Source organism: Bradyrhizobium sp. MI1.3 (genome assembly GCF_055811695.1).
Map to the genome: position 1 here is coordinate 1 of NZ_JBVVPQ010000006.1, position 56,870 is coordinate 56,870.

General features: G+C 64.2%; 49 protein-coding genes and 1 pseudogene. 27 read left to right on the top strand and 23 right to left on the bottom strand.

Annotated elements, in window-relative coordinates:
- Positions 1-92 precede the first annotated feature (92 nt).
- The gene (locus tag AC0L3A_RS05555; RefSeq protein WP_007600580.1) at positions 93-767 is read right to left on the bottom strand and encodes a helix-turn-helix domain-containing protein; all 675 of its coding nucleotides are present in this window, start codon (positions 765-767) and stop codon (positions 93-95) included.
- A gap of 181 nt (positions 768-948) precedes the next feature.
- Here AC0L3A_RS05555 and AC0L3A_RS05560 point away from each other — a divergent pair, with 181 nt between their 5' ends.
- From AC0L3A_RS05560 to AC0L3A_RS05575, 4 genes are read left to right on the top strand one after another with little or no spacing between them, the layout of a single operon-like run.
- On the top strand, positions 949-1,713 hold the full coding sequence (locus AC0L3A_RS05560; RefSeq protein WP_007600582.1) for an ABC transporter substrate-binding protein: 765 nt from the start codon (positions 949-951) through the stop codon (positions 1,711-1,713).
- Between the two features lie 31 nt (positions 1,714-1,744).
- Entirely contained in the window at positions 1,745-2,398 is a 654-nt protein-coding gene (locus AC0L3A_RS05565) for an amino acid ABC transporter permease (RefSeq protein ID WP_007600584.1), read from the top strand.
- Positions 2,395-3,126: an amino acid ABC transporter ATP-binding protein gene (locus tag AC0L3A_RS05570; protein ID WP_007600586.1), complete on the top strand. Its 732-nt coding sequence runs from the start codon at positions 2,395-2,397 to the stop codon at positions 3,124-3,126. The genes AC0L3A_RS05565 and AC0L3A_RS05570 overlap by 4 nt, the downstream gene beginning before the upstream one ends.
- A gap of 12 nt (positions 3,127-3,138) precedes the next feature.
- On the top strand, positions 3,139-4,425 hold the full coding sequence (locus AC0L3A_RS05575; protein ID WP_007600587.1) for an NAD(P)/FAD-dependent oxidoreductase: 1,287 nt from the start codon (positions 3,139-3,141) through the stop codon (positions 4,423-4,425).
- A gap of 224 nt (positions 4,426-4,649) precedes the next feature.
- Here AC0L3A_RS05575 and AC0L3A_RS05580 read toward each other — a convergent pair whose 3' ends face one another.
- The 3 genes from AC0L3A_RS05580 to AC0L3A_RS05590 form a co-directional block, all read right to left on the bottom strand.
- The gene (locus AC0L3A_RS05580) at positions 4,650-6,239 is read right to left on the bottom strand and encodes a gamma-glutamyltransferase family protein (RefSeq protein ID WP_035995514.1); all 1,590 of its coding nucleotides are present in this window, start codon (positions 6,237-6,239) and stop codon (positions 4,650-4,652) included.
- 261 nt (positions 6,240-6,500) lie between these two features.
- Positions 6,501-6,677, bottom strand: a complete 177-nt coding sequence (locus AC0L3A_RS05585; RefSeq protein WP_007600591.1) for a hypothetical protein — start codon at positions 6,675-6,677, stop codon at positions 6,501-6,503.
- 9 nt (positions 6,678-6,686) lie between these two features.
- Positions 6,687-6,920: a DUF6894 family protein gene (locus tag AC0L3A_RS05590; protein ID WP_007600593.1), complete on the bottom strand. Its 234-nt coding sequence runs from the start codon at positions 6,918-6,920 to the stop codon at positions 6,687-6,689.
- Positions 6,921-7,126: 206 nt separating this feature from the next.
- On the opposite strand from AC0L3A_RS05590, the gene AC0L3A_RS05595 reads away from it, so the two are divergent.
- From AC0L3A_RS05595 to AC0L3A_RS05605, 3 genes are all read left to right on the top strand, one after another.
- On the top strand, positions 7,127-9,199 hold the full coding sequence (locus tag AC0L3A_RS05595) for a PQQ-dependent sugar dehydrogenase (protein ID WP_007600594.1): 2,073 nt from the start codon (positions 7,127-7,129) through the stop codon (positions 9,197-9,199).
- Positions 9,156-10,097 (top strand): SMP-30/gluconolactonase/LRE family protein, encoded by a 942-nt coding sequence (locus AC0L3A_RS05600; RefSeq protein ID WP_007600595.1) that lies wholly within the window; start codon positions 9,156-9,158, stop codon positions 10,095-10,097. Before AC0L3A_RS05595 ends, AC0L3A_RS05600 begins: the two co-directional genes overlap by 44 nt.
- Before the next feature lie 126 nt (positions 10,098-10,223).
- Positions 10,224-11,249 carry a histone deacetylase family protein gene (locus AC0L3A_RS05605; protein ID WP_007600596.1) on the top strand — a complete coding sequence of 342 codons (1,026 nt, stop codon included), beginning with the start codon at positions 10,224-10,226 and terminating at the stop codon, positions 11,247-11,249.
- 170 nt (positions 11,250-11,419) lie between these two features.
- Here AC0L3A_RS05605 and AC0L3A_RS05610 read toward each other — a convergent pair whose 3' ends face one another.
- From AC0L3A_RS05610 to AC0L3A_RS05625, 4 genes are all read right to left on the bottom strand, one after another.
- Positions 11,420-12,397 carry an LLM class flavin-dependent oxidoreductase gene (locus tag AC0L3A_RS05610; protein WP_007600597.1) on the bottom strand — a complete coding sequence of 326 codons (978 nt, stop codon included), beginning with the start codon at positions 12,395-12,397 and terminating at the stop codon, positions 11,420-11,422.
- Positions 12,394-13,125, bottom strand: a complete 732-nt coding sequence (locus AC0L3A_RS05615; protein ID WP_007600598.1) for a 4'-phosphopantetheinyl transferase family protein — start codon at positions 13,123-13,125, stop codon at positions 12,394-12,396. The genes AC0L3A_RS05610 and AC0L3A_RS05615 overlap by 4 nt, the downstream gene beginning before the upstream one ends.
- Before the next feature lie 245 nt (positions 13,126-13,370).
- Positions 13,371-13,544, bottom strand: coding sequence for a hypothetical protein (locus AC0L3A_RS05620; protein ID WP_007600599.1), 174 nt, complete (start codon positions 13,542-13,544; stop codon positions 13,371-13,373).
- A gap of 141 nt (positions 13,545-13,685) precedes the next feature.
- Positions 13,686-20,141, bottom strand: a complete 6,456-nt coding sequence (locus tag AC0L3A_RS05625) for an amino acid adenylation domain-containing protein (RefSeq protein WP_473253800.1) — start codon at positions 20,139-20,141, stop codon at positions 13,686-13,688.
- 142 nt (positions 20,142-20,283) lie between these two features.
- Here AC0L3A_RS05625 and AC0L3A_RS05630 point away from each other — a divergent pair, with 142 nt between their 5' ends.
- The 3 genes from AC0L3A_RS05630 to AC0L3A_RS05640 all read left to right on the top strand — a co-directional run bounded on the left by AC0L3A_RS05630 (position 20,284) and on the right by AC0L3A_RS05640 (position 25,590).
- Entirely contained in the window at positions 20,284-23,748 is a 3,465-nt protein-coding gene (locus AC0L3A_RS05630) for an ATP-binding protein (protein WP_007600601.1), read from the top strand.
- A gap of 1 nt (position 23,749) precedes the next feature.
- Positions 23,750-24,544, top strand: a complete 795-nt coding sequence (locus tag AC0L3A_RS05635; protein ID WP_007600607.1) for a protein-L-isoaspartate O-methyltransferase family protein — start codon at positions 23,750-23,752, stop codon at positions 24,542-24,544.
- Between the two features lie 95 nt (positions 24,545-24,639).
- A complete protein-coding gene (locus tag AC0L3A_RS05640) occupies positions 24,640-25,590 on the top strand; it encodes a DUF6492 family protein (protein WP_354128863.1) in 951 nt (316 codons plus the stop codon).
- Between the two features lie 12 nt (positions 25,591-25,602).
- Here AC0L3A_RS05640 and AC0L3A_RS05645 read toward each other — a convergent pair whose 3' ends face one another.
- Entirely contained in the window at positions 25,603-26,670 is a 1,068-nt protein-coding gene (locus AC0L3A_RS05645) for an endo-1,4-beta-xylanase (protein WP_035994220.1), read from the bottom strand.
- Between the two features lie 305 nt (positions 26,671-26,975).
- On the opposite strand from AC0L3A_RS05645, the gene AC0L3A_RS05650 reads away from it, so the two are divergent.
- From AC0L3A_RS05650 to AC0L3A_RS05660, 3 genes are all read left to right on the top strand, one after another.
- Positions 26,976-28,412 (top strand): lipopolysaccharide biosynthesis protein, encoded by a 1,437-nt coding sequence (locus tag AC0L3A_RS05650; protein ID WP_007600611.1) that lies wholly within the window; start codon positions 26,976-26,978, stop codon positions 28,410-28,412.
- A gap of 167 nt (positions 28,413-28,579) precedes the next feature.
- Positions 28,580-29,605 (top strand): fatty acid desaturase, encoded by a 1,026-nt coding sequence (locus AC0L3A_RS05655; RefSeq protein ID WP_007600612.1) that lies wholly within the window; start codon positions 28,580-28,582, stop codon positions 29,603-29,605.
- Positions 29,606-29,962: 357 nt separating this feature from the next.
- Positions 29,963-31,519 carry a L,D-transpeptidase gene (locus AC0L3A_RS05660; RefSeq protein ID WP_007600613.1) on the top strand — a complete coding sequence of 519 codons (1,557 nt, stop codon included), beginning with the start codon at positions 29,963-29,965 and terminating at the stop codon, positions 31,517-31,519.
- Positions 31,520-31,541: 22 nt separating this feature from the next.
- Here AC0L3A_RS05660 and AC0L3A_RS05665 read toward each other — a convergent pair whose 3' ends face one another.
- The 3 genes from AC0L3A_RS05665 to AC0L3A_RS05675 form a co-directional block, all read right to left on the bottom strand.
- Positions 31,542-32,357 carry a class I SAM-dependent methyltransferase gene (locus AC0L3A_RS05665; protein WP_473253801.1) on the bottom strand — a complete coding sequence of 272 codons (816 nt, stop codon included), beginning with the start codon at positions 32,355-32,357 and terminating at the stop codon, positions 31,542-31,544.
- A gap of 112 nt (positions 32,358-32,469) precedes the next feature.
- Positions 32,470-33,006: a VOC family protein gene (locus AC0L3A_RS05670; RefSeq protein ID WP_219685325.1), complete on the bottom strand. Its 537-nt coding sequence runs from the start codon at positions 33,004-33,006 to the stop codon at positions 32,470-32,472.
- Positions 33,007-33,031: 25 nt separating this feature from the next.
- Positions 33,032-34,021 carry a Bug family tripartite tricarboxylate transporter substrate binding protein gene (locus tag AC0L3A_RS05675; RefSeq protein ID WP_007600616.1) on the bottom strand — a complete coding sequence of 330 codons (990 nt, stop codon included), beginning with the start codon at positions 34,019-34,021 and terminating at the stop codon, positions 33,032-33,034.
- An 89-nt stretch (positions 34,022-34,110) separates the two neighbouring features.
- Between AC0L3A_RS05675 and AC0L3A_RS05680 the strand changes: the two genes are divergently transcribed.
- The 3 genes and pseudogenes from AC0L3A_RS05680 to AC0L3A_RS05690 all read left to right on the top strand — a co-directional run bounded on the left by AC0L3A_RS05680 (position 34,111) and on the right by AC0L3A_RS05690 (position 36,196).
- Positions 34,111-34,812: a TetR/AcrR family transcriptional regulator gene (locus AC0L3A_RS05680; RefSeq protein ID WP_219685324.1), complete on the top strand. Its 702-nt coding sequence runs from the start codon at positions 34,111-34,113 to the stop codon at positions 34,810-34,812.
- Positions 34,790-35,350, top strand: a complete 561-nt coding sequence (locus AC0L3A_RS05685) for a carboxymuconolactone decarboxylase family protein (protein ID WP_219685323.1) — start codon at positions 34,790-34,792, stop codon at positions 35,348-35,350. Before AC0L3A_RS05680 ends, AC0L3A_RS05685 begins: the two co-directional genes overlap by 23 nt.
- A 1-nt stretch (position 35,351) precedes the next feature.
- Positions 35,352-36,196, top strand: a pseudogene (locus AC0L3A_RS05690) (SDR family NAD(P)-dependent oxidoreductase).
- 15 nt (positions 36,197-36,211) lie between these two features.
- Here AC0L3A_RS05690 and AC0L3A_RS05695 read toward each other — a convergent pair.
- From AC0L3A_RS05695 to AC0L3A_RS05710, 4 genes are read right to left on the bottom strand one after another with little or no spacing between them, the layout of a single operon-like run.
- Positions 36,212-36,721, bottom strand: coding sequence for a DoxX family protein (locus AC0L3A_RS05695; protein ID WP_473253802.1), 510 nt, complete (start codon positions 36,719-36,721; stop codon positions 36,212-36,214).
- Complete coding sequence (locus tag AC0L3A_RS05700; protein ID WP_473253803.1) at positions 36,721-37,500, bottom strand: HvfC/BufC N-terminal domain-containing protein; 780 nt, start codon at positions 37,498-37,500, stop codon at positions 36,721-36,723. The genes AC0L3A_RS05695 and AC0L3A_RS05700 overlap by 1 nt, the downstream gene beginning before the upstream one ends.
- Positions 37,490-38,404, bottom strand: coding sequence for an MNIO family bufferin maturase (bufB, locus tag AC0L3A_RS05705; RefSeq protein ID WP_473253804.1), 915 nt, complete (start codon positions 38,402-38,404; stop codon positions 37,490-37,492). Before bufB ends, AC0L3A_RS05700 begins: the two co-directional genes overlap by 11 nt.
- Before the next feature lie 46 nt (positions 38,405-38,450).
- Positions 38,451-38,756, bottom strand: a complete 306-nt coding sequence (locus AC0L3A_RS05710) for a BufA1 family periplasmic bufferin-type metallophore (protein ID WP_007600627.1) — start codon at positions 38,754-38,756, stop codon at positions 38,451-38,453.
- A 318-nt stretch (positions 38,757-39,074) separates the two neighbouring features.
- Here AC0L3A_RS05710 and AC0L3A_RS05715 point away from each other — a divergent pair, with 318 nt between their 5' ends.
- From AC0L3A_RS05715 to AC0L3A_RS05730, 4 genes are all read left to right on the top strand, one after another.
- The gene (locus AC0L3A_RS05715) at positions 39,075-41,165 is read left to right on the top strand and encodes an adenylate/guanylate cyclase domain-containing protein (protein ID WP_473253805.1); all 2,091 of its coding nucleotides are present in this window, start codon (positions 39,075-39,077) and stop codon (positions 41,163-41,165) included.
- Between the two features lie 103 nt (positions 41,166-41,268).
- On the top strand, positions 41,269-41,853 hold the full coding sequence (locus tag AC0L3A_RS05720; protein ID WP_354168887.1) for a HutD/Ves family protein: 585 nt from the start codon (positions 41,269-41,271) through the stop codon (positions 41,851-41,853).
- A gap of 143 nt (positions 41,854-41,996) precedes the next feature.
- Positions 41,997-43,181: an adenylate/guanylate cyclase domain-containing protein gene (locus tag AC0L3A_RS05725; protein WP_473253806.1), complete on the top strand. Its 1,185-nt coding sequence runs from the start codon at positions 41,997-41,999 to the stop codon at positions 43,179-43,181.
- A 133-nt stretch (positions 43,182-43,314) separates the two neighbouring features.
- Entirely contained in the window at positions 43,315-44,112 is a 798-nt protein-coding gene (locus AC0L3A_RS05730; protein ID WP_007600635.1) for an adenylate/guanylate cyclase domain-containing protein, read from the top strand.
- A gap of 28 nt (positions 44,113-44,140) precedes the next feature.
- Here the strand turns inward: AC0L3A_RS05730 and AC0L3A_RS05735 are convergent, their stop codons facing one another.
- Both AC0L3A_RS05735 and AC0L3A_RS05740 read right to left on the bottom strand, forming a co-directional pair.
- On the bottom strand, positions 44,141-45,142 hold the full coding sequence (locus AC0L3A_RS05735; RefSeq protein ID WP_473253808.1) for an NADP-dependent oxidoreductase: 1,002 nt from the start codon (positions 45,140-45,142) through the stop codon (positions 44,141-44,143).
- 47 nt (positions 45,143-45,189) lie between these two features.
- Positions 45,190-46,047, bottom strand: a complete 858-nt coding sequence (locus AC0L3A_RS05740; RefSeq protein WP_354128866.1) for an oxidoreductase — start codon at positions 46,045-46,047, stop codon at positions 45,190-45,192.
- Between the two features lie 115 nt (positions 46,048-46,162).
- On the opposite strand from AC0L3A_RS05740, the gene AC0L3A_RS05745 reads away from it, so the two are divergent.
- The 5 genes from AC0L3A_RS05745 (at position 46,163) to AC0L3A_RS05765 (ending at position 49,019) form a co-directional block, all read left to right on the top strand.
- Complete coding sequence (locus AC0L3A_RS05745) at positions 46,163-46,714, top strand: TetR/AcrR family transcriptional regulator (protein WP_219685313.1); 552 nt, start codon at positions 46,163-46,165, stop codon at positions 46,712-46,714.
- Between the two features lie 120 nt (positions 46,715-46,834).
- Positions 46,835-47,017: a hypothetical protein gene (locus AC0L3A_RS05750; protein ID WP_354201052.1), complete on the top strand. Its 183-nt coding sequence runs from the start codon at positions 46,835-46,837 to the stop codon at positions 47,015-47,017.
- Positions 47,018-47,042: 25 nt separating this feature from the next.
- Positions 47,043-47,915 (top strand): RNA polymerase sigma factor RpoH, encoded by an 873-nt coding sequence (rpoH, locus tag AC0L3A_RS05755; RefSeq protein WP_473253809.1) that lies wholly within the window; start codon positions 47,043-47,045, stop codon positions 47,913-47,915.
- 167 nt (positions 47,916-48,082) lie between these two features.
- Positions 48,083-48,574: an Hsp20/alpha crystallin family protein gene (locus AC0L3A_RS05760; RefSeq protein ID WP_473253811.1), complete on the top strand. Its 492-nt coding sequence runs from the start codon at positions 48,083-48,085 to the stop codon at positions 48,572-48,574.
- Between the two features lie 154 nt (positions 48,575-48,728).
- A complete protein-coding gene (locus tag AC0L3A_RS05765) occupies positions 48,729-49,019 on the top strand; it encodes a hypothetical protein (RefSeq protein ID WP_007600642.1) in 291 nt (96 codons plus the stop codon).
- A 70-nt stretch (positions 49,020-49,089) separates the two neighbouring features.
- Here AC0L3A_RS05765 and AC0L3A_RS05770 read toward each other — a convergent pair whose 3' ends face one another.
- The 5 genes from AC0L3A_RS05770 to AC0L3A_RS05790 all read right to left on the bottom strand — a co-directional run bounded on the left by AC0L3A_RS05770 (position 49,090) and on the right by AC0L3A_RS05790 (position 52,538).
- Positions 49,090-49,386, bottom strand: coding sequence for a hypothetical protein (locus tag AC0L3A_RS05770; RefSeq protein WP_007600643.1), 297 nt, complete (start codon positions 49,384-49,386; stop codon positions 49,090-49,092).
- 105 nt (positions 49,387-49,491) lie between these two features.
- Positions 49,492-49,725, bottom strand: coding sequence for a hypothetical protein (locus AC0L3A_RS05775; RefSeq protein ID WP_007600644.1), 234 nt, complete (start codon positions 49,723-49,725; stop codon positions 49,492-49,494).
- 408 nt (positions 49,726-50,133) lie between these two features.
- Positions 50,134-50,262, bottom strand: a complete 129-nt coding sequence (locus AC0L3A_RS05780) for a hypothetical protein (RefSeq protein WP_007600646.1) — start codon at positions 50,260-50,262, stop codon at positions 50,134-50,136.
- Between the two features lie 107 nt (positions 50,263-50,369).
- A complete protein-coding gene (locus AC0L3A_RS05785) occupies positions 50,370-50,603 on the bottom strand; it encodes a hypothetical protein (protein WP_219685308.1) in 234 nt (77 codons plus the stop codon).
- A gap of 168 nt (positions 50,604-50,771) precedes the next feature.
- Positions 50,772-52,538 carry an amidohydrolase gene (locus tag AC0L3A_RS05790; protein ID WP_473253813.1) on the bottom strand — a complete coding sequence of 589 codons (1,767 nt, stop codon included), beginning with the start codon at positions 52,536-52,538 and terminating at the stop codon, positions 50,772-50,774.
- Positions 52,539-52,990: 452 nt separating this feature from the next.
- Here AC0L3A_RS05790 and AC0L3A_RS05795 point away from each other — a divergent pair, with 452 nt between their 5' ends.
- Positions 52,991-54,955: an ATP-dependent nuclease gene (locus AC0L3A_RS05795; RefSeq protein WP_473253814.1), complete on the top strand. Its 1,965-nt coding sequence runs from the start codon at positions 52,991-52,993 to the stop codon at positions 54,953-54,955.
- A gap of 2 nt (positions 54,956-54,957) precedes the next feature.
- Positions 54,958-56,856 carry an ATP-dependent helicase gene (locus AC0L3A_RS05800; RefSeq protein ID WP_354128869.1) on the top strand — a complete coding sequence of 633 codons (1,899 nt, stop codon included), beginning with the start codon at positions 54,958-54,960 and terminating at the stop codon, positions 56,854-56,856.
- The last annotated feature ends 14 nt before the right edge of the window (positions 56,857-56,870 follow it).

The following is a 56,870-nucleotide window of genomic DNA, read 5'->3' on the forward strand; positions in this document are numbered from 1 at the left end:
GAACGTCGCTGCCGTTTCGTCATCTGACACCTCTTGCTGTCTAAGCTATAGGTGTCCACCGATTTAGGGGAGGCTCACAATGACAACTGCGGCTACGCCGTCCCTGTCACGCAGTTCACCCACAGCACCACGGACTTCGCGTCATTGGCCGGATTGGAAAACCGGTGCGGCCGCCGGCTTGCAAACCGAAAACTGTCGCCCGTCTTCAGCGACCATGTCTCGCTGTCCACCGTCAGCATCATCTCGCCTTCGAGGACGAGGCCGGCTTCCTCGCCGTCATGAGTGTAGAGCTCGTCGCCGGTGGAGCCGCCTGGCTCCAGATGCACCAGGAACAGGTTGAGCCGGTTGTCGGCGCTGGCCGGGCTCAGCAATTGCTTGGACACGCCGGTGCGCCAGAGTTTCAGCTCGGGCCGCTGAAGCCCGCGCGTGACGATTTGATTGGATGCACCGTCGGCGTTCGGGCTCGCGCCGAACAGCGCGGCGATGCCGACGCCGAGCACGTCGGCGAGCGTGGCCAGCACACGCAGCGACGGCGACGACAGGCCGCGCTCGATCTGGCTGAGGAAGCCGATCGACAGATCCGTGCGCGAAGCGACCGTCTCGAGCGAGAATTGCCTGATGCGCCTGAGATCGCGGATACGGCGGCCGACCGCGATGTCCATCGCGGGCTCGGCGGCTTTGGCGATAGCCTTGGTGTTGGCGTTGGCTTTCGCCTTCGCCTTTATCTGCACCTTCTTCACCGGCTTTGCGGCGGCCGGTCTGCGCATTCTTTTGCCACCGCTCACGTCAAACCGCTTCCTTCATGTGCATGAAAACCGCTTGCATGACCCGCGAAAGTGTGACCAAATTTTCATGTTGGTGAAAATAGGCCGAAACGGCTCGGCCCGCAATGTCTGCGATCACGACATCTGCGAGCGCCGCCATCGGCCGAGCCCAAAGGGGAATGCGATGGCGTTGAAGCGTTTTGTCCAGGCCGCGGTCGCGGCACTCGCGATTGCCGCAGCAGCGCCGGCTTCGGCGCAGCAGGTGCTGAAGGTTGGTTCGACGCCGACAGGCATTCCCTTCACCTTCCTCGACACCAAGACCAACACCATCCAGGGCATCATGGTCGATCTCATCACCGAGATCGGCAAGGATGCCGGCCTCAACGTGCAGATCGAGCCGATGGCGTTCTCGGCGCTGATCCCGTCGCTGACCTCCAGCAAGATCGACATCATCGCGGCCGCGATGTTCATCACCGCGCCGCGCAAGGAGGTCGTCGACTTCTCCGATCCGATCTACACTTACGGGGAAGGCCTCGTCGTGCCGAAGGGCGATACCAAGGCCTACGCCACGCAGGACGATCTGAAAGGCGAGACGGTCGGCGCCCAGGTCGGCACCGCCTTCGTCGATGCGCTGAAGAAGTCCGGCCTGTTCGCCGACGTCAAGGCCTACGATACCATTCCCGACATCCTGCGCGACGTGAACACCGGCCGCCTCAAGGCCGGTTATGCCGATTATCCGATCCTCGCCTACAATCTGAAGCAGGGCGGCTTCCCCGAGGTGCGGCTCGTCGACAGCTACAAGCCTGCTACTGTCGGCTCGGTCGGCATCGGCGTCCGCAAGGGCGAGAGCGCGCTGCTCGGCAAGATCAACGCCTCGCTCGCCAAGCTCAAGGCCAACGGAACCATCGAGAAGATCCTCGATAAATGGGGCCTGAAGGCGCAGGGTTGATCGCGAGAGGTCAATCGATGAAGGCTGATCGATGAAAGGCTTCTGGCACGACGCGGCGGAATTCTTCCCGATCCTGATGAGCGGCGTCGTGCTGACGATCGTCGTCACCATCGGCTCGCTGCTGCTGTCGACGGTGCTTGGCCTCGTCTGGGCGATGATGCGGGTCTCCGGCATCCGCGTCCTGTCGCTGCTCAGCGCCAGCCTGATCAATGTGATCCGCGGCATTCCGATCATCGTGCTGTTGTTCTACCTCTACTTCGTGATGCCGGATCTCGGCGTCACGCTGTCCGCGTTGCAGGCTGCGATCCTTGGGCTCGGCATCGCCTACTCGGCCTATCAGGCGGAAAATTTCCGCGCCGGCATCGAGGCCATCGACAAGGGGCAGATCGAGGCGGCGCAATCGATCGGCATGGGCTGGTGGCTGACCATGCGCCGCGTCGTGCTGCCGCAGGCGGTGCGAATCGTGTTGCCGCCTTACGGCAACGTCATGATCATGATGCTGAAGGATTCCTCGCAGGCCTCGACCATCACGGTCGCCGAGCTCGCGCTGCAAGGCAAGCTGATCGCGTCCTCGACCTTCAAGAACACCAACGTGTTCACGATGGTTGCGCTGATGTATCTCACCATGAGCATTCCGCTGATCCTGCTGGTCCGTCACTTCGAGAAGCGGGCCGGCAAGAAATGATCGAGCTGACCGACGTCCACAAGAGCTTTGGCGAAAACGAGGTGCTCAAGGGCATCACGGCCTCCGTGCAGAAGGGCGAGGTGGTCTGCATCGTCGGGCCCTCCGGCTCCGGCAAGTCCACCATCTTGCGCTGTATCAACGGTCTCGAAAGCTACGACCGCGGCGAGATCAGCGTCGAGGGATTGAAGGTCGACCGCGACGCGCCGTCGATCGTGCAAGTCCGCACCCAGGTCTCGATGGTGTTCCAGCGCTTCAATTTGTTTCCGCACCGAACGGTGCTGGAGAACGTGGTCGAAGGTCCGCTCTATGTGAAGAAGGAGCCGCGCGCTGCCGCATTCGAGCGTGGCCGCGCGCTGCTCGCCCAGGTGGGCCTTGCCGAGAAAGCCAACGAACATCCGCCGCAGCTCTCCGGCGGCCAGCAGCAACGCGTCGCGATCGCGCGGGCGCTGGCGATGCAGCCCAAGGCCATCCTGTTCGACGAACCGACCTCGGCGCTCGATCCTGAACTGGTCGGCGACGTTCTCGGCGTGATGCGCAAGCTTGCTGACGACGGCATGACCATGGTCGTCGTTACGCACGAGATGGGCTTTGCCCGCGACGTCGCCGACCGCGTGCTGTTCATCGACGGCGGTGTCATCGTCGAGCAGGGGCCGGCCAAGGCGCTGCTCAATCAACCCCAGCATCCGCGCACGCAGGATTTTTTGCGCCGCGTGCTGCATCCGCTCTGACCGGTCCTTGCCATGACCACGCGCCTGCCTCTGCCGCCGTCCCTCTATGCCGACACCGCCGTCGCGCCGGTGGCCACGCCGCCGCTCGAAATCGACAAGACGGTCTCGGTCGCCATCGTCGGCGGCGGCTACACCGGTCTGTCCACGGCGTTGCATCTGGCCGAGCAGGGCGTGGAGGCACTGGTGCTGGAGGCGCAGGAGCCGGGCTGGGGCGCATCCGGCAATAATGGCGGCCACACCAATCCGGGACTGAAGCACGACCCCGATCAGATCGAAGCCGATTTTGGCACTGAGCTCGGCCGCCGCATGATCGACTTCTCCTACGGCACGACGAACTTCACCCACGATTTGATCCGCCGCTACCAGATCCCGTGCGAGGCGCGGCAGAACGGCACGCTGCGCGCGGCCTATAACCAGGCCAGCGCCGCCGCGATCGAGACAACCGCGCGGCAATGCACTGCCCGCGGCATGCCGGTGTCGTACCTGAACCGCGAGCAGCTGCGCGCGATGACCGGCACCGATCGCTACGTCGGCGCCATGCTGGATACCCGCGGCGGCGATCTGCATCCGCTCAGTTATGCCCGCGGTCTCGCGCGCGCCGCGATCTCCGCGGGCGCAAAGGTGCACGGCGAGACACCGGCGCTGTCGCTACGCCGCGAGGGCAGCCGTTGGCGCATCGGGACGCCGCGCGCGGTGGTGCATGCCGACAAGGTGCTGCTCGCGACCAACGGTTTTACGGACGATCTCTGGCCGGCGCTTCGCCGAACCATCGTGCCGGTGTTCTCCTCGATCGCGGCCACCGCGCCGTTGTCCGACGATGTGGCCCGTTCGATCATGCCGACGCGTCCCGTCCTTTACGAGAGCGGCCACATCACCGTCTATTACCGCGTCGATCAGCAGAACCGCCTCTTGATGGGTGGTCGTGGTCCGATGCGCTGGATCAATTCGCCGCGCGACGTCGCCTATCTCATGCGATACGCCGAGCGGCTATGGCCGCAACTCGAGGGCGTCGCCTGGACCCATGGCTGGAACAGCCGGCTCGCCATCACCGGGGATCATTATCCGCATGTGCACGAGCCCGCGGACAACGTCCTGATCTCGCTCGGCTGCAACGGCCGCGGCGTCGCGCTCTCGACCGCGATGGGCGCACAGCTCGCACGACGTCTGATCGGAGGCGCCAAGGCCGAGCTCGACATGCCCGTCACCGGCATCAAGCCGATCCCGATGCACGCATTCTGGCCGGTGGGCGTGACGACGGCAGTGATCGCAGGCCGGGTGCGCGACCGGCTCGGGATCTAACGGCGCGATTAGATTTACTGTTGCCGCAGCACAGGTGCGCTCCCTCTCCCGCTTGCGGGAGAGGGCTGGGGAGAGGGTGTTTCCATACAGGGAATCCCCAAGAGGAGAGAGCCCTCACCCGCCGCGCTCGGGACGATGCTTTGCATCGCCCGGCGCGCGTCGACCTCTCCCGCAAGCGGAAGAGGTGCAGCGGTGCTCGCGGCTCAATCGGTTTTCGTTAAGCCTTAGGCTTCCGCCACCGCATCGGCCCAAGGATGAAAAATCTCGACCGCGCCGGAATTGGTGCCGCCGTTGCGCATCACGACGCTCGGGCAGGCGAACTTCTGCGGCAGGGACTGCACCCGCGTCTCCTCGTAGTCGAAGCGCGCGGCGAGTGCCTTGCGGACTTCCGCTGGCAACCGGGTATCGCCGATCACGATCGCGCCTTCGCTTGCATCGATGCGCGGCTGGTGGATCGCGGCATCGAGATCCATGCCGAAATCCATCGCAAACGACACGATCTGCATCACCGACGGCAGGATGCGGCGACCGCCGGAGGCGCCGACCGCGAGCCGCTTGCCGTCCGCGGTCTCGGCGATGACAGGCGTGTAGTTGGTGAGACAGCGCTTGCCTGGGGCGAGCGAGTTGGTGGTGCCCGGCGTCGGGTCGAACCACATGATGCCGTTGTTCATGGCGATGCCGGTGTGCGGCGTGACGTATTTCGAGCCGAAGGATGACAGCAACGTCTGCGTCACCGCCGCGATGTTGCCGTGGCGGTCGACCACGGAGAAGTGCGTGGTGCAGGCGGGCGCCAGATAGTCCGCGCCGAGCGAGCGCTTGCCGTCGGCATCGCCCATATCCTTGAGCCGCTCGCGATAAGCCGATTGCAGGGCGAGCGCATATTCGGCATAGGCGGCCGCGTCTGGCGCGCTTCCCGGCTTCAGGTTCTGCTGCAACAGGCGCAGCGCATGCGCCATGGTCGGTCCGGCCGTGAGCTCCGGCGTCGCAAACACCTTGCCGCCGCGATAGGGGATCGCCAGCGGCTCGCGCAGATGAGCTCGGAACGCGACGAGGTCCTCCACCGACAGCGCGCCGCCGTCGGCCTTGATATCGGATGCGATGCTTCTGGCGAGATCGCCATGGTAGAAATCGCGCGGACCGGCGTCGGCAAGGTGCGACAGCGTCGCCTTCAGCGTGTCCAGCGGCAGTCGCGTCTCGGACTTGATGCCCCATGGCGCGCTTGGCGGCAGGCCGTCCTTCAGGAACGTTGTCGCGCTCGCGGGATAGCGCCGAAGATCGGCCGCCGATGCCGCGATCGTCAGCGTGGTCCACCAGTCAACCAGCAGGCCTTCGCCGGCGAGGGCCGCTGCCGGCGCGACCAGATCCTTCCACGGCAACTTCGCGTGACGGCGATGCGCCTCCTCCATGCCGGCGACGACGCCGGGCACGGCGATCGCGGCGGGGCCGTGGATGTTGCGGTCGTCCTTCACCCGCTGCCAGGGGAACAGATCGGAAGCCGCGCCTTCGCCGCTGAGCGGATAGTCGGCGGCGCGCAGGCTTTGCGGCGCGCACATGCCGTAGTCGATCACTTCGTAGCGATTTTCCGCGGCACGGTAGAGCACCATCGCGCCGCCGCCGCCCATGCCGCTGTTCCAGGGCTCCAGCACGTTGAGCGCGAAGGTGGTGGCGACGATCGCATCCACGCAGTCGCCGCCCGCCGCCAGCACTTGCGCCCCCACTTCGGCCGCCCGCCGCGACTGCGCGGCGACGATGCCGCCTTTGGTTGTGATGGCGGGCTTGCGGACGGTTTGGGCGTGGCTGAACTGGTGCGGCATGATGATGTCTGTGTGCTGTCTTCGGTTTGGCTTCGTTGCGCTGAGCTCCGCAATCGGCGGAGTGCGCGGACAATGGCACATCGTCCCCACCGAGAATATCGAAAGGGAGGCGCGACATGGCTGGTGTGAAGCAGGCGGGGGAGGCGCCAACGCGTGAATGCCCGGGGCATAGGCGAGCGGAAGCGACGCCGTCCTTCGGACGGCTATGCTCGGGCATCACGAGTTGAGAGACCGATCAGTGGGAAGCGGAAGCCGCAGAGCTCAGCGCGCGCGATGCAGCCGGCTGGCCTGATACTTGGCGTGCCATTTCGGGCCAGGCCCGCGCATGTAGTGGAGCTCGGGCCGGTAGGGATTGCCCGCGATCCGGATCAGCGTCTGCCATTTGCCGGCGACGAAGCTCAGGGGCTGGCGGAGCAGGGTCAGTGACGCGAGCAACATGGCATCACCTCAGTGCGGCTTGCCGAGCATGGCAGTGAAGGGGAGGTCGAAGATCTCCTCGCCGTCGGAGCCGCTGACATGGATCACCCAGTCGCGCCAATCCTCAGCGCCGGGCGTCAGGATCATCGCGTTCATGATCTGGGCGGCACGGTCGCGCGCCTCGGTCAGGTTGGTCACGGCTGTGCCGCTGCGATCGATCAGCGTGCCCTCGGTATTGGAGCAGTGAAAATAGACCTGGACCATATGCGTCTCCTATTGGGAGCGATTGGGACGGCAAACCGATACCATTCCAAGCCTTCGCGAAACATTCGGGTCGAGCCCGGTAAGGGAATCTACGGAGATTGGTCGGCGCCAAGCCCCCTGCTGGTTTGATCACAAGGGGGTGTTGATCAACTGGACGGCGTTCCCGCGGCATGGAACAACCCTGGACGGAAAGTCCGGGAGGCGCCGTGAACCACCTCACATTTTGGCGTGAAAGCCGAAGCCTGCGCGCATGCGCGGGCGCCTTGGTGGTGCTCCTGACCCTCCCCTCGGTAGGCTCATCAGAACCGGTCCGCAAGAGCGGCTATGCGATCGGCACGGAGACCTGCGGCAGTGCCGATCTGGCTTTTCCCAGAATCCAGATCGACATGAAGGCCGGATTTTGCGCCGGCCTCGTCGCCAGCGAGGAGGATCGGCTGAAATTCCCGCGGGCGATCATCCAGGTGCCCGGTCGTGACCTGTTCGTGGTCGCCGACATGGCGGGCTGGGGCCATACCGATGGCCGACTGCTGTTGCTCGACCCGCGCGCGCCCCAGGGACGGCGGTTCAAGGAGCTGCTCACTGCAATCGAATATCCGTTTGGCCTCGTGATCGGTCCGGACAAGAAGCTCTATGCCTCGAGCGCGGAGACGATCTTCCGGTTCGATCCGCTCGCCGACAATCCGCGCGACACGGTCGAGACCATCGTCCGTCAGATGCCGGGCCGCCGGATCACATTGCCCGACGGCACCAGGCTCGAGGAGAGCGCGCACCCGCTCAAGCAGTTTGTGTTCGACAGGAACGGCCGGCTGTTCGTCAACATCGGCTCGCACAGCGACGACTGCATCACGCCGGCGCCGATCACGCGACCTTGCGCGGCGGCCGAGGGTGCTTCCGCGATGGCGTCGATCTGGCTGTTCACGCCGCCCCCGGGCGGTATCTTCCCGGCGTTGAAGCCTGGCGAACCCGACCCGCCGCACGGCGTCTATGCGCGCGGCCTGCGCAACTCGATGGCGCTGGCGCTGCACCCGAACTTTCCCGATGCGGGCTATGCCTTCCTGCAAGGCGAGAACGGCCGCGACCTGCCTGACATTTTCAAGCCGAACGAGGAGATCAACGCCATCGAGCAGGGCAGGCATTACGGTTGGCCTTATTGCTACGATTTGTCGACGCCGAGTCCCGAATTCAGGATCGTATTGCAGTCGGGGATCTACAAATCGCTGTGCACCGCCAACGCTCTCTACAAGGCGCCGTTCTCGCTGCTGCCGCCGCACGGCGCGCCGCTCGCGATGCTCTATTATCACGGCGCGAAATTTCCGGAGCTCGAGGGCAAGCTGCTGGTCGGCCTGCATGGCTATCGCCCGACCGGCAGCCGCGTCATCGTCTATGACGTCGACGACCACGGCTTCCCGAAGCCCGCCCCGGCGCCGGTGTCTTATCATGTCAGCTGCGCGGCCGATCCGACCCACAGCTTTCAGACCGAGGGTGGCGACGTCGCGGCCGCGCCGTTCGAGGAGCTGGTCGCAGGCTGGCACCGCGTCAACGGCGCGCGGCCGCAAGGTGCGCCCGTCGGCATGACGGTCGCGGAGGACGGCGCAATCTGGTTGGTCGAGGACAAGAACCAGACCGTGATCCGGATCGACCGCGCCGCGGGCGATGCGCCGCCGCCGTTGCCCTGCGACATGCGTAGCCAGGCGCTGATCGATCAACTGGCTGTCTTCGTGGCCAGAGATGCGCAGAACAGCGTCCGGCTCATCAATTTGCGCAAAGGCCTCGTCGAAAAGCACTGCGTCGGCTGTCACTCGGACTTCGGCCTGAAGCCGGGCCTATCTGACGCTCAGAAGGACGCGACGGTGCTTCGCTTCATGCTGTCGCAGGATGGCTGGATCTATCCTGGTGATCCCGACTCCGGAAAGTTGCGCACGCGGCTTCGTGGGTTAGGCGCGGAGAAGCTGATGCCGCCGGGTGGCGAAGGCCTGCCGAAGGCCGAGCCTGGTTACACGCGCCTGCTCGACACGGCGGATCTGCTGGTGTCAAAAATGGTTCCAGGCATCCGGATGCGGATCAAGTCCGGCCCGCCGCAGCGCAAGTTCTTTGGGAAAACCAACAGGGAATGCGGCGAAATACCGGCTGCCAAGGTCGTCGTCGTGACACAAAGGAACGCTGTAGACAAACCCGGCTTCAGCCGCTTCTTCCGGCCGGCCGATCCCTACCTGAATGGCGAGTGCAGCGACGGCGATGGCTATTACATCCGGCAGGAATTTCTGGTGCCTGTGCAGTAGCGTTGTTCTCGTCCTTGCGACGGCACAGGCACGAGCAGAAACAAAACTGTTCGAAAGCGTGCAGGTGACGCCATCAGGCGAATACACCTTCGGCATCGAAGGGCCGGCCGCCGATCTCGACGGCAATCTCTTCGTCGTCAATTTCGGCAAGCCCGGCACCATCGGCAAGCTGCCTGTCGGCGGCGCGGCGTCCGAGCCCTTCACGGCGCTGCCCGAGGGCAGCGTCGGCAATGCCATCCGCTTCGCGCGCGACGGCACCATGTTCATTGCCGACTACAAGAAGCACAACATCTTCGCGATCCCGAAGGGATCGACCGAGCCCGCCATCTGGTTTCACTCCGACGAGATGAACCAGCCCAACGACATCACCATCGCCCGCGACGGCACGATCTACGCGAGTGATCCGAACTGGAAAGGTCGCGAAGGCCATATCTGGCGCATCGCGAAGGCAGCCGACGGAACGGTGCAGGGACAGCTCATGTCGGCGCCGCGCGCGATGGGCACCACCAACGGCATCGATCTCAGCCCCGATGACAAGACGCTCTATGTCGGGGAATCCAGCAGCGGCCAGATCTGGTCCTACACGATCGGCGGCAACGAGCTCACCAGTCCAAAACTCGTCAAGGCGTTTCAGCCCGACAGCGTCGATGGCCTGCGCACCGACATGGCTGGCCGCCTCTATGTCGCGCGCATCCTCAAGGGCACCATCACGTTGATGAAGGCCAATGGCGCGGTCGAGCGGGAGATCGCGCTGAGGGCCAAGGAGCCGACCAACCTCGCTTTCGGCGGCCACGACGGCAAGACGATCTTCGTCACCCAGCGTCAGGGCGGCTTCGTCGAGTCCTTTCGCACCGACCAGCAGGGCCGCGAGCACTGCCTCCAGCGCGGGCGTTGCTGAGCTTCACGAGCGATCTGCTTCAGGCGCAGGGCGGTGCGAAAGGGACGGCATTCTTCTTGCTTGCATCTCGCCGCCGCGGGGATTTAGACATCTGTGGCACCCTCAAAGCGACCACGGAGTGTTCGAGTGAAAGCCGTCCATACCGAGCTGCATCGCAGCCACGATCCGCAATTCTTCCTGGTTCGCGGTGTCGTCAAGCGTACCACCGAGCAGCCCGAACGTGCCGACCGCCTGCTCAAAGGCCTCAAGGACGGCAAGCACCAACTGGTCGAACCAACCACATTCGGGCAGGGGCCGCGTGCGCGCATCCACAGTCCGGAATATCTGTCGTTCCTGAGCGAGGCCTGGGACGCCTGGACCGCGCTCGGCGATTCCGGTCCGGAGATGATCGGCAACATCCATCCGGTGCGCCATGCCGCGACTTATCCCACCCATATCACCGGCAAGCTCGGCTGGCACACCGCCGACACCGCGGCGCCGATCGGCCCGGGCACCTGGGCCGCGGCCTGCGCTGCGACCGACGTCGCGGTCACCGCGGCACAGATGGTGATGGACGGCGAGGACGCGACCTATGCGCTCTGCCGTCCGCCCGGTCATCACGCCTATCGCGACATGGCCGGCGGCTTCTGCTTCCTCAACAACAGCGCGATCGCGGCGGCGCATCTGCGGCAGAAGCACGAGCGCGTCGTGATCCTCGACGTCGACGTCCATCACGGCAACGGCACGCAAGGAATTTTTTACGCGCGGCCGGACGTCTACACGGTCTCGATCCATGCCGATCCCGTCGCGTATTATCCTTACGTGTGGGGCTACGCACATGAGCGCGGTGAAGGTCCCGGCCTCGGCACAAATCTCAACATTCCCCTGGCGATCGGCACCGGAGATGACGGCTACATCCAGGCGATGGACGTCGCACGCAAGGCGATCGAGTCCTTTGCGCCTGGCGCCCTCGTCATCGCGCTCGGCCTCGACGCCTCCGAGCACGATCCGCTGAAGGGTCTCGCCGTCACCACGCGCGGCTTCCGCCGCATCGGCCAGGCCATCGCGAAGTTGGGCCTGCCGACCGTGTTCGTGCAGGAGGGCGGCTATCTCTCTGACATCCTCGGCGCGAACCTGACCTCGGTGCTGGCGGGGTTCGAAGAGGCGCGGTGAAGTTTACCTCTCCCCGCTTGCGGGGAGAGGTCGGAATTTGCGCGAGCAAATTCCGGGTGAGGGGGTACAGGTCTCAGGCATATCTCGCCCGCAGAGAGAGCCCCTCACCCCGACCCTCTCCCCGTAAGAACGGGGAGAGGGAGAAGAGGCACTTCCTTGATAATTCGATCTCAAAACATCCCGCTTACCGCGAGCGCCTTGCAGACGTGCTGCATCTCGGTCTCGTCCGCGACCATGTCGAGCATGATCGTGGTCAGCCCCTTGGCGGCAAACTCCTTCAGCTTCGCGCCGATCTCCGCGTAGCTGCCGACGAGGTAGGGGCAGTCGGCCTGGAAGGTCAGGAACGGCAGCAGCCAGTAGCCATTGTCTGCGAGCTCGCCGCTCTGGCCCTCGTAGAGGCGCCGCTTCCACACCGAGTCGCTGTTTTCCACGGTGAGCGCGAGCAGCTCGCGATCGTCGGCATTATCGCGGAACCGCGCCTTTGCCACTTGCCGTGCCTCGTCGCGTCCCTCGCGGGCAAAAATGCCGAAATTCATTCCTGGTGCGTCGAGGCCGCGGTCGAGATCGGGCGGTAGCATCTGCATCTTGATGCAGCCGGTCTCCTTCGCCACGCGCCGTGCCGCCTCGGACTGGCCCGCGACCAGAAATTCCGGCATCAGCTCCGGCGGCAGGCGCGGCCGCAGTTGCAGATTGCTTGCGCGGTAGAACCGGCCCTCGAAACTCGCCGGTCGCGGGCTTGCCAGCAGCTGGCGCATCAGCGAGACGAATTCGCCGAGCCGGACATAGCGGTCGGCATGCAACTGCTCGTCGCCCAGCCCCTGCAGATCGCTGACCGCAGTTCCCGTGATCATGTTGAGATAGACCTTGCGGCTGTGGAGCTGCGCAAAGGACGAGACGAATTTTGCCGCCGTGAACGGGTGCATGTAGACCGGATTGACCGCGATCAGCGGCGAGGACCTCGTCGTCTCGCCGATGATGTGCTGGGCCATCGCCCAGGGCTCGACGAACACGTCGTTGCCTTCGAACAGCAGGATGCCTTCGAAGCCGTTGCGGTCGGCGAACTGCGCCACTCGCATCAACTCACCGACATATTTCTTGGGGTCGCGGTTGCGCGAAATCGCGGGAAAGACACGCAGCCGCGGCGTCATTCAGCTGCCTCCTGCAGCGGCCACGCATTGCGCGTGATGGGAAGGCCGCCGCTGGCGCGGGAGCCGTCGGCGATCGCGAGACGATGCGAGGGCGACGGCGAGATCAGCTGGAATCGCCACCCTTGCGGATCGTCGGCGATATCGGGCTTGAAGCTGATCTCGATGGCCTCGCGAGATACCTGCATGGCGAAGGCGTCGAGCGGCAAATTGAGGCCGAAACCTCTGGCCTTCAGATAGGCTTCTTTCAGCGTCCAGTAGTCGAAGAAGCGCTCGGTCGCGGCGGGCTCCGGCAGCCCGCGCAGCGCTTCGACCTCTTCCGGCGCGAAGAACCGAAGCGCGGTCGACAGCGGCGCCACCCGACGCGACACGGTCTCGACGTCGACGCCGACGGTCTCATGCCCTGACACGACGCAGGCGACGCAGCCGTCGGCGTGCGACAGGCTGAAATGCAGCGTGCTCGAGGTCTTGGGCGATGCGACAAACGGCCGCCCGTAACGCCCGGCCGCAAATGACCAGTCGGTCGGTGCGACCTCAGGTGCGACGTGGGAGAGCGCAAGGCGCAACATCGCGTGCGCGAAAATATACTGTCGCTGGTGCCGCTCGAACACGAAGCGGTCGGCTCGTACCCGTTCGTCGACCGAGAGCAGGCGCCGGCACGTATCAACCGCATCCGGCGCGTCAAAAGTCTCGATCAGTCCGACAAACAGTTCAATTCTGTCGTCTGCCATCAATTGGGCCCATGGCGTCAGGCCGGGGCCAAATCCCCTGCCATGACGGAAGAATCAACTGAGCAAGAATCAACTGAGCGGACCGCTTCTAGCGGTCCACTCCGGCGAATCCTTGTCGATTGCTGGCCGGTTTACGGGCGCAAGCTTGTGCGAGACCCCAACTCGACAGGCGAGCGGCCAAATCTGAAAACTGAAGCCCGAAAACTGAAGCCTGAAGATTCGTGCGGCGTCCCGGCCGACGAGTCTTACGTCTTCTTCTTCTTCTTGGACTTCTTGGAGCCGCCCAGCATCGAAATGCTGGCGTCGACGTCCTTCAGCGCGGACTGCAGCTTCTTCTTCTCGGCACCGAGCAACTTCTGCAGGGCCTTGCGGTCCTTGTCACTCAACGAGGTGCCCTTGGTAAATTTGATGAAACCCATAACGAACTCCCCGGTTGAAAATAATCGTCCAAATCAAAACGCGAGAATAATCTTGCGCGATGGCGCCAAATAATCAAGATGCAACTTGGTCATTCACAGCTTTGACGGGTGACCCCGTATTCGCCCGTGCTGTACGGCCGGTCATGCCGCCCTGCGATTGAGCAATCGGCCGAGTGGTGCGTTGGGTTGGGCGAGGGCCGCCCCGAGCAGCGCGACGAGATACTCCATCCACTGGCCGACCGTAGCGCGGTCGAGCAGCTCGCTCTTGTAGTTGCATGAACCGGTGATTCCCGTCGGCCGCTCCTTGAGCATCAGCGACAGCCAGGTCTGGTCGATCGGCAGCACCGGCTGGCCTTCGCGGGCGATGTTGCCGATCGATCCTGTCGTGAGATCAGGCAAATCGAGCGGCTGGCGCAGCGGATTTTGCAGGGTGAAATAGACCTGGAGCAGCGAGGCTGGATTGACCCCCTCCTGCTCCAGATGGTCGGCCAGGATGTTGAACGGCAGCTCCTGGCGCGCATGCGCGTCAAGCACGCTCTGGCGGACCCGGACCACGGCCTGCACGAACGACAGCTCCGGCGTGATTTTGGTGCGAACGATCACCGTGTTCTCGAACGGACCGACGATCCGGTCGGTGTCCGGCTGGGCGCGATTGGCCATGGCGGTGGCGATCGAGATGTCGTGGCGGCCGGTCCGCGCGAGCAGCACGGCTTTCAAGCCGGTCAGCAGACACATGAACAGCGTGCAATTGTGCTGGCCGGCGAAAGCCGCGAGCCGGCCGATCAGCTCACGATCCAGGCTGACGAGATGGTGTCCCCTGGACGGGCCCGGACTTGATCCGCCCTCGAAGAGGGGAGGCGCCCCGCGCAAATTCTCCGTCCAGTCGGCCGCCTGATGGCGGGCGGCATCGGTGCCGCACCACCAGCGCTGCCAGCGCGCTACATCCGAAAAGGCCGGCGGCGGTTTCGGCAGCGGCACCGATGGGTATCCGGCCAGCGCCGCATAACGGTTGGATAATTCCTCGAACAGCACGCCGATCGACCAGCCATCCACGACGGCGTGGTGCAGCGTCAGCAGCAAGACGTGATCGTCATCGTGGAGCCGCAACAGCCGGGCGCGCAGCAGCGGCGCGCGCGTGGTGTCGATCGGGACATAGGTCTCCTGTTCGATCAGGAGATCGATCTTGCGGAGCTCCAGCGCCTTGCGCCGCTTGTTGTTGTGGGGCTGACCGTCGCCGATCGTCTCGACACTCATGACACGGCCGAGGGCGCCGGGCGCGGCGACGTGGCTGACGGGCTCCCCGCCGCTCCAGCCGAAATGGGTCCGCAGCGATTCGTGCCGGCGCACGATGTCGTCGATCGTCTGCGCCAGGGCGGCCAGATTGAGCGGCCCCTGGAGACGGAAGGCGAAAGGCAGGTTGAACAGCGGCAAACCCGAAAGATTCTGCTCGATCCGCAGCATTTGGTCCTGCGCGATCGAGAGCGTGGGAGGGCTGCCTTCGGCCAGGCTCGCTGTAGCCAGCCTTGCGAAACTTGCGGCCGGCTTGCGCGGCTTTGCCGCCACGGCCTCGTCGACCCGCCGGGCAAGCTCGTCGATCGTCGGTGCCTCGAAGATGGTCTTGATCGGCAGCGACACGCCGAGCGCCCGAGCGATGCGCGCCATCGCCTGGCCCGCCAGCAGCGAATGACCGCCGAGGTCGAAGAAATTATCGGTGACGCCGAGGCTCTCGATCTTCAGCAGGTCGATCCAGATGTCGGACAGCACCTTTTCGGTGAAGCGCCGCGCCGGCACGGCCGCATCCGGTCCGGACGTTTCCTGCTGCGCCGGCGCCAGCAGCGCGGTGCGGTCGATCTTGCCATGGGCATTGAGCGGCACCTGATCCAGGAACAGGAACGCGGAGGGGATGGCATGGCCCGGCAGCCAACTCTGCAGGAAGTCGCGCAGCTCGCTGGCGCTGCTCCGGCTGCCCGATCTTGCGACGATATGGGCAATCAGCCTGACATCGCCGGTTGCTTCGCGGCGCGGCTCGACGATGCCGGCGCGCACACTGGGATGGTCGGCAAGCGCGTTCTCGATCTCCTTGAGCTCGATACGGTAGCCGCGAACCTTGACCTGATGGTCGGCGCGACCGAGGCATTCGATCGTTCCGTCGGCGCGGCGGCGGGCGAGATCGCCGGTCCGGTACAGCCGGCTGCTTGCTTTGCGCGAGAACGGATCGGGCAGGAAGCGCTGCCGGTTCTGCGCGGGGTCGTTGACATAGCCGCGGCCTACACCGGCGCCACCGATGCAGAGCTCGCCGGTCACGCCGACCGGCTGCGGCTGCAGGCTTGCGTCGAGCACGTAGAGCTGGGTATTCGGCAGCGGCGCGCCGACCGGGACGTTGCCCGTCCGGGTCGTCGGTGCCCTGGTCAGGCGATGCAGCGAGACGTCGTCGGAACATTCCGAGGCACCATAGGCGTTGATCAGCGGCACTTTCGGACAGCGGGCGAACCAGGCCTTGCAGAGATCGACGGGCAGCGGTTCGCCCGTCGAGATCAGAAGGCGCAGCCTCGCAAAGGCGCGTCGGACCTGTGCCTCGTCCATGCGATCGAGGATCACACGCAGCAGCGATGGGACGATCTCGAGCACCGTGATGCCCTCGCGCTCGATCTCGCGCGCGAGCAAAATCGGGTCCTGCACGATCGCGGTACCGCACACATGGACCCGCGCACCGACTATGGGCCCCGCGAGGAACTGCCACACCGAGATGACAAAACTCTGCGGCGCGGTCTGCGCGATCACGTCCCGGGACGTGAGTTTCAGCTCGGAGATGAGCGAGGCCAGATGGTTCGAAAGCCCGCGCTGCTCGATCATGACGCCCTTCGGCGCGCCGGACGACCCGGAAGTGTAGATGAGATAGGCAAGGCTCGACGCCGCGCGCCGCGTTGCACGGGCCGGCTTGGTCGACGCCGGCGCGATCGCGTCCTCGAGCTCGGCCACCTGAAGGCGCTCGACCAGCGGTTCGAGCAGCGCCTCGACCATGGACGACTGCGCCCGTCCGGTCAGCAGCATGCGGGCGCCGCTCGATCCGAGGATGGTTGCGAGCCGTGCCGGCGGCTGGTCGGGATCGAGATTGAGGAAGGCGGCGCCCACGCGTTGCACGGCGATCATCGCGGCGAGCAGGTCGGCCCCGCGATCTGCAAGCAAGGCGACCACGGTCTCGGCGCCGACGCCTTCGAGGGCAAGCCAGCGCGCGGCCGCTTGGCTGCGGCGCGCCAGCTCGCGGTAGCTCAGGGATGTGCGGCCGTCCGACACGGCGATCGCGTTCGGCGTCTTCTTGGCCTGGCGGTCGAAACCTTCGCTCAAATTGCCGCGCGTGGCGAAATCGGCCGGCACGCCCCGGCCCTGCGCCAGCAGCTGCCGGCGTTCGGTCTCGCTCAGGAGTGGCAGGTGCGAGATGCGCTGCTCCGGATCGGCGATGACGGATTTGAGCAGGGTTTTGAACTGAGCGGCCATGCCCTCGATCGTCGCCGCGTCGAACAGATCGGTGGCGTATTCGAAGAAGCCGGTGAAACGGCCGTCGGCCTCGACCAGTTCGAGCGTGATGTCGAATCGCGCCACTTGTGGATCGATCTCGATCCGCCGCGTCGACAGACCGGAGAATCGTGCCGCCTCAATCGAGGCGTTCTGGAGGATGAACATGATCCGGAACAGCGGATTGCCGTCGCTCCTTCGCGCGATCTGAAGCGCGCGCAGGACCTCTTCGATCGGGAGGTCCTGGTTGCGATAGGCATCGAGCGTGACCTGCCGGACCCGGCGCAACATGTCGCCGAAGCTCGGATCGCCGCCGAAATCATTGCGCAGGATCAGAGTGTTGGCGAACAGTCCGATCAGGCGCTCGCTCTCGATCTGGTTGCGGTTGGCGATCAGCGATCCCGTCGCGACATCCTCGTGTCCGGTGTGACGGAACAGCAGGCACTGGAACATTGCGAGCAGGGTCATGAAGGGCGTGACGCCCTGGTTCTGGCTCAGCGCACGCAAGTCGGCCGACAGAGTCTTGGAGAATTCGAGATAGTGACGGGCACCGTGGCCGCTCCAGACCTCCGGCCTTGGCCGGTCGGTCCGCAGCGGCAGCGTGGTGACGCCGTCCAGTTGCGTCCGCCAGTAATCGAGCTGCTCCTTGGCCGCCGGCGTCTTGGCCCAGCTCTGCTGCCAGAGCGCAAAGTCGCGGTACTGGAAGGCGGGCGCAGGCAGTGTTGCCACGTCGTTCTTGCGCGCTGCCGAATAATGGACGGCGAGTTCTTCCCAGAACAGTCGCTGCGACCAGCCGTCGGTGACGAGATGATGGACGTTGACCACGAGCGCGTGGCTGCTCTTGTCGAACGAGAGCAGCGTGACCTTCAGCGGCGCCTCGTGCGCAAGGTCGAACGGATGTTGCGCGAGCCGGAGCGCTTCGCGCCTGACAACAGCGGCCCGCTTGTCCGCCGGGCAGGGCTTGAGCTTGATCCGCTCGAACTGCGGCGGCAATTGCAGCACAAGCTGCACCGGCTCGCCCTCGCGTTCGATGATGACCGACCGCAACGCCTCATGGCGGGCAGAGACCGCGGCAAGGCTCGCAGAAAGTGCGGCGACATCGAGCCCACCCTTGAGGAGCGCGACTTCGACGACGTTATAATTGTAGCGCGTGGGGTCGAGCCGCGAGAGCACGTACATCCGCTGCTGCTGGAACGACAGCGGCGCGTCTGCTTCGCCGGCTTGGCGCCAGGCCGGCAGCATCGTTTCGCGATGGCTTGCGGCGGTCTCGATCCGGTCCGCAAGCGCGGCGGGCGTGGCGCAATCGAAAACGTCCTCGAACGAGAAATCGACATTGAAGCGTTCGCGCAGGCGCGAGCGCATCTGCGTCACCGCGAGCGAGTCCGCACCCAGCGCAAAGACGTCCTGATCGCCCCCGACCTGTGGCAGCTCCAGCAAATTGGCCCAGATCCCGGCGAGCTCAGTCTCCAGCGCGTTGCGCGGCAGACGGGCCTCCTCCTCGCCGCCGCCCATTGTTGCGATCAGCTCGGCCAGCGCATTGCGCTTGACCTTGCCGCTGGCGCCTTTCGGCAGCGTCGCCACGCTACGGATCAGGCTCGGCACCTTGTAGGCCGCAAGCCGTTTCCGGGCGAACTGGCGCAACTGGTCCGAGGTCGCCTCGGAATTCGGCCGCAGCACCACGATTGCGGCGACGTTCTCGCCGAGCTTCGGGTGCGGGACGGCAAACACGCCGGCCTCCAGCACCGCCGGATGGCTGAGCAGGACATCTTCGACCTCCAGGGGCGAGATATTCTGCCCGCCGCGGTTGATGACGTCCTTGATACGGCCGACGATGAAGAGATAGCCGTCGGCGTCGAGATAGCCGAGATCGCCGGTCCGGAACCAGCCGTTGCGGAATGCGGCCTGCGTCGCCGCCTCGTCATTATAGTAGCCGTGGCTCATATTGGGTCCGCGCAGCATGATCTCGCCGTGCTCGCCGCTGGCGAGCGCGCGGCCGGTCTCGTCCATGATGGCGATCTCGGGGCCCGCGGCGCGGCCGACCGATCCGACCTTGCGCAGCTCGAACGGGTTGGCCGCGATCTGCGAGGCCGCCTCCGTCATGCCGTAGGTTTCGAGCACGGGAACGCCGAACGTCGCCTCCAGTCCGTCGAGGATCGCAGGCGCAAGCGACGCCGAGGCGGAGCGGATCACGCGCAGCGAGGACGATCGGGCAAGATCCGGGTCGGCCTCCGCCGCCGTCAGCAGCGCGCGATGGATGGTCGGCACGGCCGTGTACCAGGTCGGTTGCAGCTGCCGCATCCAGCCGAAGAAGGAGGCTGCGTCGAAATCCTCGGTACAGATCACGCTGGAGCCCGCGGCCAGCGCCGTTAGCAGGCCGGAGATCAAACCATGGGCGTGAAACAGTGGCAGGACGTTGAGCAGACGATCGTGGGACGCAAGCGACAGCACGCGGCCGGCATTGTAGGCGGAGAGGCACACATGGCGATGCGTCAGCGGCACCATCTTCGGCCGCGCCGCGGTGCCCGAGGTCAGCAGGATGAACGCGTCATCGTCGCCGCGCGAGGCGCCGCTGCTGCTCGCCGGTCCAACAGCCGGCCCGACGAACGTGCAGCCGCCGAGATCGTCTTGCGCCCCCGGCACGAAATCGATCATGGCAATATCGAGCGCCTTGGCGACATCGCGGGCCGCCGAGTTCGTGTCGGCCCGGGTGACGAGCGCCGTCAGCTTCAATTCGCTGAAATAGCGTTGCAGCTCGTCCACCGTCAGATCGGGATTGACGGGGACGCAAGCGCAGCTCGAGGCGACCGCGATCAGGGCCAGTGCGCTGTCGGCACCGCGCGGCAGCGCAACCGCAATGCGGTCGGCAGGGGCGATGCCAAACCCGCGCAGCGTGCGGACGAGATCCTGCGTCCGCGCGCCAATCCCGCCGTAGTTGAGGACCGGCCGGCCGGGGGCGAGGAGGGCGGGGGCCGCCGGCGTCTTGCGGGCATGGAAATCGAGAAGACCGCCGATATCCGCGAATATCTCCGTTTCGGCCGTCGTGCCGGCCAATTCCTGCGGCGCTGGGCGTGTGGCGTCCGACAATTCCGTTCCCTTTTGATCCGATTGGGCTATTCTTCCAAGAAGTTAGGGAACGCGTCCAGTCTGAGGTGAAGTTTTGGCCCCAAAATCTGTGGTTGCGGGGCCCTAAGCCCTTCGACGGAGTGATTGGTCGGGCGGAATCACCATGCTGGAGAATGAGCCGGGCACGGGAGCGGAAGGCGGGCTGAAGCGCTGGCTCGAGGGTATCGGTCTTAGCCACTATACCGATCTCTTCGCGCAGCACCGTCTCGATCTCGACGTCATGGGAGACCTGACCGAATCCGATCTCGTCGAGCTTGGATTGCCGCTCGGCGATCGGAAGCGGCTCCAGCGAGCCATGACCGCGTTGTTCCGGGCCGAAACCGCTGAAAAGCCCGACGCGACGGCGCGCCCGCAAGTCCGGACGGAGGTCGGCGCCGAGCGGCGTCAGCTCACCACCATGTTCTGCGACATGGTGGATTCCACCTCGCTTTCGGTGCAGTTCGATCCGGAAGACGTGCGCGACATGATCGCGAGCTTCCGCGAAACCTGTGTCCGCGTGGTGAAGCATTACGAAGGTTTTGCCGCCCGCTTCGTCGGGGACGGTATTTTGGTCTATTTCGGCTATCCGACCGCACATGAGGACGACGCCGAGCGCGCCGTGCGAGCGGGGCTGGAAATCGTCCGGGTGCTGTCGACCGCCCGCGCGATCGAGCCACGTGGTGCGCTCAGCCACTCACCCGCCGTCCGCATCGGCATCGCGACCGGTCTCGTCGTGGTTGGGGACCTCGTCGGACAGGGCACCGAAGAGCGCGACTCCGCGGTCGGAGAAACCGTCAATCTCGCCGCGCGGCTGCAAAGTCTGGCGCCGCCCAACGGCGTGGTGATTTCCACGTCGACCCAGTCGCTGCTGAAGGGGAAGTTCGACTACCGCGATCTCGGCGTCCACGCGCTGAAGGGCATCTCGGAGAAGGCCCAGGCTTGGCACGTGATGCGCGCCTCGCGGGTGGAGACCCGCTTCGCCGCCGCGATGGGCACGCGGCTGACCCCGCTCGTCAACCGCGAGGAGGAGATTGCGCTGCTGATGGGGCGCTGGCAGCAGGCCAAGGAGGGCGAGGGCCAGGTCGTGGTCAAGTTCGGCGAGCCCGGCATCGGCAAGTCGCGCATCATCCAGGAAATCTTCGAACGGATCGCCGGTGACCGCCATGGACAGGTCTCGTTCCAGTGCTCGCCCTATTACACCTCCACGGCGTTCTATCCGTTCGCCGAGCAGCTCAAATACTCTCTCGGTCTCGATCGCGAGGATGCGTCCGTGCAGTCGCTGGCGAGCCTGGAGACCGCGATCGCTGCCGCTCATGGCGACATCGAGCAGGTTGCGCCGCTGCTTGCCGCGCTGTTGTCCATTCCGACCGGTGACCGCTATCCGCCACTGGAGCTGTCGCCGCAGCAGCAAAAGGATGCGACCGTCGCGGCGCTGGTCAATCATTTCCTCGGCCTTGCGCGCGAGCAGCCGCTGGTGATCGCATTCGAGGATCTGCACTGGATCGACCCGACGTCCCGTGAGGTGATCGATCTCCTGGTCGATCGGGCACAGAACCGGGCAATCCTGGTCATCATCACCGCGCGCACCGAATTCCAGCCGAGCTGGAACGCCCATTCGCATATCACGACCCTGGTGCTGAGCCGGTTGAGCCGGCAGTTGCGCGCGACGCTGGTCGAGCGCGTGGCGGGACGCGAGCTTCCCAAGGAGGTCATCGAGGAGATCATCGTCAAGACCGACGGCGTGCCGCTGTTCCTGGAGGAGCTGACCAAGACGGTTCTCGAATCCAACCTCCTGACCGAACGGCACGGGCGCTACGTCCTGTCGGGCCCGTGGCGGCAGCTCGCGATCCCGGCGACGCTGACGGACTCGCTGATGGCGCGGCTGGACCGGATGGGGCCGTTCAAGCGGATCGCGCAGATCGGCGCCACTATCGGCCGCGAATTCTCCTATGAGACTCTGCACGCGGTCGCCAACACACCCGCCGAACAGATCGAGGCCGCGCTCAATCATTTGGAGGAGGCCGGACTGATCATGCGCCGCGGCCATCCGCCCGACGCGCTCTACTCCTTCAAGCACGTGATGATTCAGAACGCCGCGCATGCGAGCTTGCTGCACAGCGAGCGGCGCAAGCTGCATTCCCGGATCGCCCAGGTGCTCGCCGAGATGTATCCCGAGAAGACCGAGCGCGAACCGGAATTGCTCGCCCATCATATGACCGAATCCGGCCAGAGCGAGAGCGCCGCCAGCTTCTGGCTCAAGGCCGGCAAGCAGGCGGCCAAGAGTGGCGCCAATCTGGAGGCGATCGGGCATCTGGGCCGCGGCCTCAGCGTCGTGCAGGCCAATGCGCGCATGCAGGGCGCCGACGAGATGGAGCTCGAACTGCGCATCGCGCTCGGCAACGCGCTGATCGCCGCCAAGGGCTATGCCGTGCAGGAGGTCGAGGAGAACTACGTTCGCGCCCTCGAACTCGGCCAGCAGCTCGACGACGACGAAAAGGCCTTCGCCGCCACGCGCGGGCTCTGGGTCTGTCATTTCATCCGCGCCGATCTGACCCGCGCGCACGATCTCAGCGTCGAGCTGTTGAAGTTCGCCAAGCGCGAGCGGCTGAACGAGGGGACACAGCCGGCGCAGCAGACCGGCTATCTGATCGAGGCGCATCGCTCGATCGCGATGACCATGCTCTATCGCGGGCGCTTTGCCGCGTCCCAGCATCATCTGCACCGCTGCATCGACCTCTACAGCCCCGACCTGCACTCCGATCTGATGGAGCGGCACGGCACCGATCCCGGCGTCGTCTCGCTGTCCTATCTCGGCTATCTGCTGTGGTTCCTCGGCCGGCCCGACGCGGCGCGCCAGCACAGCGAGCAGGCGATCGCGAACGCCGAGAAGATCCGCCACCCCTTCACGCTCGCCTTCGCGCTCGTGTTCGGCGCCTATCTCTGCCAGCATTTGCGCGATGTCGAGGGCACGCGCGACCACGCCAACCGTGCCATGATCATCGCCACCGAGCACAACTTCCTGCACTGGAAGCAGCAGGCGGCGATCCTGCGCGGCTGGGCGCTGGCGCAGCTCGGCGAGGCCGACGAAGGCCTCAGCCAGATGCGGTTCGGCCTCGACGAATACGAAGCGATGGATTCCTGGCTCGCCGGCTGCTGGTTTCGCTGCCTGCTTGCGGAGGCCTACGCCAAGGTCGGGATGCGCGATGCCGCCTTGCGCGCGCTGGACGGTGCGCTCGCGACCGCAAGACGGACCGGCGACCACTCCTACCTCGCCGAAGTCTACCGCCTGCAAGGCGAGATCACCCTGTCGGACGGGAATCCGGCCTCGGTGCAGGAGGCCGAGGACCTGTTCAACCTGTCGCTGGAGATCGCGCGCAAACAGGGCGCGCTGTCCTGGGAGCTTCGCACGGCCGTCAGCCTCGCGCGCCTGTCGCACGAAGGCGGCAAGCGCGAGCACGCTCGTCTCCTGCTCGTACCGATCCTCGGCAAGTTCAGCGAGGGCTTCTCCACGCCGGACCTGAAACAGGCGATGCAACTGATCGACGAGCTCGGCGCGGGCGCGCTCGTTCGTGAACAGGCCGATCCCTGAGATGAGCGATCTTGCCGCCGCGCGTGCGCGTTACGTGGAGCTGATCGCAAGGCGCGAGCGGATCTCTTCAACGCGCCTGCTCGAAGCCCTCGGCACTGTTCCGCGCGAAAAGTTTCTGGCGAAGGGACCGTGGCGCATCAAGAGCGAGGCGGCGCGCAACTATCGGCTGACGCCGGATGCCGATCCCGTTCATCTCCAGGACAATGTGCTGGTCGCGATCGATGCGCGCCGCAAGCTCGACACCGGACTGCCGAGCCTGTGGGCGCACTTCATCGATTTGCTCGACGTCGGGGAAAAAGACCGTGTGGTCCAGATCGGCTGCGGGCTCGGCTATTTCTCGGCCGTGCTGTCGAAGATCGTCGGCCCGAAGGGCAGGGTGCAGGCAATCGAATGCGACGAGCGGCTTGCGGCGCGGGCCGCAACCTATCTTGGCGCCTATCGCAACGTCGCGGTCGTCCATGGCGACGGATGCGAGGACATCGGCGAGCCCGCCGACGTGATCATCGTTCATGCCGGCTTCTCGCAGCCGCATCCGCTGTGGCTTCGGTCGCTTCGTCCGCGCGGCCGCCTTCTGGTGCCGCTGACCCAGCGGGACCGCGAAGGCGCCGCGCTCAAGATCACCCGCAAGGGCAAGGGGTTCGAAGCCGAGGCGGTGCAGCAGATCCGGATCTTCCCCGGTCAGGGTCGAGGCGTGACCGCGCTCGACGACCGCGTCGCCGACTGGTGGCAGCGCGCCTCCGCACTGGCGACGCTGCGTTTTCGCGGCATCGAGCAGGGGCTGCCGTCGGATGGCTAATGCTTCGTTTCATTTTACCTTGATTGCGAATGTAAGTATTCAACACGCCTCGGCGCCGCTATGACTGCGGCCTGATCGCCATACGAGCGCGCGCCATGCATTCCGTTGCCCTGCTGACCGCCAGCTACGCCAAGGATATCGAGCGCTTTTCGCTGCTCAGCGAAAGCATCGACACCTGGTTGACGGGCTACACGCGGCATTATGTTCTCGTTAACGATGAGGATCTGCCGCTGTTCGCGCGGTTCGCTTCCGACAAGCGCGTCATCGTTCCGGCCTCGCGCTATTTGCCGAAATGGCTGTGGGCGCTGCCGCCGGCTCTGCAGTTCATCAGCAAACGGCGCGTCTGGCTGTCGCTGCTGTCGTCACCTGTTCATGGCTGGCACATTCAGCAGATTCTCAAGATCGCCGGCGTCCTCAACGCGCCGGAGCAGCGCGTCTGCATCCTGGATTCGGACAATCTGTTCTTCCGCGAATTCGACGTCGGCCAGTATGCCGGCGCCGAGAAGACGCCGCTATTCGTCACGCGCAACGGGATCGACGCCGCCCACCCCTTGCATGTCCTGTGGCTCCGCACCGTCGATCAGCTCCTTGGCATCAAGGACCGGTCCTTCCCTGCGGACGACTATGTCGGCAACGCGCTGGTCTGGGACAAGGACACCGCGCGTGCGATGACTGAGGCGATCAAGTCGGCGACGGGATTGAACTGGGTTCTGGCACTGTGCCGGAAGAAGAAGTTCTCGGAATATCTCATGTACGGCCATTTCGTCGCGAACGCGCCCGCGCATCTGGCCGCCCATCGGGTCACCGAAGACAGCATCGCGGTCTCGCATTGGGACGACACGCGCCTCGACCGCCCGGCCATCGAAGCGATGATGCGCGCCGCTTCGCCCGACCAGGTGGCGCTGTGCATCCAATCCTATTCGTCGACCTCGATCGACGACATCCGCGACGTGTTCCGTCTCAGCTCGCGCGACCGTCGCGGTCCGAGCCTGTCTCCGGAGGACATGGGGGACGAGGTTCAGTTCGAGGCTCCGAAGACGCGCTGAGACCCGGCGCCTTCACGCGTCTCTCGTGAACTTGCTGATCACGTTCATGAACGGCTTCGGCTTGAACTCGCCGTCAAGCGGCAAAGGACGGTTCGGCTGCTTGTCGGGCCGGGCAAAGGTGCCGTTGATCCAGCTGTAGCGGTCCGAGAGACCCCAGGTCAGGATCGAGCGCACCGGTCCGCTGGTCGAGATCGCGGTCAAGAGATCGTCGACGCGCTTGGCGACGATGGCATCGCGCTCTGCCGGCGTCCCCGTCAGCTTCTGGTCGTCGACATCGAGCTCGGTGACGAGCACCTCGAGCCCCCAGGCGCGCAGCTCGGTGGCGAATTCCGCGAGCCCATGGGTGTCGATCTCGAGCTCGGCATGCAGATGCGATTGCAATCCCACGGCGTGCAACGGCACGCCCTGGTCGAGCAGGTCCATGATGAGATGGCGGTAGGCCGCGCGCTTCGCAATGAACGTGTCCTTTGCCGACTCGATGTCGTATTCGTTGATCGCGAGCTTGACCAAGGGATCGGCCGCGGCCGCCGTGCGGAACGCCAGCGGAATCCAGCGATTGCCCAGATGCTGCGTCCAGAACGACTCGCGGCGGTCTTTCGGGCTGCGTGGATTGTCCGGGATCGGCTCGTTGACGACATCCCACGACGTCAGCTTGTCCTTGTAATAGGAGACGACGGTGCCGATGTGGTCGATGTAGGCGCGCTCGACGCCCTCGGTATCCTTGATCTGCTTGGTCCAGTCCGGAATGTCGTGATACCAGGCGAGCGCGTGCCCGCGCATCGTCAGGTCGTTCTGCCGGGCGAAATCCAGGATCGCGTCGGCACGTTCGAAAGCAAAGGTGTGCGCGTCGGGACGCAGCATCGGCCATTTCAGCTCGAGCACCGGAACCACCTGCGTACAATAGGTGCTGATGGCTTCGCCAAGCCTGGGATCGGCTTGCAGATCCCAGAGCGTGGCCGCGGCACCAAATCCCTGATGGCGCTGGGCGAGTTTCGACGCCGGCGCTGCGGACGCCGACGCGCCCGCCGCGAGTGCTGCGGCGCTGCCGAGGAGAAATTCGCGTCTGTCGAGCCTGGTCACGGCATTCCTTATCGGAGCCAACGCGCCATCGTACCAAGCGACGCCTTGCAACGCCGGGGTTTTCCCTCCTTGGGTTAACTTTGCCATCTCCGAATTACGGTTCCTTTCAGTGGTCGTGCCCCCACCAGGGAAGGGCAAATTTAACGCTAACCCGCGAAAGCGGCCTCAAAGCCGCATTCGCCGCCCGATCTCCAGACTTATGTGACATTCTTGAGAGATGCTGCGGCGCATTTCGTTCGCCCCGCCATGGTCCAATTGATGAACGGCCGTCACACTCGCAATAACGTTGCCGGTCCCGTGCTCGCATGCTGAACCGCCATTTCTCGATTTATCTCGTCGCCTACATCCTGCCTGCGGCGGTGGGCTTCTTCGCCGTCACGGCCTACACCCGGCTGCTGACGCCGGCGGAGTACGGCGTCTATGTCGTCGGCATCAGCCTGGCCGGCATTGTGGGCGCGATCTTCTTCGCCTGGATCAAGCTGTCGGTGTCGCGCTATCAGGCGATGTCGGCCGAGGTGGATTTTCGAGGCACTGCAATGGTCGCCTTCGCGCTCACCGTTGCCGTCCTCTGCGCCACCACGCCGCTGGTCTTCCTGTTCCGCAGCGATCTCAGCGTTGGGCTGCTGCTTGCCAGCATGTTCGTCGCGATCATGGCGAATGCCGTCGATGTCGGCCAGGAGTTCGAGCGCGCAAAGCTGCGCCCTTACAGGTTCGCGGCGATCTCGATCGTGCGCAGCGTATCGAGCGTGGGTTTCGGCCTGCTCGGCATCTGGTTCGGCTGGGGTGGACTGGGACTGCTCGCCGCATTCGGCCTGGGTTCGCTCGCCGGGATCATCCTGAACCTCGTCGGTGACCGCACCAGGATCGCGCGCTTTCAGCGCAGCCAGTTCGTGCAGCTCGCGCGCTACGGCCTGCCGCTGACGCTGGCGGGGTTGTCGGTTGCGGTCTACTCGGCCTGCGACCGGCTCATCGTGGCTTATTTGCTCGGGAAGGACGCCGCCGGCATCTTTGGCGTCGCCGCCGATCTGCCGAGACAGTTCATGGTCATGATCGCCTCCAGCGTCGCCGCGGCGACCGTGCCACTGGTGTTCCGGTCATTGTCGGACAAAAGCATCGAGACGACGCGGGAGCGGCTGACCGAGAGCCTCGAGCTTCTGCTCGTCGTGGTCGCGCCCGTCGCCGTCTGGCTTGCGCTTGCGGCCGATCAGGTCGCCGGCACGCTCGTCGGCGTCGACTTCCGCACCGGCGTATCGGTATTGCTGCCAACGCTGGTGCTCGCGCGCTTATTCGGCATCGCCAATCAATTCTACGTGCAGATCAGCTTCCAGCTTGCCGAGCGACCGTTCATGCTGGCGGCGCAGTCGTTCCTGACGCTGGTCGTGAGCGTGGCTTTGATGTTCGTGCTGGTGGCCAGCCATGGTCTCTACGGCGCGGCGCTGGCGACGCTTGCGACCGAAGCGATCGGTTTCCTCGTTGCCGTCGTCCTGATGCATCGCGCCCATCCGGTCCCGTTCGACCTCCACCGCCTGGCCGGCGTTGCCGTCTCCGCCGCAGCGATGGCGGCTGCGATCCTCGTAGCACGATCCCAGGTCAATGGGATCGGCCTCGTCCCGCTCATGGTCGTGAGCCTCGCCGGCGGGCTCGCTTATGCCGCTGCCGGCTGGTTGCTGAACGTCGCAAACGTCCGGACGCTGTCGCTGCGTTTCCTGCGAACCTTCAACCGCAAGGCGCTGGGCGTTTAAGCCGCAATATCTGACGAGGCTCGGCCTCACCGTCTGAAGCTCCGAGAGCGCCGCTTGGCCTGGCGATGGCTCGGTTCCGACCGGAAGCGCTCCAGGCGGAGGGCGTTTTTGTTGCGTCCATGGCCATAACCGTGCTTCTTGGGCCGCATGTCGGGAGCAGAGCAGATATGAGCCAAGGAATACCGGAAATCCGCGCATCGGCGCAGTTGCTTGCCCACTATCGCGAGCCCGACAATGCGCGGGGTATCCTCGAACTGGCGATTACGGCGATACCGTTCGTCGTCATCTGGGCTCTGATCTGGGCCGCTCTTGACCAGGGTTATTGGTTTGCCCTCCTGCTGGAGGTGCCTGCGGCGGGTTTGCTGGTCCGCCTCTTCATGATCCAGCACGATTGCGGACACGGCTCTTTCTTCCGCGGCCGCCTTGCGAACGATTGGGTCGGCCGTGCCCTCGGCGTGATGACACTGACGCCATACGGCTACTGGCGGCGCAACCATGCAGGCCATCATGCGAACTCCGGCAATCTCGATCAAAGGGGCTTAGGCGACATCGACACGTTGACCACGCGGGAATTTCTCGGGCGGTCGCGATGGCGTCGGACGCTATATCGTTTGTATCGACATCCCCTGGTGATGTTTGGCGTCGGTCCCTCGTATTTGTTCATCTTGAAGCACCGATTGCCGGTCGGGATGATGGGTCGCGGCTGGAAACCCTGGCTGAGCACGATGGGCACGAACATCGCCCTCGCGGTTCTCGTCGTCACGATGATCCAGCTGGTCGGCTATGGGCCGTTCCTGCTCGTGCATCTGCCGATCATTGTTCTGGCGGCGTCGATCGGCGTCTGGCTGTTCTACGTCCAGCACCAGTTCGAGCACACGCATTGGGCCCACGACGAGACCTGGAATTTTCACGACGCTGCGCTGCACGGCAGCTCTCACTATCAATTGCCGGGCGTCCTGCGATGGTTCACGGCAAATATCGGCGTCCACCACATCCATCATTTGTCCAGTCGAATTCCCTACTATCGCTTGCAGGACGTGTTGCGCGACAATCCGCAGTTCGCTGGTGTCGGGCGGATTACGCTGCTCCAGAGTTTGCGGACCGTGCGGCTGACCTTGTGGGACGAGGAGCGGCAGCGGCTCGTCTCCTTTGGAGAGGCAGCCTTGTTTGGCAAGGGAGCCAAGCTTGTTTGAAAAGGCGGCCTTGGCCCCAGCGGTTTCGCTTACACCGCCCCCGCGCGGCCGCCGAATGGCGTGAATCCGCGCGATCGGAAGGCGATGGGCGTTCTGCGCCCGTTCAAGGTGGCTTCGCCGTCCGACGCCGGGCGCTGGCAGCCGTGTCACCGACCCCCGGTCATTCTGTCGCAGCGATAGACCGCCAGCTTCGGCCGCGCGCCGCCCTTCCGCCTGCGTCAACCGTCGTATATGAGATTTATCGCCGGAACGTGCCGAATGTCGCCACAGACGGAACGTAAGGCGGCTGCAATTTCTTAATTCAAAGATCGCAATCTGATCAATGACCGGCGGACTGGCATTTCGACCGAGGATGGCATGAGAAACCTGACGACAACGGCGCAATCTACCGTGGCGATGCGGCGTTGGGGGCCTCCCGGAATTGCGACCTTGGCGGCAATGCTCGCCTTTGCGGCTGTGGCCCCGGCCAATGCGGCCAAGCAGGCGCGTCAGCCGGTCGAGGCGGTGGCGCCGCGCGAGGCCGGCGAGCCGATCATGGCGATCGTGTCGATCAAAAGCCAGCAGGTCACCTTCTACGACGCCGAGGGCTGGATTTTCCGCGCGCCGGTGTCCACCGGCACCACGGGACGCGAGACGCCGGCCGGCGTCTTCGCCATCGTCGAGAAGGACAAGGACCACCACTCGACCATGTATGACGACGCCTGGATGCCGAACATGCAGCGCATCACCTGGAACGGGATCGCGCTGCATGGCGGGCCGCTGCCCGGCTACGCCGCTTCGCATGGCTGCGTGCGGATGCCGTTCGGCTTCGCGGAGGGCCTGTTCGACAAGACCAACATCGGGATGCGGGTGATCATCTCGCCGAACGACGCGGCGCCGATCGACATCGTTCATCCCGCGTTGTTCATGCCGAAGCGGGACGCCATTGCGGCGGCGCCGGGCCGGATCGGCAAGCTCTCCGGTGAGGCCGAGGAGGCCACAAGGGCGGCCGACGAGGCCAAGAAGGAGGCGACTTTGGCCGCGAAAGAGGCGGCATCGCTGCCGGCTTCGCTGCGCAAGCTGGAACAGCAGAAGACCCGCGCTGACGCCGAGCTCGCCTTTGCCGACAAGCAGCTCGCGGCGGCCAAGACCGATCAGGCCCGCGTCAAGGCCGAGGAGCTGAAGCAGAAGGCCGCCATCAAGGCCGGCGACGCGGCGACGCAGCTCGATGCCGCCAAGGCCGCCGCACAGCCGAAGCGCGATGCGGTCGCTGCCACGAAAGAGGCGGCCAGGGCGGCAGCGGCCAGGAAGGCCGACGCCGTGAAGGCTGCGACCGACGCAAAGCTCGCGCTCGAGCCGGTCTCGGTCTACATCAGCCGCGCGACGCAGAAGCTCTATGTGCGGCGGAACACGCACAAGCCGGCACCGGACGGCGGCGGCGAGGTGTTCGACACCAGCATCGAGGTTCCCGTCACGATCCGCAATCCGGATCAGCCGCTCGGAACGCATATCTTCACGGCGATGGCGAAGAACGACACGGGTCTGCGCTGGAGCGTGGTCACGATCGACGACGGCGACAACGCCAGGAACGCGCTCGATCGCATCACCATCCCGCAGGAGGTGCTCGATCGCATTGCGCCGACCGCGTTGCCGCGCTCCTCGATCATCATCTCGGACGAGCCGCTGAGCAGCGAGACCAACTACCGCACCGAGTTCGTCGCGGTGCTGAGCAACCAGCCCCAGGGCGGTTTCATTACGCGCAAGCCGACCGCGCCTCCGATGGCCATGGCGAGCGACGACGGCTGGGACAATGGCGGCAACGGTTTCGGCTTCTTCTTCCAGCGCGATCCGAACCCGCAGCCGGTCAATCCGCGGCGGCGGGGTCAGTATCAATATTATCAGCCGGCACAGCCGATGCAGCGGGGCTTCTGGTAGGAGCCGGGCAGATCGAAGCCCGTCACGACCGCCGCGCCTCGATCACGATAGCCTGGATCTTGCCCTCGATCGGTCCGGACCCATGGCGCGTCCGGATCGCCTCGGCAACGATGTCGGTCGCAGCCTGAAGCTTGCTGGCATCGCGTGCCTCGATCTCGCTTCGCAGCGGCGTGCCCTGGCAGAGCGCGATCGCGACGTGCTCGGGCGACGGCGCGCGGCTTATTTCAGCTCGCGTTTCGATCGATATGTCACGAAAGCCTGCGCGTTCGAGGTCGGTTCTGATGACGGCCTTGTCGTGATAGCCGTGCGGCGTCCGGGCCATGAAACGGGGCGGGTCGTCGGGAAACAGCTTTTCGAGCGCGACGGTCGCTTCATGCGTCAGCACATTGTCTTCGATGCGATCCCAGACGTTGAACACGAACGTGCCATTGCCGTTGAGGACGCGCTTCACTTCCCCGTAGGCCTTGACACGGTCCGGAAAGAACATGGCGCCGAACTGGCAGCAGACCACGTCGAAGGCGGCATCGTCGAAGGGCAGGGCCGATCCGTCGGCCTGACGCCACGAGATGCGATCGTCATCCGCCTGGCGCTGGGCCGCGACGGCGAGCATCGGCTCGTTGAGGTCGGTCGCGACATAACGGACGCCGCGCGGCAGCGCCGCCGCCACCGCGCGCGTCACGGCGCCGGTGCCTGCCGCGATCTCGAGCAGCACGGAGGGAGACCGGGCCGCGACACGTCTTGCGATGTCCTCGGCGTAGACGGCGAAGATCAGCGGGACCAGATATTCGTCGTAGAGTTTCGGGATCGAGCCGGCGAAAACCTTGTCAGTGTTGGACATGCTTGCCTCGCTGAAGGTTCGGACACGAAGCTCACGTTACCATAGATTTCTACCGCGCCAGCAGCGCGGTGAATTCCGGCCGATTGCTGCATCGCCTTGCCGGCCGCCGGCGTCATCGGCTCCCGCCGACCTCGCGGATCGGCCGCGTGCCGTCCCAGCTCAAAGCCGCCTGCCGGACCTTCTCGAAGAACGGCCCCTTGGTGCCGCTGATGTCGGAGATCTCGATCACGGTGCCCGGATGGGCCTGGGTGTCGAAATAGGCAAAGCGCCCCTTGTCGCCGCCGATCTGGCCCTCATGGCCGATCCTGTAGCCGAGCCCGAGCGCCCTGTCGTAGAGCGCCTGGTAGTCGTGGCTCCAGTAGGACATGTGCTGGAGGCCTTCGTGGCCGGACTCGAGGAATTCCCTGTACAGCGAGGGCGCGTCGTTGCGCTGCTGGATCAGCTCGATCTGGAGGTCGCCGGAATTGGCCAGCGCGATGCTCATCTCGACCGCGGAGTTTTCGCCGCGATGGCGAAACCAGTCGGTCTTGACGCGGTCCATGTAGTACCAGGGACCGACGCCCATCACCTCGATCCAGTGCTTCATCGCGGCGTGGATGTCCCGCACCACATATCCGTTCTGGCGCACCGCGCCGAAGATGCGGCTCATGCCAGCGCTCCTCTTGTCAGCTTGATCACTTGACCTCGATGCCCGCGTCCTTGGCAACCTGCTTCCAGGCCGCGATGTCGCGGGCGTTGATGTCACGCTGCTCGTCGCCGGGTACGAATTGCGGCGTGATGCCGAGCCCCAGCAGCTTCTCCTTGACCTCGGCATCGGCGAGCGCGTCCTTCAATGCCGCCGACAGCTTTCTTGCGATCGGTTCGGCAAGGCCCGCAGGCGCATACATCGCCCAGGACAGGCTGCGGTCGAACGGCACGCCCTGTTCCTTGTAGCTTGCGACATCCGGCAGGCTCGGCGAGCGTTCGCCGCAGGCGGCCAGCGCCTTGATCGAGCCGTCCTTCACCAGCGGAGTCGCGGTCGCCATGTCGAGTGTCGCCAGCGAGATGTGGCCGCCGAGCAAATCGCCGGCCAATTTGGCGATGCCGTTGAACGGCACGTGGTCCATCTTGATTCCGGTCTGCTGCATCAGGATTTCCGCGCAGAATTGTCCGGTCGAGCCGACGCCCCAGCTTCCGTACTGGATCGGCTCGCCCTTCCTGGCCAACGCGATCAGGCCCTTGATGTCGTCGGCCGCAAAATCCTTGGTCGCCACCAGCATGATCGAGGACGTGCCGATGCGCCCGATCGTGGTGAAATCCTTGATCGAATCGTAGGGCAGTTTCGGATAGATCGCCGGCGCCAGCACATGCGTGGTCATGCCGCCGACGGTGATAGTGTAGCCGTCATTCGCCGACGCCGCGACCATCTGGGTGCCGAGCGTGCCGGCGGCCCCGGTGTGGTTCTCGATATAGACGCTCTGTCCGAGCGTCTTGCCCATCCTGTCGCCGAGCAGCCGCCCGATCACGTCGCCGCCGCCACCGGCCGCATAAGGCAGCAGCATCCTGATCTTGTGGGTGGGATAGGCGGCCGGATCCTCGGCGCGCGCAGGCAGCATTGCCGAGGACGTTACGACCAATGACAATGTTGCGGCGCGCAGCAGACGAAAATGGACGAAGCGCGCCATGACCTGGTCTCCCCAGATTGCTCTCCGCTTCTTTTGAGAGCGGAGTTGAAGCGGTTGACTAGCGAACGATCGTTCGTTAGTCAAGCCGAATGGCTGTTCACACCACCAGCGCGGCGGAAGCGGCTGCGCCCACGACCCGCGCGCGCATCCTCGCCGAGGCGCTCGATCTGTTCGCGCAGAGCGGCTATGGCGGCGCCTCGATGCGCGAGCTCGCGCGTCGCGTCGGCATTCGCGAGAGCAGCCTCTACAATCACTTCGCCGGCAAGGCCGCGATCCTCGAGGCGATCGTCAGCGAGCACGGTCCGGCCAGCTCGGCGAGCCGGCTGGAAGAACCGCGCTACAAGCAGCTCGCGCGCCAGCCCGCCGCGTTCTGCCGCCAGTTTGCATTGGATCTGGTCGAGCAATGGTCGGATCCGCGCGAGCATCAGTTCCAGAAAGTCATCACCGCCGAGCGCAATCGCGTGCCCGGCATCCGCGCCAAATTCGCCGATCATTTCTATGCGCGCGAGCAGAGCATGATGACGGATTATTTCCGCGGCTTTGCGCTCGCCGGTCTGGTCTCGACTCCGGATCCGCGTGAGACCGCGCGGCTGTTTGCGGCCGGGCTGATCTACATCCGTCTCGAGCATTACGTGATGGGCGCGGCACCGTCGTCGCGGGCGAAGGTGATCGAGGCGATCGACCGCTATCTCGCCTTCTTCCTGTCGCTGATCGCGGCGGATGGCGGGACAAACGACAACAAGAAACGAAAAGCCAAGGGAGAGAATCGTGGCAAGGCTGCCCCTGATTGATCCGGAGACGACCAGCGGCGACATCCGCGCCTCGTTCGACCGCATGCCGGTCAAGCTGAATATTTTCCGCATGATGGCGCACGCCGAAGCCAACATGATCCCGGCGATGCGGCTGGGCAATTCGATCCTGCACAAACAGAAGCTCAGTGCGGTCAATCGCGAGCTCCTGATCCTCCAGGCAGCCCAGCTCGAAGGCGGCGCCTATGAATGGCGCCAGCACGTGCCGATCGCGCTTGGCGTCGGCTGCACGCAAGCACAGATCGACGCGGTCGAGCGCGCCGACTACGATGCCGCCGGCTTGAGCGAGGCCGAGCGCGCGCTGCTGAAATTCGGCCGCGAAGTGGTCGAGAACGTCCGCGTTCCCGAGGCGATCTTCGCCGCCATGCGCGAGCATTTCAGCGACCAGGAGATCGTCGAATCCATCGTCGCGCTCGGCTTCTACATGATGATGGCGCGCGTCACCGAGGCGACCGAAACGGATCTCGATCCCGCGGCCGGCATGGCGGTCTATGACGGCGGCAAGAAGCCGGGCGCCTGAGATGACGGATACCGATAGCAAGCGGGACCGCTACGTCCGCCCGCCGAGTGCGGAATCGCTGGGCGAAGCGCTGGGCAGGGGCGCCTTAAGGGGCGCCGCATCCTGATCGTCGGCGGTGGCCAGCGCGTGTTCGACGCCGCCACCGATCCGATCGGCAACGGCCGCGCCATGAGCATTCTTTGCGCTCGCGAGGGCGCCAAGGTCGCGGTCGCCGATCGCAACCGCACCTCGGCCGAGCACACCGTCAAGCGCATCACCGACGAAGGCGGCGAAGCCTTTGCGATTGCCGCCGACGTCACCTCGGAGGCCGAAATCGTGCGCATGATCGAGGAGGCGCATCGCGCCATGGGCGGGCTCGACGGCATGGTGCTCAACATCGGCACCTTCGGCAAGGTCGGGCTCGACGCCGTCAGCCCCGAGGAGTGGAATGCGATCTACGACGTCAACGTTCGCGGGCCGATGCTGTGCTGCTGCGCGGGCCTGCCGAAATTCGACGACGGCGGATCGATCGTCTTCATCTCCTCCATCGCCGCGCTGAAGGCCGGCTCGCAGATGGCGGTGTATGGTTCCTCGAAAGCCGCGCTCGGCGGCCTCATGCGCAACATCGCCCATCTCGGATCGCGCCGCGGCATCCGCGCCAACCTGGTCTATCCCGGCCTCGTCGACACGCCGAACGGCCGCGAGGCCGGCGCCGGCCGACCCTCGCGCGGCAAGGGCCAAATCCCGTTCGGCCGCCAGGCCACCGCCTGGGAAATCGCCTATGCCGTGCTGTTCTTCCTCTCGGACGAGAGCGTTTACGTCACCGCGCAGACGCTCGCGGTCGATAGCGGCCTGAGCGGGATGTGAGAGGGCACCTTACGCCTATGGCTCGGGCGAGCGCGCTCGGCAGATCAGGTGGTCCAGCGAGACCCGGCCCGGCCCGTAGGCCATGATGCCAAGCGCCATCGACGCCCAGGTGATGTGGATGGGCCAGCCGTCCGGCACGGTCAGCTCGACGATGACGGTCATGAACAGCAGTCCGAGCGCCGCAAACCGCGTGCCGAAGCCTAGCAGGAGGAGGATCGGAAACATGATCTCTCCGCATCCGGAGAGGAACGCCATCACCGTCGGCGCCGGATAGTGAAAGGGCCCGCCCGGCAGATGCAGCATGAACTCGTCGCTGAACAACGTCACCGCGGTGTCGTTGAGCCTGAGGAAGCCTGCCCATTTGAGCATGCCGGAACGCCAGAACGGCACCGCCAGCGCGACGCGGAGCACGAGCTGAACGAGCGACGGCGACGCGATGGTCTGCACGAGATGATTGGCCTTGTCGACGAGGAGCCCGAGCGCGGGCAGGCCGCCGCCCGCCTGCATGCGTTGATCCGTGATCATCAGACGTCTCCGAAAGTGATTGAGGTGAAGGCGCCCGCCTGGATCAGGCCGGTGACGTTCGAAGCGAGGTCGAACTCGGCCGCCGCGTCCAGTGCGCGTGCAGCGGCCTCGCCGAGCGGCCGACCAGACATCAGGCTGCTCGCGAATGCGGCACCGCCGGGCGGAAGATGCCGGACCTCGACATCGAATTCGGCGCGCGTGACCAACGCGTCCTCCGGTGTCGCAGCGTCGATGCGCCCGACCGGCGACGTATCGCGGTTGGCGGAAAATATCGTCACCGCCGCGAATTGCGACCGCACGATTCCCGCCGCCGGGTGCGATATGAGAACGAGATCGCCGAGCCGCTCCGGTGCAACCGCGGCAAGCTGCGCCGGCGACAGCGGTGCTGCGTCGGCGGCGTGATAGGCATCGAGCCAGGCCCGCTCGATGCGTGCGACATCTGCGAGCCATGGCATCATCTGCGCATGTTCATATTGCGCGATGAAGACGGGGAAGTCGCGGCCGTAGTCGAACAGCAGCGGTGAGATCGGCGGCGTCTGGCGAACATGGAAGCGCGCCATGGCACGGAAGAAGTCGGTGCCGGTGATGCGCTGCACCGCCGGATAGATCGCGGCGAGCGCGTCGATCAGGCTGACCGTGACATTGTTGCGGTAGACATCGTAGCGCTTGCCGGGGGCCTTGCCGTTCGGACCGGCCACGATCTCAGGCGCAGGGCGCACCGGGTCGAGCAGCGCCGGTGCAAAGGCTGCGGCAAAGCAAAGGTCAGGCTCAGGCGGCATGACGATCTCCCGTCAGCCCGACCGGGCGGTAACGATCGAGGATCGCCTGCGCAGCGGCGGCTTCCGCTTGCAGGACCGGCCAATCCGGGATCTTGCTGTCCCACTCGATCAGCGTCGGCACCGGAGCGCGGCGCTGGATGACGATCTCGTACAGCTTCCACACGGCGTCCGCGACCGGGCCGTCATGGCTGTCGATCAGCAGCAGGTCGCCTTCGTCGTCGGCCTGCTCGGCATGGCCGGCGAGATGAATCTCTCCGACGCGGGACAGCGGAAAATCCGCGAGGTAGTCGAGCGCGGAGAATCCGTGATTTGTCGCGGACACGAAGACATTATTGATATCGAGCAGCAGCCCGCAGCCGGTGCGTTCGGCAACAGTGCGGATGAAATCGGTCTCGCTCATGGACGATTCGCGGAAGGCGACATAAGTCGACGGGTTTTCCAGCAGCAGGGGACGGCGGATCGCGTCCTGCACCTGGTTGATGTGATCGCAGATTTTTCGGAGCGTCGCCGCGGTATAGGGCAGTGGCAACAGGTCGTTGAAGAAGCTGGTCTCATGCGTCGACCAGGCGAGATGCTCGGATACCAGCGCGGGCTGGTAACGCGCCACCAATCCGCGAAAGCGGGCCAGATGCGCCTTGTCGAGCGGCTGTGGTCCGCCGATCGACATGCACACGCCATGCAGCGAGACGGGATGGTCGCGGCGGATCGCTTCCAGCGCGCGATGCGGCGGTCCGCCGGCGCCCATATAGTTCTCGGCGTGGACCTCGAAGAAGCCGCGCTGCGGTTTCGTGCTCAGGATCGCCTGAAGGTGTTCGGGCTTGAAGCTCGTCCCGGCGACGCCGCCGAGGGACGCGGAATAGCGGAGGGGCACCGCAGACATGTCAGGCGCGATTGCCGTCGTCATGGTTTCTCTCCGCTCTTCCCTGTTGTGGTGGTCGCGACGCAGCGCGTCAGACGGGCTTGAGCGAGCCCTTCTTGCCGCCCGGCAGCTCGATGCTGGTGCAGGTGCCGCCCTGGACGAATTTCCAGGCATTGCCCTGGAAGTCGGCGGTCGAGGTGCCCTGGCAGGTCGTGCCTGGTCCGGCCGCGCAATCGTTCTGGCCCTTGAGGGCGACGCCGAAGCATTTTTCCTTCTTGGCGGCGACGGCCGCGTCGCCCTCGGCCTTGGTCAGCGGAGCAGCAGTGGCCAGAGTCGCCAGTGCGGTCGACATAGCGCCGGCGAGAACGAGCGTGGTCACGGCAAGTTTGGCAGACATTGAAGTTTCTCCTGTTCGAGATGGCATCGCCTGGCAGGCGAAGAGCGCCTTGTTCGGTTCGCCTCGCACCCGGCTCGCGTTACCAATCAAGTAGGTCACGAGTTCGTGAGGCGGTTAGATGGGCGCACGGGCTGTGCGCTTGGATCGGATTAGCGGGTGACTGGCCGGTCAATCCAATGCCTAGTCTCTATCGAGACCTTAGCCGGAGAGCATTGGCGGCGGGGCGCGATGGCTGCCACAGGTAACGAATGCATACGCGCTGCGTAGAGCGGTACAGGAGGTGGCCAGTCGCCGCTTTGCCGGAGAACGGAAACAGCGATGAATGTTGATCCCGGACGGCACCTGCGCGCGATCGCGAAGCTGACGGTCAGCATTCGGCTCGCCGTCTCGGCGCTGGTCCTGACCGCGATCCTTTTGACCGCGGCTCTCTCCAGCCTGTTGTGGTGGCGCACGGCGGAGACGGCGAGCCGGCAGCTCGCATCGACCATCAACGAGCAGATCGTGGCCGCCGTCCGCAAGGAGGTGGCCGCGATCGTCGACGAGGCGCGTGCCGCCCACACCGCGATCCGCACCCTGTTCCTGCAGAACGTGCTCGACACCCGCGAGGCCGACAAGCGCGAATTCGTGTTCCTGTCGCAACTGCAATCGCAGGCGACGATCTCCTGGGTCGCCTTTGGCTGGCCCGACGGGACCTTCTTCGCCGCGCACAAGCTCGGCGACCGCCGCCTGGAGATGATGGAGATCTCGCTGACCGATCATGCCGGCCAGCGTCGCATCGACGAATACGACGTGGTGCCCGGCGACATCGAATTCGCCAATCGCCGTTTCGAGCCGACCGATTTTCGGGTCGCCGATCGCACCTGGTTCAAGACCGGGCTGGCGGCCGGGGAGCCGGAGTGGTTCAAGGTCATGGACCATCCGACCGGCGAGCGGCCGTCGATTGCCTTTGCCGGACCTATCGACGTGTACCAGGAGCGGCAAGGCGTGCTCGCGGTCATCATCGAATACACCAGGCTCGCACGCTTCCTGTCGCAGCTCGAGGTCGGGCGCACCGGAACGGCTTTCATCATCGACGGCAGTGGTGAGCTGATCGCGGCGCCCGACAAGGATGCCGACGAGCTGCACGTTGCGAAGGGCGATACGACGCTGCTACCGCTGGCGCGGATGGCGCTCGTGAAGGCGGGCGAGGATGGTCGCAAGGAAGCCTGGCGAAGCCGGCTGACATCGGGTGGCGCGGCTTACGAAGTGGCGCTCACGCCGCTGCCGTTTCCCGGCTGGTCGTTGGCGACCGTGATCCCCGAGGCCGAGTTCCTCGGTCCGGTCGAGACGACGCTGCGCCGCCTGATCCTCGGCCTTGCCATCGGCGCCGTGCTCGCAGCGCTGGCCTCGGCGATGCTGGCGCGTTCCGTCATCGCCGCGCCGCTGTCGCGTGTCGTCGGCGAGCTCCGTCATGTCGAAGCCTTCGCGCTGGAGCAGGTCCGCCGCCATCCGTCGCGGCTGAAGGAGATCGCGAGCCTGTCGGGCGCGATCGCCGAGATGGCGGCCGGCCTGTCCGCGTTTCGCAAGTTCATCCCGGCCGATCTGGTCCGCTCGCTGTTGCGCCAGGGCGTCGAGGCAAGACCCGGTGGCAGCATGCAGGAGCTCAGCGTGATGTTCGTCGACATCGCCGGCTTCACCGGGCTGTCCGAGCGGCTCGGCGATCGCGTGGTGCCGTTGCTGTCGCGCTATCTCGACCTCGCCTCCGAGGCCGTTGTCGCGAATGGCGGCACCATCGACAAGTTCATCGGCGACGCCGTCATGGCGTTCTGGGGCGCGCCGCAGCCGCAGGCCGACCACGCGCTGCGCTGCTGCCGCGCGGCGCTCGGCTGTTGCAGGGCAATCTCGGCGTCGGGCCTTGCCGACGATCTCGGCCAGCCGCTCCAGATCCGGATCGGGATCAACTCCGGCCGCATGCTGGTCGGCAATATCGGCTCGGAACTGCGCTTGAACTACACCGTGATCGGGGATGCCGTGAACGTCGCAAGCCGCCTCGAGGGCGCCAACAAATCCTACGGCACGCAAATCCTCATTGGCGAAGCGACCGAACGTCTCGCACGCGGCGCCATCGTCACGCGCGAGATCGACAGCATCGCCGTGTATGGACGCGAGGAGGGGTTTGCGGTCTACGAGTTGGTCGGACTCGTCGGAGAGGACGGCGGCGAGACGCAAGATTGGATCGTCCGCTATGAACAGGGCCTCGCCAACTACCGCGCGCGCCGGTTTGCCGCCGCGCTCGCCGATTTCGAAGCCGTGCTGAACATGCGCGGCCCGGATCGTCCGGCTGAACTGATGCGCGACCGCTGTCGGCAGTTGGTTGAGAGCGCGCCTGATGTTGCGTGGCGCCCAGTCGCGGCACTGACGACGAAGTAGTCGCGAAAGATTGGCGCGCTGACGGAAGTGAGCTGGCGACGATCCTGTCTGCATGATACGCAACTGACACCCGCGCTCTTGCGCTCCCGGACCACCTCGAGACATGAAAACCACCCTGCTGAAACCCGAAGACTATACCCGCTCGCCCTGGAAGAACGGCGGCGGCATCTTCACCGATATCGCGGATGCCCATCGCGCCGATTCCAGCGTGAGGGATTGGGACAGCCTGCTGTGGCGCTTTGCTTCCACGCCGATCGTGGCGGCCGGGCCATTCTCCCATATGCCCGGCATCGACCGTTTGCAGATGGTGGTCGGCGGCCGCGGGTTGGTGCTGAAGTCGCCCACGCAGGAATTCGACGAGCGCGAGCCGTTCACCACGGTGCGTTTCACCGGCGAGCTCGAGATCGTCACCGAGCTCCAGGAAGGGCCAGTCGAAGTCGTGAATTTGATGGGCCGGCGCGGTGCGGTCGCGCTTGAGCTCGAAGCGCTCAGGGCGCCCGGTGACCGGCGATTGCCCGCCGGCACGCATCTCATCTACGCGGCGCATGGCGACTGCGACATCCGTCTCGACGGCACGGATTTTGCGATTTCGCACGAAAACACCTTGAAGGTCGAACTGACCGGAGCATCGGCGCTTGCGCTCGTCTCGGGGCTGGCCGTGCTGGGGTCTATCCAGGTCGTCGGCTGAACGGCGTTCCCGCCGATCAGAGCGATGCGTACAATCCATGCAACTGGCTAGGTTGACGCCGTCGCGCCGGAGCACGATATCTGCCTTGATGCAGACCGCCGCCCAAAACACGATGTGGACGGCCAGGATATGAACGGGCAGATATGACCGCGCCAGAGAAGAAATCCGCCACGCTGTCCGACGGCGTCGTCGATTGGCTGATCAACGGCACGCGCGACCAGCGCTTCATCGACAATATCTTTGCCGAGATGTGCATCCGGCTTCAGCAGGCCGGCATTCCGCTGGCGCGGTCGACGCTTCACGTGCTGATCCACCATCCGCAATGGCTGGGCGCCCGCTTCATGTGGTCCGACGGCATGCGCGAGGCGGAGATTGCACGGGTCGACCATGACGTCCGCGAGCGGTCCGAGTTCATCGGCAGTCCCGCCAACGAAATGTTCGACGGCGCGACCGAGTTGCGCGAAAATCTCGAGCAGGAGCCAGCGCTCGGCCGCAAGCACGCGCTCTACCGCGAGATGCGCGCGCAGGGCCTCACCGACTATGTGGCCTGGCCGCTCTATCATACGCTCGGCAAGCGCCATCTCGTCACCTTTGCGACCAACCGGCCCGGCGGGTTCGACGACGCGCACGTCGCCGCCCTCAAGAACCTATTGCCGGTGCTGGCGCTGGTCAGCGAGATTCGCATCAAGAACCGGCTGGCGCGAACGCTGCTCGAGACTTATGTCGGCTCCCACGCCGGCGAGCTCATCCTGGCCGGCGCCACGCGGCGCGGCACCGGCACGACGGTGCGCGCCGCGATCATGATCTGCGATCTGCGCGACTTCACCAAGATTTCCGACAACTGGCCGCGCGACGACGTCATCGACCTGCTCAACGATTATTTCGACGCGATGTCGGAGCCGATCGCGCGGCATGGCGGCGAGATCCTGAAATTCATCGGTGACGGCCTGCTCGCCATCTTTCCGCTGAGCGAGCCCGAGGCCTGCGCAAACCTGCTGCATGCCGTGACCGAAGCCCGGCAGGCCATGATCGCGTTGAACGCCCGCAACAACGGCACCGGCCGCGCGCCGCTGAACTACGGCATCGGCGTCCATGTCGGGGACGTCATGTACGGCAATATCGGATCGTCCACCCGGCTCGACTTCACCGTGATCGGTCCTGCCGTCAACATGGCCTCGCGACTCGAAGCTTTGACCAAGCAATTGGGAAAGAAAGTGCTGCTGTCACGCGATTTCGCCGAGCTGGTCGAGCGAGAGTTCGAGCTGGAGCATGTCGGCAAATATGAGGTGCGCGGCTTCAGCGATCCGATCGAGCTTTTTGCGTTTTGAAGATGACGGCGGCCCCCGGCCCAGCAGCGGGCGAGCTTCGAGTCCTGTTGCCAACCCGGGATTGTGTGACTACGCTCGGTGCGACGCCGCCCAAGCGTTTCGTCCAAGCGTGTCATCGATCGGCCGCACGTTCATGCCAAAATTCCTCCGCATTGGAATCCATCAGTCGAATGTATCGGGCTACACGTCGAAGGCGTGGTGTGTCCGGCGCGTTGGCACCGCGATCCTCCTGAAATGGGGCGCCGTGGAAGTCCAGGGCGCCGGTGACGGACGAAAGGTCTACTGGACGCGTCTGCCGCAGCAGAAGACAATTCGCTGCGGCAGCGCGCAGCGGGCCCAGGATTACGCCAAGGCCGCGATCGCGCGACGCCGCAACCATCGTTATGAACCGCTGGCCGGCGCGATCGTGCTCCGGCGCCGACCGGCCGCAGGCAGCACCGAACTCAAGCGGGCGCTCGCCACGATCCTGATCGTCGATATCGTCGGCTCCACGGCAAAAGCCGCAAAGCTCGGCGATGTCCGCTGGACCAAGATCATGGGCCATTATTACGCGGCGGTCCGCAAGGAGCTGAAGAGCTCGCGCGGCAAGGAAGTCACGACGACGGGCGACGGCGTGCTGGCGACGTTCAAGACGCCGGCTGCCGGAATCAATTGCGCGACCGCGATTCAGAAGGCCGTGCGTACGCTCGGCCTCGAGATCAGGGTCGGCCTGCATGCCGGAGAATACACCGTGAGCGGCACTGAGGCGGTCGGCCTCGCCTTCCACATCGGCACCCGCGTCGCCGCAAAGGCGCGCGCCGGCGAGGTGCTGGTGTCGAGCGCGGTGAAGGAGCTGCTGGCGCCGCAGTCCGGGATCCGCCTCAGGGAACACGGCGTGCACCAGCTCAAGGGCGTGCCGGAGCGCTGGCGGCTGTGGCGGGTGGAGGGCTGAGGCGATTGGGGGGGCCGCATAGACGCGATCATCTCATCTGGACGACGACCTTGCCCTTGGACCGTCCCTTTTCCAGATATGCCAGCGCCTCTTTCGCCTGTGCGAACGGAAAGACCTTGTCGATCACCGGCCGGATACGCTCGGACTTGAGCAGCTCGCCGATCTCGGCGAGCTGGCTGCCGTCCGGGTGCACGAACACGAACGAGTACTCAGCACCGATTTTGCCGGCTTGGCGAATGATCTTGCGGCTCAGCCATCCGAACAGGAACACCATGACGAAGTTCATCCCGCGGGCGCGCGCGAACGCGGCGTCCGGCGGCCCGACCAGCGAAGCAATCCTGCTCCCCCGCTTCAGGATCCGAAGCGATGTCTCGACTGCGTCGCCCCTGAGTGTACCCAGCACCGCGTCGTAGTCCCGCAGCACCGCTTCGAATTGCTGCGTCTTGTAGTCGACCACCTCGTCAGCCCCGAGGCTGCGCACCAGATCGATATTTCCAGTGCTGGTCGTCGTCCCCACTTTCGCTCCGAGATATTTCGCGAGCTGGATCGCAAACGTGCCGATCCCGCCGGCGCCCGCGGGAATGAACACCTTCTGGCCGGGCTTGAGACGTATGGGCTCCCTAAGCGCCTGCCACGATGTCAGGCCGACCATCGGGATCGAGGCCGCCTGCACGAAGTCCAGATTCGCAGGTTTGAGCGCGGCGGCATCCTCCGGCACGATCGCGAATTCGGCGAGAGCGCCGGTGCCGAGATCGAAGATGCTGGCAAAGACGGCATCGCCGGGCTTGAAGCGGGTCACGCGGCTTCCGACCTCGACGACGACGCCCGCAAGATCGCTGCCCAGCGTGGCCGGCAGCTGAAACTTGAGGATCGGCTTGAACGTCCCTTTCGGAATCATGTTGTCGATCGGGTTCAAGCCCGCGGCGTGAACCTGGACTAGGATTTCGTTCGGCTTCGGCGTCGGCCGCGGGATCTCGGCCAACGCGATCTGGTCCGGCTTGCCGTAGCGCTTGAAGATGAGGGCTTTCATTTTTTCTCTCGGTCCGGAGGTTCTTCGCAACGGCAAGCTTGCGGCCCTCAGAAAGCCCGCGCGGTGCGGGCGGGCTGCGGCGCCGCAGTCGCATCGAGCCGCAAATCTTTTCGAAGCCCGGCATCCACCAGGGCTGCAGGCGCAAACCGCCGCAGAAACCGCAGGCGCTTCGCAAGGCTGCCGGCCGCGTATTTGAGTTGCGGGCGCGCCGCGCTTGCCGCCTTCAGCACGGTCTCGGCCACCACGCCGGGCTGCTCGGCCGTCGCCATCACCTCGTTCACCCGCTTGGTCACGCCGGCGCGCGCCTCGCGATATTCCTCGAGCGTGGCGTCGGGCTCCATGAAGTTCGCGTCGAACGGCGTCTTGGTGTAGGCGGGCTCGACCACGGAGACCCGGATGCCCCGCGTGCGCAGTTCATGGTCGAGCGATTCCGAATAGCCTGCCACCGCGTGCTTGGTCGCGGCGTAGAGCGCGCCATAAGGCATCGGCAGAAAGCCGAGCACCGAGCCGATATTGATGATGCGGCCATTACCCTGGCGGCGCATGTGCGGCACGACGGCGCGCGTCATCCGGATCAGGCCGAAGAAGTTCGTCTCGAAAATCGCGCGCGCCTGCTCCATCGAGCTCTCTTCCGCGCCGGCGGGGGCAACGCCGAAGCCGGCGTTGTTCACCAGCAGGTCGATGCGGCCCTCGCGCCGGATCAACTCGCCGACGGCGGCTTCCACCGACGCATCGCTGGTGACGTCGAGGGCCAGCATCTCGAAGGCCTGCTTGCCAGACTGTGCGCCCCGCCTGCTGGTGCCGAACACCTTATAGCCGGCGTTCGCGAGCCGCTCCGCCGTGGCCTGGCCGATGCCTGAGGAGGCGCCGGTCACCAGCGCGATCTTCGGTGTAATCCTGTTCATAATGCCTCTCCGACGCCACTACCGGGCCTGAAATCGTTTGATTACGATCGTAACTATTGATATACATGACGATCGTAATTATAAAAGTCAAGCCCCGTATCCGAGGATCGGTCCCATGCGCGTCTCAAAGGAACAGGCCGCCAAAAATCGCGAGCATATTCTCGAGACCGCCTCGCGCCTGCTGCGGGAGCGCGGCATCGCCGGCGTCGGTGTCGACGCGCTCGCCGAGGCGGCCGGGATGACGCACGGCAGCCTGTACAGCCAGTTCGGCTCCAAGGAGCGGCTGGTCGAGGAAGCCGTGGCCCATGCGATCAAGGCCAAAGGCCAGGAATTGCCCGAGGCCTTCGCGCTCGAGGACTATCTTTCGGAATATCTCTCGCCGGGGCATCGCGACGATCCCGCCGCCGGCTGCCCCTTTGCTGCGCTCGCCTGTGAGGTGTCACGTCAAGGCGGCGGCCTGAGGCAGCGCTTCACCGCCGGCGTGCGCGGCACGATCGCCCTGCTGAGCAGCCGGATGGCTTCCACGCTGAAGCCACGCCAGCGCGAGGACAAGGCGCTCGCCGCAGCCGCATCCATGGTCGGCGCCCTCGTGCTCGCCCGCGCCGTGGACGATCCCAAGCTGTCGGACGATATTCTTCGCGCGACGAGGAATTCGCTGGGAGGGTGAGACCGCGTCTCGGCGGGACGCCGAAAGTCCGGAACAAAATTCCGGTGTCGACGTTCGATGTCGCGGACAGCCAAAACCAATGGCTGCCGATCTTCGACATCGACATACTTTCGAACGCGCATGGATGATGACAGCGATCTGGTGCTCGGCATGTTGGCCCTGGCCGTCGCTGCCCTCCTATTGGTGGCGGGCGAGCTCTATCTCGTGACGCGACCGGAGCCGCCGCAAACTCACGCACCGGCCCCACCGGTCGTAACATCGTCGGCCGAAACCATTTTTTGTCATGTCGATTTTGGAGCGTAAGCAGACAAACTCGAAGAGGTGGGCAATGGGAAGCACTGCAACTGTTCCGATGCTGTCGCCTGAGGGCGGATTGACACATTACCTGGCGGAAATTCGCAAGTTTCCGATGCTGCGGCCCGACCAGGAAATCGCCTATGCCAAGCGATGGCGCGAGCACGGCGACCGTGAGGCAGCCTATCATCTCGTCACAAGCCATCTGCGGCTCGTTGCCAGGATTGCGATGGGATATCGCGGCTACGGCCTGCCGGTTGCGGACATCATTTCCGAAGGAAACGTCGGCCTGATGCACGCCGTCAAGCGCTTCGAGCCGGAGCGCGGCTTTCGGCTTGCGACCTACGCGATGTGGTGGATCAAGGCGTCGATCCAGGAATACATCCTGCGGTCCTGGTCGCTGGTCAAGATCGCCAACAGCGGGGCGCAGAAGAAGCTGTTCTTCAAGCTTCGCCGGACCAAGGCGGAAATCTCCGCCCTGGAGGATGGTGATCTCCGCCCCGAGCACGCCAGCCAGATCGCGCGGCGGCTCGGCGTGCAGGAGAACGACGTGATCGAGATGAACCGCCGCCTCGGCGGCGACCTGTCGCTCAATGCTTTGGTGCGCGACGCCGACGGCGGCGAAATCCAGGACCGGCTCGTCGATCCCGCGTCCAGTCCTGAAGCCGAATACGCCGAGCAGGAAGAAACCAGACGGAGGCGTGAAGCCCTCGCCGGCGCGCTGAACGTCCTCAAGCCGCGCGAGCGCGACATCCTCGAGGCGCGCTGGCTCTCCGAGCCGCCGCTGAGACTTGAGCAGCTCGCGGCACGGTATGGCGTTTCACGCGAGCGGGTGCGGCAGATCGAAATGCGCGCGTTCGAAAAGGTTCGGGCTGCCATCGGGGGGCGCTTGGCAGCCGGCTCTTGAAACCAAATCGCCGTCTCCTAATTCTTTTGGCAGCCCCGACCGAAACATCGAGCACAAGCAGATGCCTGACGAGTTGATCGTCCGGGTTTTGCAGCGCGTGCGTGGCCCTCGCCGCGCGCTGAGCTGCGCCAATCGACAACCAAGACAGGAGATAAGGAGAAACGACAATGGCACTACGTGATCTCATTCCGTGGAACAACGGCTCACGCAACATGGCCGCTCAGCGCGGCGAAGCCGGCAATCCGCTGCTTGCGCTTCACCGCGAGATGAACCGGCTGTTCGACGACGCTTTCCGCAGCTTTGATCTCGGCCCGTTCGGTTCCTCGACCGCAATGGGCTGGCCGAACGTCGAACTCGACGAGAGCGACAAGGAGGTCAAGGTTGTCGCCGAGCTTCCCGGTCTCGAACAGAAGGACGTCAACGTCGAGCTTGCAAACGGGGTGCTGACGATCAGCGGCGAGAAGAAGAGCGAAACGGAAGACAAGGAGCGTCTCTTCAGCGAGCGTTACTATGGCCGTTTCGAGCGGCGCATTCCGGTCGATGACGTCGACCAGGACAAGGTCGCGGCTTCCTTCAACAACGGCGTTCTTACCGTCACCCTGCCGAAGTCACCGGCGGCACAAGAGAAGGTGAAGCGGATCGTGATCAACGGCAAGTAAAGCATGAAGCGGGCGGGAGTCGTCTCTCTCGCCCGCGTCCTGCCGGCGGCCGCATTCGCGTCCGTCGGCTCGCTGCAAAATTTTCCGGAACGCCCGGAAACTTCAATTCCGGTCTGGCGTTTTGCGGTCGGTTTCCAAGTTCTGGGAGTCGCACATGAAGAAACTTGCTTTAGTCCTGACGATGATCTCGGCCCTGTTCGTGGCGGCGGCTTCGCCGGCGGAAGCCCATGCTTGGCGCGGCGGCTGGCACGGCCATTGGGGAGGCCCGGGTATCGGCTTCGGTCTTGTTGCCGGTGCGCTTGCGGCGGGGCTCGCGGCCGATGCCTATTATGGCCCGCGCTACTATGGCCCGCCCTACGGCTACTATGGACCGCGCGTCGTGCGGCGGGCCTACTATGTGCCTTACGCCTACGCTCCTCCGCCCTACTGGGATCCCTGGTGGTGACAAGACAAGGCCCGGACCATCATCCGGGCCTTCCTGCGTGAGCGCAATCGGTCAATCGTTCGTGGCGCGCCTATTTGCGGTTCGCTCCGGTGGAGCCGGAACCTGGCATGGCCTGCTGGCCTCCTTGCGTTTGCCTTGTGTCGTTATCGCCTGGCCGCGTCGTCGACGATTTGGCCGGTGCGTTCGCGCCGCCGCCATTGTTGTCCGATGACGTGTTGAGGCTGGAGGCTCCCGCTCCCGTCGTGCCGCCGGTGCTGGAGGAGTCGATGCTCGACCCGGTCCTGGACGCACCCGTGCCGCCTTGCGCGAATGCGGAAGGGGGAAATGCGAGAGCCGCAACGAGCCCTGCGAGAACCAGCTTTTTCATGTCCGCTCCTGTGCTTGACGTCGTCACATGTCGTGCCGAGGCAAAGATCTCGGCACGCACCGGTTCCTGGGGGGCAGCGCAAATCCGGCAACAGCGACGATTAAGTCATCCCGAACTCATCGCGCCCGGGGCGATCCGTTCCTGCGCTTGCGGCGTCAGCTCGTAGCGATCGTCGGCTTTCATCAGCCAGCCCGCCTCGATCATGCGTCGCGTCATGCCTGCGCTGCACAGCGGGTGGCTGCCGCCGGGATGAAACAGCGCGCCCTCGCGTTCGATCAGGTAGCCGTAGAGCCGCGCCTGTCGAAGCGGGTTTTGCATCCCTGGTGTGGGCGCCTCCATGGTCTCTCGCGCAGTCCTCCAAGACGGCCCTGAAATGACGGGCTGAGATGACGGGCCGATCCCCGTCAGGCGGCCCCGGCCTGTGGCCCGGGGGCGGGGCTTCGAGCCGAGACCGCCATTGCCGGACTCGCAAGGACCCGGCGCGGCCCAATACGCGACGGCCCCAGGTCGTTCCTACAAAGTCGTTCCTACAAACCTGATGTCCTGGTCCTTACGCCTTGCGCGCCGGTCTTGGTCATCTGCACCTCCCTGAAAAGACCGCAACGCGCCTTGCCGCAGGAAGTGCCAATCGAGGTTGGAGCGAGGCGGCTGATCGGGGCGAACATCAGGTTGGTGTTCGCGCCGGACTGAAGGTTTGCGCAATCTGACCGCCTCCACCTCGGCATCGGAGAGGCCGCCAGCCCAATATCACCGCACGCCCGTGCCCTTGCAGCGCTGGCACTTCACCACCTTGTCGCCCTTCTTGAGCAGGCCTTTGCCCTCGCAGTTCTTGCATTTCTGCTTCTTCTTGATGTTCGGGCCTTTTTCGCTGGTCATGGATGGCTCCTGCCGCGGGAGAGGGGACGGGCGCCTTGTATAGGATATTGAACCCGCGAAAGCGGCAGAAATCATCAAGAGTGCTGTGCGGTAATCCCGGCGTTCGATCAGGGACGGCCGCGAATACTCGCGCCGGAGGGGCCGCCGACCGTCTGGATCGGCTCACCGGCCGCACGGTCCAGCGGTGGGTGCGGCCTGGCGAGTCCGACCGTTCCGGGAGCTGCGTCGTTGCTGACCGCAGGCATGTTGACGCGCTCCATCGTGATCGCAGATGCAACCACGATGGCAACGGCGAGGGCGATCGCACTCAAAACCAGGGTCATCCGATTCTGGTCTTCCATCGTGAGACCTCCGCGAAACGGCTCGCGGGGATAATGCCGGATCGGCGATTTAGTTGCTCTCACCCGGTTCAGGCTGCGCCGCACACCACGCTTCGCCCCTCGTTCTCCGCGCGGCTGCGCCGCGCGAAGTCCGCAGGGCTCGGATGCTCGCCTTCAGGCCTCCAGCTCTCATTTCGCGCTCGCGAAAGCATCCGCTGCGTAGACGACCTTGCCGCCCACGACCGTCAGCAGAGACGCCGTGGCGCCAATTTGCTCGACGGGGACGGACATGAAATCCCGATCGAGAATCGCGAAGTCGGCGAGCTTGCCGGTCTCTAACGTGCCGCGCCGCGTCTCGTCGAAGCAGAACCACGCGCTTCCCACCGTGTAGAGGCGCAAGGCATCTTCGCGGCTGGGTGTTTCGTCCGGGCCGCGCGTCGACAGTCCGCCGACGGTCTTGCCGTCGAGCATCCATTGCAGCGCCACGAACGGATTGTAGGATGCGACCCGATGCGCATCCGTGCCGGCCCCGACATGGACCCCCATGCGTAACGCCGTCACGATGGGCGGCATGCTGCGCGCAGCTTCGCCGACCTGCGCCACGATACGGTCGCCTCCGAGATACATCGCGTCCTGCATGGTCCAGCCGACCCCAAGGGCTTTCATGCGCGTCAGTGTTTCAGGCGAGGTGTTGTCGAGATGGGCGATGGACCAGCGCAGGGGCGCGAGCGGCGTCTCCTTGTTGACCTCATCATAGAGGTCCAGGAGGTGATGGACGGATTTGTCTTCCTGCCAGTGGATGGTGACGGTCAGCCCTTGCTTGGCCGCCCAGCGAATGATCTCGCGGAACTTGTCCTTGGCGGCCGCGTCGGGCGCATTGTTGTTGTACATGGCGCCGGTGATCCGCTCGCCTAGTCCGTTGAACCGCAGCATGTCGTCGCCGAATCCCATCGGCAGGAACGGCGTGAGAGTCTTGTACTCATCGAATTCCGCGCCGACATTCTGGGCGAACAGGCTGAAGGCAACCCGAACCGAAAGTGCTTTTTCACGCCAGAGCTTTTGCAAGGCGGCGTAATGGCTGGGATAAATGCTGAAGCCGCCGGGATCCACGATCCCGGTCACGCCAAGACGATTGAGCTCCGTGAAGAACTGCCGGGTCCCGGCGACATTCTCTTCGAAATTCGGCCTGGGCAGCCGATCGAACAGCGCGGAGATACTGACGATGGAGCCGTCGAGCCAGCCCGTGGCGTCGCCCGATGCGGCCGTGATACCGGCCGGCAACTGATCCGCGGACATCCCGAGGGCTTGTTGCGCCTTTGGCGTCATCAGCACTGCCGAATAGAACAGCTGGATGTAAGCCGGATTGTCAGGAACGGCCGCCATTACCTCGGCGAGCGTTGGCCGCCGCTTCTCCGCAAATTGCAATTCGCTCCAGCCGCCGGCCACGATGATCCAGGACGCCGGCCGCGCTTGTGCCGCCTGGCGCAAGCGTTCCATGGCCTCGGGGATAGTCTTTGCGCCGATCCAGTTGACCTCGGTTGCGTAGGTGAGGCCGGCGCGCACCGCGTGAATATGGGAATCGATCAATCCCGGAATGATCGTGCGGCCACCCGCGTCGACACGGCGCGTCGCGGGCCCGATCATGCCTTCCATGGCATCGTTGCCGCCAATCGCGACGATCTTGCCGTCGCGGACGGCGAGAGCCTGCGCGATCGTCGAAGCAGGATCCAGCGTCACGAGCTTTGCGTTCGTGACAATGAGGTCGGCCTTTTGTGCGTGAGCCAAACTGGCCCAGCACGAGATCACCAAAATCGCCAGAAGCTTTCGCATCATCAGTCCCGACATGAGAGAGGCCGAAGCGGCGCCACGCGTCCGCCGCTGGATGCGCTCGCGGACATCGCGCATCGTAATGGGAGTGTTGTGATATTGACCATGTCCGGCTCCAACGAAATCCACCGGTAAATCCGGTCACGGCTCAGGCAATCGCTTTCATTGGTAGGCCTTCTTGGACACGTATCGAACCTTATGCATCGCCCAATCCAGAGGTTCGCGAATATCGAGCAAGTCAGACGCGGCAACGCCAGTGCATTTGGATGATTGGGGGTCCGGAGCAGCATACGCGGCGCTACGATTGCGATCCGCGATCGCTCTCGGATGAGAGACCCTGCTCTCTATCAACGCGGCCGCAATCGATGATTCATCAGGGGGCATGGCTGCATAGACGGGACATAAGCCTTTGAATTGCTGATCATTTATAAGTTCGTCGCTTGGGTGACGGGTTTGATCTTGCCCAGGGCCTGTGATTCTCCTGAGCGCCGTCAATACGTCCAACTGCCACGAAGCAACTCCCTTCGCGTCGAGCAACGGACCGTCTATTGTCGGTTTACTCAACGGATGCGGGCAACGTCGTGTACATTCAATCAGTGAGCATTTCCGGATTTCGCTCCTTTGGCTCGACGCCGCAGAAGATTGACCTGACCGATGGCCTGACGGCTATCGTCGGGCCCAACGCATCCGGAAAGACCGCGTTGCTGCAGGCGCTTTGCAAAATGTTTGGCGTCAGCCGTGCGCAGCGCACCATACATCGCTCCGACTTTCATCTGCCTGTTGGGGTCCCCCCTGATGATCGGACAGCCCGCAATCTGTCGATCGATGCGATCGTCGCTGTTCCTGAGCTTGCGGCTGGCAAGGCGACGCCAAAGACAATCGCGCCCGTCTTCAAGCATATGCAAATAGCAGGACCGAAAGCTCAGCCGCTTTGTCGGTTGAGGTTGGAAGCCCAATGGGTTGATGATCAGACGGCCGAAGGGGAAGTTACTCAGGACCTGTTCTGGATATCAACTCTGGACGAGAAAATAACGGACGAGCACAAGAGTGCAGTCTCAGCGACCGACCGCGGACTAATTCAGGTCTACTACACGCCAGCTTCGCGGGACGCTGAGGCACAAATAAAGAGTTCGACCGGCGCGCTAGCGGCGCGTCTCCTTCGGGCAATCGAGTGGTCCAAGGGGACTCGCAAATCTATCGAGGACGCCACCACGGACTTATCAAAGGCGTTCCGCGCAGAAACGGCGATCAAGGCCATTGGCGATGCCCTGTCCTCACGATGGAAAGACCTGCACGACGACGTAACTGATAAGCAGCCCACGCTCAATTTGGTAAGTCAACGCTTTGAGGAAATCGTCGCGAAGGTTCAGGTATTGTTTCAGCAAGGTCCCGCCGGCATCGAGCGCGGTCTTGATGTCTTAAGCGATGGACAGCAATCGCTGTTCTACTTCGCGCTCGCGGCTGCAGTGTTTGATCTTGAACGGAAAGCAGTGGGAGGAACTGTCAAGGGCTTCCGCGCTGAGGATTTACGAATTCCTGCCCTTACCGTGTTTGCCATCGAAGAACCGGAAAACCACCTCTCTCCATACTATCTTGCTCGCATCGTTCGACAGGTACGTTCGATAATAATGGGCGATGCTGCGCAAGCGCTTGTAACGAGCCACTCGCCCTCAGTTCTCAGCAGAGTTGAGCCAGAAGAGGTGCGTTATTGCCGATGCGACCATACCTCGCGCGAAACCACAGTAAGCAAAATTGAGCTTCCGAAGGACGACGAAGAGGCGATCAAGTTTATTCGGGGGGCGGTCGTCGCTTTTCCGGAACTCTACTTCGCGAGATTTGTCATTCTGGTCGAAGGGGATTCCGAGCGCATTGTTCTCCCGCGACTGGCGCAGGCTGCGGGTCTCCTGGTCGATCCGTCGTTCGTCGCGATCGTTCCGCTTGGCGGCCGTCATGTCCAACATTTTTGGCGTTTATTGCGCGGTCTATCGATACCCTTTGCGACCCTGGTCGACCTTGACCTGGGACGAAGCGGCGGAGGATGGGGCCGTGTCAAAACGGCGTTGAGTCAACTGATCGAATTCGGAGAAGATCGCAAGCAGTTGCTCGCGATTGAGGGAGGTAAAGAAGCCGACCTCGAAAATATGCATACTTGGACGTCCACCGAAGTGATGACCAGCTGGATCGAGTTTCTGAGGCAGTACAATGTCTTCTTTTCGGAGCCGCTCGATCTCGACATGGCCATGCTGAAGGCGTTTCCGAAGGCTTACGAAGCGATCATTCCCAAAGGAGGTGGCCCGTCCGGCAAAAAGGAGACCGCAACAACGGCGGTGTTGGGTGAAGGCGGGAAAATGGACGCCTATAAGGATAGGTATCCCGGTTACGAGGAATTGATGTCAGCCTATCGCTATCACTTTTCCACGCACAGCAAGCCAGCGACGCATCTTAGAGCATTTACACATCTAAATGACGCTGCTCTTAAGAAGGATGTGCCCGAGGCCTATCGCGACCTACTGAAAAATGTTGCTGATAATCTCAAGCGAGACTAGCAATGGCGCTCCTTCGCCGCCGCGTTGATCCTAAGGAGTGGCAGCCTGTCGGCATAGATGCGCTCGAACTGGCCGCATTGGACGTCGTACGTTCAACGGACAATCGGTCAGTAATTGCTGGGCCAGGTTCCGGGAAGACTGAGTTGCTCGCTCAGCGGGCTTGCTTTTTACTGCAGTGTGGCTACGCGCCGTCTCCTCAGCGCATACTCGCGATCAGTTTCAAGCGAGACGCTGCGTTCAATCTCGCAACACGTGTAAAAGCGCGAACCCACGTGGAACTGTCGCATCGATTTGACTCCTACACCTTCGATGCGTTCTCAAAGGGGCTTGTCGATCGCTTTGGACAGGCGCTGCCCAAAGCGTGGCGACCCACGCCGAACTACGAAATCGGCGACGCAACCTTCTCGATCGTTCAGAACGTGCTCGAGTCTCTGACGCCTCCAGCCGCGATAGGAACGAAACGGGACATCATGGCAATTGCGTTCAAGACTTTTGAGAAGGACCATCTTGTCGTGTCTCCGATTTCTGAGGTCACCCGCACAAATCCGTCGCCGGCGGAGTGGGCAGCTGCGGAGTTCTGGAAGTCTTGGCTTCACGGCGGACTACATAGCATTTTGACGTTTGCCATGATTGGGCGTCTTGCTGAACTCCTTGTTCGGACAAATCCGCTTGTCCGAGATGCGCTTCGTCTGACTTATTCCCATCTGTTCATGGATGAATTTCAGGACACGACGCAGGTCCAGTACGATCTTGCGAAAGCAATGTTCCGCGGATCGGATACGATCGTTACTGCGGTCGGCGATAACAAGCAGCAGATCATGCGTTGGGCAATGGCGATGGATGATGCATTCACGCCATTCGAGGCGGACTTCGTTGCCAAGCGTGTGTCACTTTTGAACAATTACAGGTCCTCGCCGGATTTGGTTCGCATACAGGAGATATTGGCAAAGGAAATCGACAGCAAGGCAAAGGCACCGATATCCAAGACCACCGGCACAATTGTCGGTGACAGCTGCCAGGTATGGGACATCGCCACTACCAAAACTGAAGCGTCGATTCTCGCGGATTTCATCGCGGCCGAGATGAAGGCATACAACCTGAAGCCTCGGGATTTTGCCGTACTCGTCCGGGTGAAGGCTGCGGACTATATGAAGACCCTTGAGCCTGTGTTTTGGCAGAACGGCCTCGCCCTCCGCAATGAAGCGGCAAAGGTGGGTAAGGTGGCGTTGCAGGAGCTTTTTACCGAGCTCTTGTCCGACATCCTGATTACCGTGCTCCGGCTCGTTACAATAGAGTGTGCGGGGCACTATTGGACAGATTGTCTGGACGCACTCTGCATGTTGTGGGGCTATGCATCCGATGATGAGGACCGGCGGGCAAGGGCATCCCGAGCCTTGGAGGAGTTTTCGAACGAGTTCGCCAAACTCTATCCTTCTCCGCCGGCCGATGCCGCTTCGGCCTCAGCTATTGTCGAGCACGTGATTGGGTTCGTCGGGAAGTCCTCTCTGCTCGCAGCGTCGCCAGCCTACCGGCAAGGTAATTGGTTTGAGCGTGTGAAAGAGGCCGCCATCAAGCATCTTGAGTTTTCGTCGAACGGCACGACGAAGTGGACTTCCGCGCTGGACGCCTATGAGGGATTGCACGCAGTCCCGCTTATGACGATTCACAAGAGCAAGGGACTTGAGTATCACACGGTCATCTTCGTCGGACTCGACGATGATGCCTGGTTCAATTTTCAGAAGCAGTCTCAGGAAGAGATGGCCGGATTTTTTGTGGCCTTTACGCGTGCGAAGCAACGTGTCGTTTTCACTTATTGTGCTGGTCGCGGTACGCGTACTCGAATTGCGCGCTTGTACAACCTGTTGAAAGCTGCCGGAGTCCAGACCCAGAAAAGATCGTGAGTTCTGCAAACTCA

Coding starts and splice junctions, on each gene's coding strand:
- AC0L3A_RS05655 (WP_007600612.1), top strand. CDS start 28,580: ATGAGCCAAGGAATACCGGAAATCCGCGCATCGGCGCAGTTGCTTGCC.
- AC0L3A_RS05570 (WP_007600586.1), top strand. CDS start 2,395: ATGATCGAGCTGACCGACGTCCACAAGAGCTTTGGCGAAAACGAGGTG.
- AC0L3A_RS05600 (WP_007600595.1), top strand. CDS start 9,156: ATGGCTATTACATCCGGCAGGAATTTCTGGTGCCTGTGCAGTAGCGTT.
- AC0L3A_RS05745 (WP_219685313.1), top strand. CDS start 46,163: ATGCGCGTCTCAAAGGAACAGGCCGCCAAAAATCGCGAGCATATTCTC.
- AC0L3A_RS05725 (WP_473253806.1), top strand. CDS start 41,997: ATGACCGCGCCAGAGAAGAAATCCGCCACGCTGTCCGACGGCGTCGTC.
- AC0L3A_RS05680 (WP_219685324.1), top strand. CDS start 34,111: ATGGCTGTTCACACCACCAGCGCGGCGGAAGCGGCTGCGCCCACGACC.
- AC0L3A_RS05670 (WP_219685325.1), bottom strand. CDS start 33,006: ATGAGCCGCATCTTCGGCGCGGTGCGCCAGAACGGATATGTGGTGCGG.
- AC0L3A_RS05585 (WP_007600591.1), bottom strand. CDS start 6,677: ATGTTGCTCGCGTCACTGACCCTGCTCCGCCAGCCCCTGAGCTTCGTC.
- AC0L3A_RS05610 (WP_007600597.1), bottom strand. CDS start 12,397: ATGACGCCGCGGCTGCGTGTCTTTCCCGCGATTTCGCGCAACCGCGAC.
- AC0L3A_RS05565 (WP_007600584.1), top strand. CDS start 1,745: ATGAAAGGCTTCTGGCACGACGCGGCGGAATTCTTCCCGATCCTGATG.
- AC0L3A_RS05640 (WP_354128863.1), top strand. CDS start 24,640: ATGCATTCCGTTGCCCTGCTGACCGCCAGCTACGCCAAGGATATCGAG.
- AC0L3A_RS05730 (WP_007600635.1), top strand. CDS start 43,315: ATGCCAAAATTCCTCCGCATTGGAATCCATCAGTCGAATGTATCGGGC.
- AC0L3A_RS05620 (WP_007600599.1), bottom strand. CDS start 13,544: ATGGGTTTCATCAAATTTACCAAGGGCACCTCGTTGAGTGACAAGGAC.
- AC0L3A_RS05720 (WP_354168887.1), top strand. CDS start 41,269: ATGAAAACCACCCTGCTGAAACCCGAAGACTATACCCGCTCGCCCTGG.
- AC0L3A_RS05765 (WP_007600642.1), top strand. CDS start 48,729: ATGAAGAAACTTGCTTTAGTCCTGACGATGATCTCGGCCCTGTTCGTG.
- AC0L3A_RS05735 (WP_473253808.1), bottom strand. CDS start 45,142: ATGAAAGCCCTCATCTTCAAGCGCTACGGCAAGCCGGACCAGATCGCG.
- AC0L3A_RS05580 (WP_035995514.1), bottom strand. CDS start 6,239: ATGCCGCACCAGTTCAGCCACGCCCAAACCGTCCGCAAGCCCGCCATC.
- AC0L3A_RS05615 (WP_007600598.1), bottom strand. CDS start 13,125: ATGGCAGACGACAGAATTGAACTGTTTGTCGGACTGATCGAGACTTTT.
- AC0L3A_RS05785 (WP_219685308.1), bottom strand. CDS start 50,603: ATGGAAGACCAGAATCGGATGACCCTGGTTTTGAGTGCGATCGCCCTC.
- AC0L3A_RS05775 (WP_007600644.1), bottom strand. CDS start 49,725: ATGGAGGCGCCCACACCAGGGATGCAAAACCCGCTTCGACAGGCGCGG.
- AC0L3A_RS05665 (WP_473253801.1), bottom strand. CDS start 32,357: ATGTCCAACACTGACAAGGTTTTCGCCGGCTCGATCCCGAAACTCTAC.
- AC0L3A_RS05555 (WP_007600580.1), bottom strand. CDS start 767: ATGCGCAGACCGGCCGCCGCAAAGCCGGTGAAGAAGGTGCAGATAAAG.
- AC0L3A_RS05715 (WP_473253805.1), top strand. CDS start 39,075: ATGAATGTTGATCCCGGACGGCACCTGCGCGCGATCGCGAAGCTGACG.
- bufB (WP_473253804.1), bottom strand. CDS start 38,404: ATGACGACGGCAATCGCGCCTGACATGTCTGCGGTGCCCCTCCGCTAT.
- AC0L3A_RS05760 (WP_473253811.1), top strand. CDS start 48,083: ATGGCACTACGTGATCTCATTCCGTGGAACAACGGCTCACGCAACATG.
- AC0L3A_RS05780 (WP_007600646.1), bottom strand. CDS start 50,262: ATGACCAGCGAAAAAGGCCCGAACATCAAGAAGAAGCAGAAATGCAAG.
- AC0L3A_RS05695 (WP_473253802.1), bottom strand. CDS start 36,721: ATGATCACGGATCAACGCATGCAGGCGGGCGGCGGCCTGCCCGCGCTC.
- AC0L3A_RS05650 (WP_007600611.1), top strand. CDS start 26,976: ATGCTGAACCGCCATTTCTCGATTTATCTCGTCGCCTACATCCTGCCT.
- AC0L3A_RS05660 (WP_007600613.1), top strand. CDS start 29,963: ATGAGAAACCTGACGACAACGGCGCAATCTACCGTGGCGATGCGGCGT.
- AC0L3A_RS05560 (WP_007600582.1), top strand. CDS start 949: ATGGCGTTGAAGCGTTTTGTCCAGGCCGCGGTCGCGGCACTCGCGATT.
- AC0L3A_RS05590 (WP_007600593.1), bottom strand. CDS start 6,920: ATGGTCCAGGTCTATTTTCACTGCTCCAATACCGAGGGCACGCTGATC.
- AC0L3A_RS05750 (WP_354201052.1), top strand. CDS start 46,835: ATGGATGATGACAGCGATCTGGTGCTCGGCATGTTGGCCCTGGCCGTC.
- AC0L3A_RS05710 (WP_007600627.1), bottom strand. CDS start 38,756: ATGTCTGCCAAACTTGCCGTGACCACGCTCGTTCTCGCCGGCGCTATG.
- AC0L3A_RS05700 (WP_473253803.1), bottom strand. CDS start 37,500: ATGCCGCCTGAGCCTGACCTTTGCTTTGCCGCAGCCTTTGCACCGGCG.
- AC0L3A_RS05740 (WP_354128866.1), bottom strand. CDS start 46,047: ATGAACAGGATTACACCGAAGATCGCGCTGGTGACCGGCGCCTCCTCA.
- rpoH (WP_473253809.1), top strand. CDS start 47,043: ATGGGAAGCACTGCAACTGTTCCGATGCTGTCGCCTGAGGGCGGATTG.
- AC0L3A_RS05575 (WP_007600587.1), top strand. CDS start 3,139: ATGACCACGCGCCTGCCTCTGCCGCCGTCCCTCTATGCCGACACCGCC.
- AC0L3A_RS05630 (WP_007600601.1), top strand. CDS start 20,284: ATGCTGGAGAATGAGCCGGGCACGGGAGCGGAAGGCGGGCTGAAGCGC.
- AC0L3A_RS05800 (WP_354128869.1), top strand. CDS start 54,958: ATGGCGCTCCTTCGCCGCCGCGTTGATCCTAAGGAGTGGCAGCCTGTC.
- AC0L3A_RS05635 (WP_007600607.1), top strand. CDS start 23,750: ATGAGCGATCTTGCCGCCGCGCGTGCGCGTTACGTGGAGCTGATCGCA.
- AC0L3A_RS05770 (WP_007600643.1), bottom strand. CDS start 49,386: ATGAAAAAGCTGGTTCTCGCAGGGCTCGTTGCGGCTCTCGCATTTCCC.
- AC0L3A_RS05675 (WP_007600616.1), bottom strand. CDS start 34,021: ATGGCGCGCTTCGTCCATTTTCGTCTGCTGCGCGCCGCAACATTGTCA.